Origin of the sequence: Fusicatenibacter saccharivorans (assembly GCF_015557635.1) — a bacterium.
GTDB lineage: Bacteria > Bacillota > Clostridia > Lachnospirales > Lachnospiraceae > Fusicatenibacter > Fusicatenibacter saccharivorans.
The window spans coordinates 1-57,671 of record NZ_JADNOP010000016.1 but is presented as its reverse complement, the minus strand read 5'-3'; the positions used below and the strand labels follow the sequence as shown (position 1 = coordinate 57,671).

At 49.3% G+C, this 57,671-nt stretch carries 43 protein-coding genes, 1 tRNA gene and 1 riboswitch (1 of these 45 running past the window's edge); of the genes, 39 read left to right on the top strand and 5 right to left on the bottom strand.

Annotated elements, in window-relative coordinates:
- The 7 genes from I2G42_RS13190 to I2G42_RS13160 form a co-directional block, all read left to right on the top strand.
- Positions 1–404: the end of an RtcB family protein gene (locus I2G42_RS13190; RefSeq protein WP_118720221.1), read on the top strand. 805 nt of this gene lie to the left of the window's left edge; 404 of the gene's 1,209 nt are visible here — the last part of the coding sequence; the start codon falls outside the window, past its left edge; its stop codon occupies positions 402–404.
- A gap of 49 nt (positions 405–453) precedes the next feature.
- Entirely contained in the window at positions 454–708 is a 255-nt protein-coding gene (locus I2G42_RS13185; protein WP_022461709.1) for a helix-turn-helix domain-containing protein, read from the top strand.
- Positions 709–966: 258 nt separating this feature from the next.
- Positions 967–1,506: a hypothetical protein gene (locus I2G42_RS13180; RefSeq protein WP_022461708.1), complete on the top strand. Its 540-nt coding sequence runs from the start codon at positions 967–969 to the stop codon at positions 1,504–1,506.
- 8 nt (positions 1,507–1,514) lie between these two features.
- Entirely contained in the window at positions 1,515–2,900 is a 1,386-nt protein-coding gene (locus I2G42_RS13175; protein ID WP_195531143.1) for a TrkH family potassium uptake protein, read from the top strand.
- A gap of 47 nt (positions 2,901–2,947) precedes the next feature.
- Positions 2,948–3,604, top strand: a complete 657-nt coding sequence (locus I2G42_RS13170; protein ID WP_022461706.1) for a potassium channel family protein — start codon at positions 2,948–2,950, stop codon at positions 3,602–3,604.
- A gap of 11 nt (positions 3,605–3,615) precedes the next feature.
- A complete protein-coding gene (locus I2G42_RS13165) occupies positions 3,616–4,386 on the top strand; it encodes a TrmH family RNA methyltransferase (protein ID WP_022461705.1) in 771 nt (256 codons plus the stop codon).
- A 175-nt stretch (positions 4,387–4,561) separates the two neighbouring features.
- Positions 4,562–6,031: a hypothetical protein gene (locus I2G42_RS13160; RefSeq protein WP_022461704.1), complete on the top strand. Its 1,470-nt coding sequence runs from the start codon at positions 4,562–4,564 to the stop codon at positions 6,029–6,031.
- Positions 6,032–6,121: 90 nt separating this feature from the next.
- On the opposite strand, the gene I2G42_RS13155 is transcribed toward I2G42_RS13160, so the two are convergent.
- The gene (locus I2G42_RS13155; RefSeq protein WP_195531142.1) at positions 6,122–7,888 is read right to left on the bottom strand and encodes a DUF885 domain-containing protein; all 1,767 of its coding nucleotides are present in this window, start codon (positions 7,886–7,888) and stop codon (positions 6,122–6,124) included.
- 119 nt (positions 7,889–8,007) lie between these two features.
- A riboswitch (cobalamin riboswitch) is annotated at positions 8,008–8,211 on the top strand.
- A gap of 281 nt (positions 8,212–8,492) precedes the next feature.
- On the opposite strand from I2G42_RS13155, the gene I2G42_RS13150 reads away from it, so the two are divergent.
- The 4 genes from I2G42_RS13150 (at position 8,493) to I2G42_RS13135 (ending at position 15,902) form a co-directional block, all read left to right on the top strand.
- Positions 8,493–12,281: a hypothetical protein gene (locus I2G42_RS13150; protein ID WP_195531141.1), complete on the top strand. Its 3,789-nt coding sequence runs from the start codon at positions 8,493–8,495 to the stop codon at positions 12,279–12,281.
- Between the two features lie 79 nt (positions 12,282–12,360).
- Complete coding sequence (locus I2G42_RS13145) at positions 12,361–13,725, top strand: ABC transporter substrate-binding protein (RefSeq protein ID WP_227094147.1); 1,365 nt, start codon at positions 12,361–12,363, stop codon at positions 13,723–13,725.
- 56 nt (positions 13,726–13,781) lie between these two features.
- On the top strand, positions 13,782–14,798 hold the full coding sequence (locus I2G42_RS13140; protein WP_082424646.1) for a FecCD family ABC transporter permease: 1,017 nt from the start codon (positions 13,782–13,784) through the stop codon (positions 14,796–14,798).
- 6 nt (positions 14,799–14,804) lie between these two features.
- Positions 14,805–15,902 carry an ABC transporter ATP-binding protein gene (locus tag I2G42_RS13135; protein WP_055220215.1) on the top strand — a complete coding sequence of 366 codons (1,098 nt, stop codon included), beginning with the start codon at positions 14,805–14,807 and terminating at the stop codon, positions 15,900–15,902.
- A gap of 572 nt (positions 15,903–16,474) precedes the next feature.
- Here I2G42_RS13135 and trxB read toward each other — a convergent pair.
- Complete coding sequence (gene trxB / locus I2G42_RS13130) at positions 16,475–17,395, bottom strand: thioredoxin-disulfide reductase (RefSeq protein WP_118601130.1); 921 nt, start codon at positions 17,393–17,395, stop codon at positions 16,475–16,477.
- A 59-nt stretch (positions 17,396–17,454) separates the two neighbouring features.
- The gene (locus I2G42_RS13125; protein ID WP_195531140.1) at positions 17,455–18,780 is read right to left on the bottom strand and encodes a hypothetical protein; all 1,326 of its coding nucleotides are present in this window, start codon (positions 18,778–18,780) and stop codon (positions 17,455–17,457) included.
- Between the two features lie 205 nt (positions 18,781–18,985).
- Between I2G42_RS13125 and dapF the strand changes: the two genes are divergently transcribed.
- Together dapF and nrdD are read left to right on the top strand one after the other, a co-directional pair.
- A complete protein-coding gene (gene dapF, locus I2G42_RS13120; protein WP_195531139.1) occupies positions 18,986–19,834 on the top strand; it encodes a diaminopimelate epimerase in 849 nt (282 codons plus the stop codon).
- A 171-nt stretch (positions 19,835–20,005) separates the two neighbouring features.
- A complete protein-coding gene (nrdD, locus tag I2G42_RS13115) occupies positions 20,006–22,141 on the top strand; it encodes an anaerobic ribonucleoside-triphosphate reductase (RefSeq protein WP_022461695.1) in 2,136 nt (711 codons plus the stop codon).
- Between the two features lie 149 nt (positions 22,142–22,290).
- On the opposite strand, the gene I2G42_RS13110 is transcribed toward nrdD, so the two are convergent.
- Positions 22,291–23,658: an MATE family efflux transporter gene (locus tag I2G42_RS13110; RefSeq protein WP_118640757.1), complete on the bottom strand. Its 1,368-nt coding sequence runs from the start codon at positions 23,656–23,658 to the stop codon at positions 22,291–22,293.
- Positions 23,659–23,833: 175 nt separating this feature from the next.
- On the opposite strand from I2G42_RS13110, the gene I2G42_RS13105 reads away from it, so the two are divergent.
- Both I2G42_RS13105 and I2G42_RS13100 read left to right on the top strand, forming a co-directional pair.
- Complete coding sequence (locus I2G42_RS13105) at positions 23,834–23,983, top strand: hypothetical protein (RefSeq protein WP_156327623.1); 150 nt, start codon at positions 23,834–23,836, stop codon at positions 23,981–23,983.
- Between the two features lie 210 nt (positions 23,984–24,193).
- Positions 24,194–24,266, top strand: a tRNA-Lys gene (locus tag I2G42_RS13100).
- Positions 24,267–24,477: 211 nt separating this feature from the next.
- Here I2G42_RS13100 and trmB read toward each other — a convergent pair.
- A complete protein-coding gene (gene trmB / locus I2G42_RS13095) occupies positions 24,478–25,128 on the bottom strand; it encodes a tRNA (guanosine(46)-N7)-methyltransferase TrmB (RefSeq protein WP_195531138.1) in 651 nt (216 codons plus the stop codon).
- Positions 25,129–25,582: 454 nt separating this feature from the next.
- Between trmB and I2G42_RS13090 the strand changes: the two genes are divergently transcribed.
- The 24 genes from I2G42_RS13090 to I2G42_RS12975 all read left to right on the top strand — a co-directional run bounded on the left by I2G42_RS13090 (position 25,583) and on the right by I2G42_RS12975 (position 57,278).
- Positions 25,583–25,894 carry a hypothetical protein gene (locus tag I2G42_RS13090; protein ID WP_022461691.1) on the top strand — a complete coding sequence of 104 codons (312 nt, stop codon included), beginning with the start codon at positions 25,583–25,585 and terminating at the stop codon, positions 25,892–25,894.
- A gap of 4 nt (positions 25,895–25,898) precedes the next feature.
- Entirely contained in the window at positions 25,899–26,939 is a 1,041-nt protein-coding gene (locus tag I2G42_RS13085) for a V0D/AC39 family V-type ATPase subunit (RefSeq protein ID WP_022461690.1), read from the top strand.
- An 11-nt stretch (positions 26,940–26,950) separates the two neighbouring features.
- Positions 26,951–28,897, top strand: coding sequence for a V-type ATP synthase subunit I (locus I2G42_RS13080; RefSeq protein WP_373142148.1), 1,947 nt, complete (start codon positions 26,951–26,953; stop codon positions 28,895–28,897).
- Positions 28,898–29,024: 127 nt separating this feature from the next.
- Positions 29,025–29,459: an ATP synthase subunit C gene (locus tag I2G42_RS13075; RefSeq protein WP_022461688.1), complete on the top strand. Its 435-nt coding sequence runs from the start codon at positions 29,025–29,027 to the stop codon at positions 29,457–29,459.
- A gap of 50 nt (positions 29,460–29,509) precedes the next feature.
- Positions 29,510–29,818: a V-type ATP synthase subunit F gene (locus I2G42_RS13070; RefSeq protein WP_055220228.1), complete on the top strand. Its 309-nt coding sequence runs from the start codon at positions 29,510–29,512 to the stop codon at positions 29,816–29,818.
- A 23-nt stretch (positions 29,819–29,841) separates the two neighbouring features.
- Complete coding sequence (locus tag I2G42_RS13065; RefSeq protein WP_055220230.1) at positions 29,842–30,429, top strand: V-type ATP synthase subunit E; 588 nt, start codon at positions 29,842–29,844, stop codon at positions 30,427–30,429.
- Positions 30,422–32,188: a V-type ATP synthase subunit A gene (locus I2G42_RS13060; protein ID WP_055228536.1), complete on the top strand. Its 1,767-nt coding sequence runs from the start codon at positions 30,422–30,424 to the stop codon at positions 32,186–32,188. Before I2G42_RS13065 ends, I2G42_RS13060 begins: the two co-directional genes overlap by 8 nt.
- A 14-nt stretch (positions 32,189–32,202) precedes the next feature.
- A complete protein-coding gene (locus tag I2G42_RS13055; RefSeq protein ID WP_022461684.1) occupies positions 32,203–33,627 on the top strand; it encodes a V-type ATP synthase subunit B in 1,425 nt (474 codons plus the stop codon).
- 20 nt (positions 33,628–33,647) lie between these two features.
- Complete coding sequence (locus I2G42_RS13050; protein WP_055228535.1) at positions 33,648–34,271, top strand: V-type ATP synthase subunit D; 624 nt, start codon at positions 33,648–33,650, stop codon at positions 34,269–34,271.
- Positions 34,272–34,486: 215 nt separating this feature from the next.
- Positions 34,487–36,244, top strand: coding sequence for a sulfatase-like hydrolase/transferase (locus I2G42_RS13045; RefSeq protein ID WP_243277187.1), 1,758 nt, complete (start codon positions 34,487–34,489; stop codon positions 36,242–36,244).
- 235 nt (positions 36,245–36,479) lie between these two features.
- The gene (locus tag I2G42_RS13040) at positions 36,480–38,165 is read left to right on the top strand and encodes a formate--tetrahydrofolate ligase (protein WP_055228534.1); all 1,686 of its coding nucleotides are present in this window, start codon (positions 36,480–36,482) and stop codon (positions 38,163–38,165) included.
- Between the two features lie 186 nt (positions 38,166–38,351).
- Positions 38,352–41,096, top strand: a complete 2,745-nt coding sequence (locus tag I2G42_RS13035; protein WP_195531136.1) for a hypothetical protein — start codon at positions 38,352–38,354, stop codon at positions 41,094–41,096.
- A 165-nt stretch (positions 41,097–41,261) separates the two neighbouring features.
- Complete coding sequence (locus I2G42_RS13030; RefSeq protein WP_022461679.1) at positions 41,262–42,332, top strand: BMP family ABC transporter substrate-binding protein; 1,071 nt, start codon at positions 41,262–41,264, stop codon at positions 42,330–42,332.
- A gap of 197 nt (positions 42,333–42,529) precedes the next feature.
- Positions 42,530–43,897, top strand: coding sequence for a C40 family peptidase (locus I2G42_RS13025; protein ID WP_022461678.1), 1,368 nt, complete (start codon positions 42,530–42,532; stop codon positions 43,895–43,897).
- 240 nt (positions 43,898–44,137) lie between these two features.
- Positions 44,138–44,839, top strand: a complete 702-nt coding sequence (locus I2G42_RS13020) for a membrane protein (protein ID WP_022461677.1) — start codon at positions 44,138–44,140, stop codon at positions 44,837–44,839.
- Between the two features lie 294 nt (positions 44,840–45,133).
- Positions 45,134–45,853 carry a GntR family transcriptional regulator gene (locus I2G42_RS13015; protein WP_022461676.1) on the top strand — a complete coding sequence of 240 codons (720 nt, stop codon included), beginning with the start codon at positions 45,134–45,136 and terminating at the stop codon, positions 45,851–45,853.
- Positions 45,850–46,536 carry a deoxyribose-phosphate aldolase gene (gene deoC / locus I2G42_RS13010; protein WP_022461675.1) on the top strand — a complete coding sequence of 229 codons (687 nt, stop codon included), beginning with the start codon at positions 45,850–45,852 and terminating at the stop codon, positions 46,534–46,536. Before I2G42_RS13015 ends, deoC begins: the two co-directional genes overlap by 4 nt.
- A gap of 143 nt (positions 46,537–46,679) precedes the next feature.
- Entirely contained in the window at positions 46,680–47,741 is a 1,062-nt protein-coding gene (locus I2G42_RS13005) for an NAD(P)-dependent alcohol dehydrogenase (RefSeq protein WP_022461674.1), read from the top strand.
- 32 nt (positions 47,742–47,773) lie between these two features.
- Entirely contained in the window at positions 47,774–48,718 is a 945-nt protein-coding gene (locus I2G42_RS13000; RefSeq protein ID WP_022461673.1) for a CobW family GTP-binding protein, read from the top strand.
- Between the two features lie 172 nt (positions 48,719–48,890).
- Positions 48,891–49,973 (top strand): hypothetical protein, encoded by a 1,083-nt coding sequence (locus I2G42_RS12995; RefSeq protein ID WP_055228532.1) that lies wholly within the window; start codon positions 48,891–48,893, stop codon positions 49,971–49,973.
- A 192-nt stretch (positions 49,974–50,165) separates the two neighbouring features.
- A complete protein-coding gene (gene clpB / locus I2G42_RS12990) occupies positions 50,166–52,772 on the top strand; it encodes an ATP-dependent chaperone ClpB (RefSeq protein WP_055228531.1) in 2,607 nt (868 codons plus the stop codon).
- Positions 52,769–52,942 (top strand): DUF4250 domain-containing protein, encoded by a 174-nt coding sequence (locus tag I2G42_RS12985; protein ID WP_022461670.1) that lies wholly within the window; start codon positions 52,769–52,771, stop codon positions 52,940–52,942. The genes clpB and I2G42_RS12985 overlap by 4 nt, the downstream gene beginning before the upstream one ends.
- A 206-nt stretch (positions 52,943–53,148) precedes the next feature.
- Positions 53,149–54,789, top strand: a complete 1,641-nt coding sequence (locus tag I2G42_RS12980; RefSeq protein ID WP_195531135.1) for a TIM barrel protein — start codon at positions 53,149–53,151, stop codon at positions 54,787–54,789.
- Positions 54,790–55,001: 212 nt separating this feature from the next.
- A complete protein-coding gene (locus tag I2G42_RS12975) occupies positions 55,002–57,278 on the top strand; it encodes a hypothetical protein (protein ID WP_195531134.1) in 2,277 nt (758 codons plus the stop codon).
- Positions 57,279–57,671: the final 393 nt, after the last annotated feature.

Sequence of the window (57,671 nt, the reverse complement as noted above, 5' to 3'; positions counted from 1 at the left end):
CCGGCACCGATGCGTTCCACACGATTCATAACTATATCGACACAAACGAGATGATACTCCGAAAAGGCGCAATCGCAGCGCACAAAGGAGAACGAGTGCTGATTCCGATCAATATGCGTGACGGCAGTATTCTCGCCGTCGGAAAAGGAAATCCGGAGTGGAATGATTCTGCCCCGCACGGAGCCGGACGGCTGATGTCGCGCAAAAAAGCGAAGGAAACCCTGGCACTGGAGGAATACCGGAAGAGCATGGAGGGAATCTATACGACTTCCGTCAACGAACATACCTTGGACGAGGCGCCGATGGCGTACAAATCGCTGGATGATATTCTCGATATAGTCCGTGCATCGGTCGATGTCGTGGAGGTGCTGCGTCCCGTTTACAATTTCAAAGCATCAGAATAGAGGCGGAGGAAACCAGTAAAATTCCTCCGCAAGAAGGAGGAAGAAAAAAATGATGGCAATTCCGTCAATTGATATGGAAGCAACAGGAAGAAACATTACAAGACTGCGGCAGCAGGCAGGCCTTACCGTCCGCGACCTGCAGGAAATTTTCGGTTTCACCACCCCGCAGGCAATCTACAAGTGGCAGCACGGCACCGCCATGCCGGCAATCGACAACCTGATCGTACTGGCAGCGGTACTGCATGTGTCGATCGATGAGATCGTGATTGTGGAGACAAGAGAGCTTGTGCTTGCGAGTGCATAAACCTGAGAACATATTTTACGCAACTTTAACACAATCTTCCCTCAATTTCATGTAGAATAAAAAGCACAGATTCCGTAGCTTTTCTACAAACCGCAGCAGCCGGCTTATGGTAGCAGAAGCACTCGGTGAGGCAGAAACAGCAGGCTGGATCGGGTTGGCTCCGTTGACTTTATATGTGCAAACTGATAAGATACTCATAAGTATGTTCTTAGGGGTATCTTATTTTTGTGTTTCGAAAAGAAAAGGGGAAATTAAATAATGACAAAAAAGAAAATCATTGGCCTTTGCATCGGCGCTGTCGTTCTTGCCGTGGCTGCGGCCGGTGTGAAGGAAGGCAGCTGGCTGATGAAGCATCGCCGGATGCAGAATGAGTTTACGCATGAGATGAATGCATTCACGACCAAAACAAACGCTGAGCTGATCCAGCCGACGATTGTTGCGGAGGATGATATCTACGGCTGGTTTTTCCATGAGGAAGATGACGGGCTGTACATGAATCTCTATTACCGGATCAAAAACGAGTCCAATCAGCACGAAATTGCATCCAGTGAATTTCCTGTGAAGATCAAAAAGGAGCTTCTTGCGGATGATAAAGTGTGGAGCAGAACGACGCGGACCGCGAAAAATCAGGTTCACGCGGAATACCTGGAAGGAGAAGATGACATGACGGTTTCGTTTGACGTCTATTACCAGTGTGAGGGTTCCTGCGGGGAATATTTTGCGGATATTACCGTGACGGACAGTGAGAGCGGAAAGCTCTACTACAGCAGTGAAGCAGAAAATGAAGCGGCAGAATAGGAGGAGCAATGGCCGAAAAAGAAAGCAAAAATAAATGGCATACCCCGGCGGAGCGGATTATGATGCTGGGGTTTGCTGCGGTGATTCTGCTGGGGACAATTCTTCTTTGCCTGCCGGTTTCTGCGGCGGACGGAAAAAGCGTTTACTGGCTCGACGCCCTGTTTACCGCAACGACATCTGTCTGCGTGACGGGCCTTGTCACCGTTCCGACGGCGACGACATGGAGTATCTTTGGAAAAATTGTGATCCTCGGGTTGATTCAGTTCGGAGGTCTTGGCATCATGGCGTGCCTGACGATGGTGTTTCTGATCCTGCGCCGGAAAATCAGTCTGCAGAGCCGGAAATTAATTCAGGATACCTATAATCTGCCGGTTTTAAAGGGCAGTGTGGGCATCGTGCGCCGGCTTCTGATTGGAACAGCAACCGTAGAGATTGCGGGGGCGGTTCTGTATAGCTTCTGGTTTGTGCCGGAGTATGGCTTCTGGAAGGGAATCGGCTACAGTATTTTTCACGCCGTTTCCGCTTTCTGTAATGCGGGAATCGATCTCGTTGGCGAAGCCTCTTTTGCTCCGTTTGTAACGAACCCGCTGATAAACTTTACGACGATGGGACTGATTCTTTTGAGCGGTCTTGGTTTTCCCGTCTGGTGGGAAGTTATGGAGCGGGTGCAGGAGCTTGTGAAGGGAAAACGGCCCCGTAAAAATTTTGTGCGAGGATTCACGCTTCATACGAAACTGGTTTTAACGACAACCATGATTCTGGTGTTCGGTGGAGCACTGCTGATTCTTGCACTGGACTGGAATCACGCGCCATCACTTGGCAGCCTGAAACCGGCGCAGAAGGTCATGGCGGCTTTTTTTCAGTCCGTGACGACAAGAACGGCAGGCTTTGAGACGATCCCGCAGGCTGATTTCTCGGACAGCTCTGCAATGGTAAGTATGGTTCTCATGTTCATCGGTGGCTCCCCGATGGGAACGGCAGGTGGTGTTAAGACGACAACGGTTGCCATTCTGGTTGTGCTGGTTGCCTCCTATATTCGCGGAGACTCAGATACGGTGGCCTGGGGGCGGAAAGTGATGGAAGAAAATATCCGTACCGCTGTCGTCATTTTCTTTTTTGTACTGACGACAGTCTTTACTGCCACCGTGCTGCTGATTTCCGTAACCGGAAGCCCGCTGCTGGATTGTACGTATGAAATTATTTCTGCGGTTGCAACGGTGGGCCTCACCCGTTCCCTGACGCCGACGCTTCCTTTTATGGGAAAGGTGATTGTTATTCTGGTTATGTTTATGGGAAGAATCGGGCCGGTGACGCTGGCTGTCGCACTGCGCCGCAGAACAGGAAGAAAAGATGTCGATATTCAGAGACCGGAGCAGCGGATTCTGATTGGATAGTTGGGAAAATAAAAAACAGGACAGATTTCAGAAAACGAGGAAAAGAAATGAGTAAACAGTATGCAGTCATTGGACTTGGAAAGTTTGGTTTTTCTGTAGCAACGACACTTGCGCAGGCAGGAAAAGAAGTGCTTGCCGTTGATAAAGACGCTGAGCCGGTACAGGAAATTGCCGATCTTGTTACCTATGCGGCGCGTGCAGACATCACGGACAGTCGTGTGTTCGCATCTCTTGGCATCAGCAATATGGATGTGGTGATCGTTGGCATTTCCGAAAATATGGAGTCGAGCATCCTCGCCACCCTGCAGGCAAAAGAGGCGGGCGTGCCGCTCGTCATCGCAAAGTGCATGAGCCAGATGCATGCCAATATTTTGAAAAAAGTCGGCGCGGACCGCGTCGTGATGGCGGAGAGTGAGACGGGTATCCGCCTCGGAAAAAGCCTGATTTCCGGCGGCTTCCAGGACTTCTTCATGCTGTCGGATTCGTTCTCCATGGTAGAGCTTCCCGTGCCGGAAGCGTGGACGGGGCATAACCTCGAGGAGCTGGATCTGCGGAAGAAATACAGTATCAACGTAATCGCCGTCAAGGACGGGGAAGACATCCGTGTCACGGTCAATCCGAAGACGCTGCTCCGCGCAGAGGAAGTGCTGATTCTGATCGGCGAAAACAAAGAACTTGCCAAATTGATGAAAAACAGGAAATGAGGGGACCATTCATGATTACAAGCAGCAGCAATGCACAGGTAAAAAACATTATTGCGCTGAACAAAAAAGCAAAAGAACGCCGGGAGCAGGACGTTTTCGTGGCGGAGGGCTGGAAAATGTTCCAGGAAGCGCCGCGGGAATGGCTGAAAAAAGTATATGTGTCTGAGAGCGGCAGCAAAATGCATGAAATACCGTCCGACGGGACAGAATACGAAGTAGTGGACGACCGCGTGTTCCAGTCCATGTGCGACACGAAGACGCCGCAGGGTGTTTTAAGTGTGATCCGTATGCCGCACTACACCGAAGAGGAGGTGATGGACAACGGAAAGACACCGCTTCTGATGGTACTTGAGGATCTGCAGGACCCTGGAAATGTCGGAACAATCATCCGCACCGCAGAGGGCGCAGGAGTCACCGGCATCATCATGAGCCGCGGTACCGCGGATATCTTCAATCCGAAAACGATCCGCTCGACGATGGGCTCGATCTACCGTATGCCGTTTCTGATCGTCGACGATGCGGTCGGATTTGTAAAAGGCTTAAAAGCGCGGAAGATCTGTACGTACGCGGCACATCTGCACGGCGTGCATTCCTACCGCGAGGAGGATTACACAAAAGGAACGGCATTCCTGATCGGAAATGAGGGAAACGGCCTGACTGATGCAATGGCAGAGGCCGCCGAGTGCCTGATCCGTATTCCGATGGAAGGAAAAGTGGAATCGTTAAACGCAGCGATTGCATCCGCCGTTCTCATGTATGAGGCACACGGCCAGCGCGCATAAAAGAAAGAGCGTTACCGGTTTTCTTACATTTCTCTTAACCTGCCGGAAACCTACTCGACAGAACCGGTATTTTGAGCTAAAATAGAAAGAGCAGAGTCCGGGCTGAATTTCTGTCAGTCCGGTAAAACTGTAATATTTGCCAGAAAAGCAAAAGCTGTTTTGGGAGGAAGGAAAAATGAGTGAGAAAAAAAACATCAGTAAAAAGGAGCTCCGAAGAAGAAAGCGGAAGCGTGCGCTGATGATCAAAACAGGAATTCTATGTGTTCTGCTTGTCATCTTCGGCATTGGAATCTGGGCTTTGGCCGGAGGAACAGAAAAAATCCAGCAGAAAGCACAGGAAAAAGAGGATCAGAAAACAGCAGAGGTGGACGGTTCCGTATCGTCGGACAGCACGGGAAGTGCTGAAGCGCCGACAACGAAAGCACAGATTATGGCGGAAGCCGATGCACTTGCGCAGACATACGATTACGATGGAGCCATTGAAAAGCTCCAGAGCGTAGAGGGCGCAGCAACCGACGCGGATATCATCACAAAAGTAGCAGAGTACACCAGCACGAGAGATGCCTGTGTGCGCGTCAACGTCAACGAAGTAACCCACATTTTCTATCATTCTCTTGTAGTCGATCCGCAGAAAGCGTTCTATCAGGACAACGCACAGACCGCAGGCTTCTGCCAGTGGATGACCACCGTGGATGAGTTCAACGCGATTACCCAGCAGATGTACGACAGAGGATATGTCATGGTTTCGATCAACGATCTCGTGAAAAAGACCGTAGATGATGACGGAACCGTTCATTACGAGGAAGGGGACATTTACCTGCCGGAGGGCAAGAAAGCATTCGTTCTTTCTCTGGATGACCTTTCCTATTACCACTCTTACGACGGACGCGGCATTGCCAGCAAGATGGTAGTCGGCGACGACGGAAAACCGACCTGCGAATACATTCAGGATGACGGAACTGTTGTGACCGGTGCTTACGACTGCATCCCGCTGATGGATCAGTTTATCGAAGCGCATCCGGATGCCGTATACCATAATGCGCGCGGAACCGTAGCACTGACCGGCTACGACGGAATCCTCGGATACCGCACCGACGGTGATTACAAGACAAGAGAAGATCTGACGGATGATCAGGTAGCATGGCTTGATGCACACCCGGATTTCGACTGGGATAAAGAGTGCGAGGAGGCGAAAAAAGTAGCCGATGCGATCAAAGCAGACGGCTGGACATTCGCAAGCCATACCTGGGGCCATATCCGTGTCGGCGACAAACCGATCGAGACGATCCAGGCGGATACCGAGAAATGGCTGACGTATGTTGCACCGCTCATCGGCGGAAGCGATATCATCATCTTTGCACATGGACAGGATCTTTCCGACTGGCACGATTACACGATGGACAATGAGAAGTTTGCTTACTTAAAGAGTCAGGGCTTCAACATCTACTGCAACGTAGATTCCTCCCAGTATTTCGTTCAGGTAAGAGACAATTACCTGCGTATGGGACGAAGAAACCTGGATGGATACCGTCTGTACCAGAACCTCTACGGAGGCGGCGAGGATAGAACAAGCGATCTGTTTGATTCTGCCTCTGTTATTGATCCGCAGCGGCCGACAGATCCATCTCTTTACAATTTAGGTTAAAGAATTTTGAAAATGAAAAAGATCTCACAGAACTTTTTATTATTTATAGAAGAAAGTCTGTGGGATCTTTTTTTCAGCAGGGCGAACCGTTTACAGATATTTTTCTACGAGCGGAAACGGCAGAGGCCCGAGACGGAGCAGTTTTTCATGGAAACCGATCAATGAGAATGAGTCACCTTCCTGTTTCTGCACTTCCGAGAGGAGCTGCGAAAACGAGAGCGATCCGACACAGTATTTCAGATAGTTCGCCGGTGTCTCGAGAATATACTGATATAAAGAGGCAGCGGCCGACGCATCCGTGATGCCGAACTGCGCCAGAAAGGCTGACGCATCCGAGAGGAGCCATCCCTGGCTGTGGATTCCGAGATCCAGCAGCGAGCAGAGGGTAAGATGCACCGAGCGGTTCAGATACCAGAGACGGCAGAGCGCCTGCGTGTTTGCATCGAGATTACGTGCGGCGTAGCGGCAGGCATATGATTCAACGTAGGTTGCCCATCCTTCCACATAACCCGACGGCGCGTAGAGATGGCGGATCAGAAGCGGGTCGGAGCGCGAGAACGAGACGGTCTGGTACAGATGGCCGGGAAAGCCCTCGTGGGCAAGTGTGGAATACAGCTCGATGCCGGTCATTTCATCCGCGGGATTCAGGTAAATGGAGTTGGGTGAATTGACATCGGCGGGCGGTGTGAGATAAAAGGCGGGGCTTAAAAAATCCTTGAGAGAGTCATCCACGGTCTTTACTTCGTATGCGATACCCGAAAGAACGGGAAAATCTTCAGAAACGGCATTCTGCAGATCGGCAAGCATTTCCTCCGGCGTGGAGAACGGCAGCACGAGCGCCTGCTCGGAGAGGGAGAGCGACGGATTCTGATCGAGAATAATCTGCATTTCGGCACACTGGTCCGCAAGCTGCTGTGTTAAAAGGCGGGTCAGCTCCTCCGGTGAAGCGTCAACACCGACGCGGCTGCGGAGAAGATACGCATAGTAGGAAAGTCCGCCTTCCTGCCGGGAAAGACCGCCGGCGTTCTGCGTTCCTTTGCCGCGGAGTGAAGAAAGAGCATCGGAAAGAGAGCGGTAGGCGGGAAAAACACAGGAGATAAGGAGTTTTTCATGCGTCTGCAGACAGAGATTCCTTTCCGCCTCAGAAAACAGTGAAGACGCCTGCAGTTTATTCTGAAAAACGGTGTGGAGCAGATGGCTTTCCGGTGTATCCGCGTCGGCGAGAAAAGCACTGCACTGGCGGATAATGCCATCGACCGCAAGGTCATTCTGAAACACGCCCTGCCGGGATTTTTCCTGCTCGAGTGCGATGAGATCGGAGAAATAGCGCGGGAGATCCTGCAGAAGATGGAGGTAGTCGGCGATATCCTGCTGTGTGCGGAACGGGTACTCCGCGAGCAGAATGGGAAGCTGTGCCTGAATCCCGAGCGACGGACCGAGCGGTTCCGCAAGAAGGCTGGTGCTGCCCGGCATTTTCTCGCAGTTCAGCTCGTAGAGCAGAAGATCGAGCGTGATCTGATTTTCCGCGGAGAGGCGGTTTCGATGAAAGGATGTGAGCGTTGTTTCCACACTCTGCAGCAGGGCATCATACGAGGTGCGGTCAGGGATGGAAACCGTGCCGAACGAGGCAGTGCCGGGGGCAATTCCGCGGGAAGCCGGATCGGCGAGGGTATAGTGGAGCGTGATGGCAGAAGAGGTTACCTCGGAGTGGAAGCGTTCCTCCACATACGCGGAAAACCGGCGGTTCTCACCAGGGGAAAAGAACGGGGAAAAATACCAGAACAGCAGAGCGAAAAGAAGTCCGCCGCACAGAAGCAGAGGGAACAGGATGCGGCGGTGCAGAGAAGCTGGTTTCATAGAATAGGCTCCGGTGCGGACAGTTATCATAAAGTATGTAAAAAATGCTGATTTTATGCGCTTTTTCCGTGGCCTTTCATTTGACTTTCCAAAACGGCTTTGCTATAATCAGTAACGAATGAAATAAGGGACTTTTCAGTGCGGAACGGATTTGAAAAAGAATCCGCGAAGGTAAAAGGGAATCAGGTGGAAATCCTGAGCGATCCGGTCACTGTAAGCAGGGAGTGTTAGCTGCAGAAATGCCATTGTGCGAAACGCATGAGAAGGCGCGGCTGCCGTGAAGATCTGCGAGTCAGGAAACCTGCTGGAAAGGTTAGTGAATCGCTTCCGATAAAAGCATATATATTCATGGAAAGATGTACGAAGTAAAATCGGACATCTGCTTTTTTGTCGCCATGCGTCCGAAAAAGAGCTCCGGTGGAGAAACTCTTTTGCAGAAAAAGCAGATGTCTGTTTGTCTTTTCGCAGAAAAAATGTGTCCTCAAAAACAAGATTACTTGCAGGGAGACATCATTGACGGGGACAGGCACCGCCCAGCTGCCTGAAAAAGTCAGACGGAATCCGGAGCAGATGCGCGAAGGATATCCGAAGAAAAGGAGAAGTTATGAAAGGAAATTCAAGCAAATTTCTGGCACTGCTGCTGTCGGCGTCCATGATCATGAGCCCGACTGTCAGCGTATTAGCAGATACGCAGGAAAAAGCAGCACAGACAGAAAGCAGCGCAGCCGCAGAGGAAGCGCCGCAGAGCGAAGAAACAGCAGAGACGGCAGAACCGGAAACAACACCGGCAGAAACCGAGAGCAGTGAAAGCACTGCAGAGACTCCGGCAGAAGAGCCGACGGAAACACCGGCCGCGCCTGCAGAGGATCAGACACCGGCAGGATCTGACGAGACCGAGACACCATCCGCAGATGAGGATGCTTCGGAAGATACTGCAGAGGACACTGCAAAAGACGGTGAAGAGACTGCCGATACCACAGAAAAAGAGCCGGAAGCAGCAGATGAGACTTCCCAGGATGCTGAAAAAGAAACACCGGCAAAAGAAGAAACCAAAGATGCTGTAAAAGAGAATACCAGTCCGGCGGCAGAACAGCCGAAAACGGAAGTAAAAGAAACGACCAAAAATGAGGCATCCAATACAGCCGAGAAGAAAGAAACAAAAGCAGCGGAAGCAGCAAAACCGGCAGATGGTGAGTATGAGACTTCTGCAGAAGCAACCGGAAGCATGTTCCGTGTGGTTTCTTCCAGACTCATCGTAAAAGATGGAAAACTGAAAGCATCCATTCTGCTGAGTGGAACCGGCTATGATTACCTGTATATGGGAACAGCAGCAGAAGCTGCCGCAGCAGATGAAAAGAGCTGGATTGCTCCGACAGGAAGCGAAACCTATACGGATACGAAGACCGGTGCAGAAAAGACCGGATATTGTTTTGAAATTCCGGTGGAAGAGCTTGACAAACAGATGGATGTTGCCGTTCGCTCAGCCAAGAAAAAAACATGGGCTGATAAAACTGTTACGATTCACAGCACCGCTGCAATCCCGACGGTAATACCGGAACCAACCGAGACTCCAAGCGAAAATCCAGGTGAGGATTCCTCGAATAAGCCAGCCAGTGTAGAAGCACCGGTTACCAAAGAGGACGGCAGCGTATTCAAAATGTTCGTCATCTCCGAGGCAACAATGATCAACAAGGGCGATAAACTCGTTCTTACACTGAAAACAAACAACGTATCATTTGATAAACTGTATCTTGGAAAGAACGATGACCTTGCAAAAACACCGGCTATCCAGGGAATGCAGGAAGCAAACGGCGGTTATTCCTTTACATTTGAAGTAGATGCGGACAAAGCCGGCACAACCGTTCCGATCGTTCTTGGAAAGAAAGACGGAACCTGGTACATCAAACAGCAGCTTTATCTTGCAGTTCCGGGAAGTAAAACACCGGAAGTAACTCCGATACCGGAGCCGACCGAGACTCCGGTCCCGACTGCAACCCCGACTCCGAGTGAGACTCCGGTTCCAACCGCAACTCCAACTCCGGAACCGGCGAAAGTAGAAAACGGTATCTACAGCGGAACCGCGGAGACCGGCGCAGCTATGTTCAAAGTAGTCGGCGTAGAGCTGACCGTAAAAGACGGCGACATGAAAGCACGCATCACGTTAAGTGGTGTTGCCTACGATTATCTGTACATGGGAACACCGGAAGAGGCAGCTGCCGCAGACAAGAGTGCATGGATTGCAGGCGTCGGCACCGTTGATTACACAACAGCAGACGGCGAGACGAAAACAGGAATGCAGTATGATATTCCGGTAGCAGCACTTGATCAGGCACTTGTTGTTTCTTCCCATTCTGCAAAACGGGATAAATGGTATGCAAGAACCATTACTATTGCATCTTCCAGTCTGAAAAAGACCGCAGATCTTCCGGCAGATGAGACCAATAAAGTAGCAGATGGTATTTACAGTGCAGAGGCAACAACTAATGCAGCAATGTTCAAGGTAGTCGGCGTAAAACTGACCGCGAAAAACGGAAAAATGACAGCAGTTATCACCTTAAGCGGAAGCGGCTATGATTATCTGTATATGGGAACCGGAAAAGATGCGGCAGCAGAGAGCGGCGCATGGATCGCTTCCACCGGAAAAGTGGACTACACCTTAGACGGTGAAACCAAAACCGGAATGCAGTTTGAAATCCCGGTAGAGGCACTTGATCAGGAATTTGCTGTAGCAGCTCATGCAGTAAAGAGCGGCAAATGGTACGACAGAGCCATCACGATTGCATCTTCCAGCCTGAAAAAGACCGGAGACCTTCCGTCGGATGACAACAAGGGCGATACTCCGAAACCAACCCTCGTTCCGACCAAGACCCCAACCGTATCTCCATCTGAGACACCGGTTGTAAAACCGACCAGCACCCCGGCTCCGGCACCGACCCAGAAACCGGCCGATACCAAACCGGAGCAGGAATCCAAATATGAGTCTGACTTAAGCGGCGGCACATCCAAAGTAGACAGTGCAACCACACTGGCAGACGGCGTTTACACACCAGACGGATTCTCCTTCTCCGGCGGATCCGGAAAGGTAACCATCTCCTGCAGCAAGATTACTGTAACGAACGGACAGGCTTATGCAACGATCGCATTCAGCAGTCCGTACTACGGATATGTAAAAGCAAACGGAAATAAATACATGGCAAATGTCAGCGGCGGAAGCAGCATCTTCACCATTCCGGTTGAGCTGAACAAGAACAATACCATCATCGGTATGACCACCAGAATGTCCGTTGCCCATGAGATTTCCTACAACATCTTCATCTCCCTGGCAGCAGCAAAGAAGGGCGGCAGCACTTCTTCCAGCACAGGATTTGTAAAAGCAGACGGAACAATCTCCACGATCAGCACCGATAACTCCAAGCTGGATACCACCGCTCCAGAGATCATGGGACTGGAATACAAAGCAGAGACAAAACTTGCTTACGCAGAGTACTTCAAGATGTATCATTACGACGAAGGCATCACCCTGCTGGAGATCGATATGACAAAAGATACCGAGCGTGATCCGGAGAAACAGACCGAGGACGACAAGAAAGCAGAAGATACCGATACCGCAGCAGCAGAGAATACCGCAGCAGCAACCGACGAGGAAGAAGCGGCAGCAGCATCCAATTCCAAAAAAACCAGCACTGAGAAAGCGAAAGATCTGACCGAAAAGACAAAAGAGCTGTACGAAGGCAATGTTGTCAAATATCTGATCGTTCCGAAAGATGTTGAGATTCCGGCAGGACTGGACAAAGATATGATTGTGATCCAGCTTCCGGTTGAGAAAACATACGTAGCATCTGAGGATGCCCTGAAACTTCTCGACAAGCAGTTAGACGCAGCAGAGAGCATCAAAGCAGTCGGCATGGAGCAGAAAGACTGCCAGATCGAAAACATTGCAAAAGCAATGGAAGATAAAAAAATCTCCTTCGACGGAGCATTCGATGATCTGGACTACAAAGCTCTGGTAAAAGACGAAATCGACTTTGCAATTCTTCCGTCTGAGTTCCTTCCGGGAAATGCAAAAGATGAGGAAGATGCTGATGCAGCCGACGAGACCGCAGATACCAAATCTGAGGATCAGAAGGACGATAAAGACGATAAGACAACGGATGAGAAAGCAGACGAAGACAAGACTCCGGAAGAACTTCTGAAAGAGGAAAATGAGCGTCTGTCCGACACCGCAGAGCGTCTGGCAACCCTGACCATTCCGATGCTGGTTGACCGTTCCGCAGACGAGAAGACCGATCTTGCGAAAGCAGAGTGGCTGAAAGTCTACGGCGTGATCTTCGGATGCGAGGATCAGGCAAACGAGCTGTTCCAGCAGATGGTAAAGGCAGAAGAGAATAAATAAGTACAATAATTTGCAGCAAAAAATGAGAAAGGGCTGCTGCCGTATGGCAGCGGCTTTTTCTTTAAGAAAGGAATATCAAATGACAGGAAAAAACGAAAGAAAGCTGAAAAAATGGACCGCACTTTTTCTTGCAGCAGCGATGTCACTGACGGCCTGCGGCAGCACCGCATCAACGGGAAGCAGCACATCGTCCGCGTCGGGCACTTCGGCAGTTTCTGAGAGCAGCACATCCACAGCATCCGCAGCAGACGTTTCCGAAAGCCAGACGGAGAGCACATCCGTCTCGGAAAGTACAGCTGAAAGTGAAAGCACCTCCGAAGCCACTGCTGAGAGCAGCACCTCCGGGAGTGATACCGCATCCGCGGATGGTTTCGCAACGACAGACGATGTCAGCGACGCACCGGACATCACCGGAATCACCATCGAGAGCAAGATGGTCCTGAATTACGCCGAGTGCTTTAACGTATACTACTGCACAGACGGCTATAAACTGATCGATGTCAAAGACGGCGCGCAGTATCTGCTCGTCCCGGACGGAAAAGAGGCACCGGATGACCTCGATTCCGACGTAATTGTAATCCATCAGCCGCTGGAACGCATCTACATGGCAGCAACCTCTCCGATGGCGCTGTTCGATGCCATCGACTCCCTCGATACGATTCGTCTCTCCGGTGAAACCGCAGACAACTGGTACGTACAGGATGCCGTTGACGCGATGAATGCCGGAACGATGATCTTCGCCGGAAAATACAGTGAGCCGGATTACGAACTTCTGGTCAGTGAGAACTGTGATCTGGCCATTGAATCCACGATGATCCTCCATTCCCCGAAGGTACAGGAGATGATCGAGATGCTCGATATTCCGGTCTTCATCGACCGTTCCAGCTATGAATCCCAGCCTCTTGGCAGAACCGAATGGATCAAACTCTACGGTGCCATGCTGGACAAAGAGGAGGAGGCAGCCGACTTCTTTGCAAATCAGGCAAGTATTGTGGAAAATCTGAAGGATTTCCAGAATACCGAAAAAACGGTCGCTTTCTTCTATATTAATACGAGCGGGGCTGCCGTTGTGCGGAACCCGGAGGACTACATTTCCAACATGATCGAGCTTGGCGGTGCGCGCAACGCCTTCCGTGATCTCCAGGACGACAGCGGAAAAACATCCGTGCCGATCACGATGGAGCAGTTCTACGATACGGCCGAAGATGCGGACTACCTGATCTACAACGCAAGTATCGATTCCACCGTCAAAACCCTGGACGACCTGCTGGCAAAGGATTCTATGTTTGCCGATTACAAAGCAGTCAAAGAGGGCAATGTCTGGACAACCGAGAAATCGATGTATCAGGCAACCGATAAAATTGCACAGTTTACCAACGACATTAACCTTCTGGTAACGGGCGGCGATCCGGATCAGATGGTATTCTTAAGAAAATTATCCTGATGGAGGAACGTATGTCAGAGAAAAAAAATATGACAGGAAAAGAGAACAGTTTCCATATGGAAAACTTCCGGCGCCGTTCGCGGTATGCCGCTGTGTTTCTGGTGCTGATTCTGGCGTTCGCTGCCATCACCGTGCTGAATATCAATTCCGGAAACGTAAATATTTCGATTCCGGAAATTTTCCGGATTCTGCTGCGGCGGACCGGAGAGGGGAAAGAGTACAATATTATCTGGAAAATCCGCCTTCCGCGTATTCTGATGGCGGCAATCCTGGGCGGTGCTCTGTCCCTGTCGGGCTTCCTTTTACAGACTTTCTTTGAAAACCCGATTGCCGGTCCGTTTGTTCTTGGAATTTCCTCGGGAGCCAAAATGGTCGTGGCGCTGACCATGATCTTTTATCTGGAGTGGGCGCGCAATATCACATCTTACACGATGATTGTTGCAGCATTCTTAGGATCCCTTCTCTCCGTCGGCTTCATTCTGCTGATGTCCCGACGGATCAAAAATATGGCAGGACTTCTCGTCGGCGGTATTATGATCGGTTACATCTGCTCGGCGGTCACGGATTTTGTTGTCACCTTCGCGGAGGATTCCGATATCGTCAACCTCCACGGCTGGTCACAGGGAAGCTTCTCCGGCATGAGCTGGAGCAACGTAGCGATCTCTGCGGCTGTGATCGGCATCACCTTTGTCATCACGTTCCTGATGGCAAAACCGATCGGTGCATATCAGCTCGGTGAGGCGTATGCGCAGAGCATGGGTGTCAACATCAAAGTATTCCGCATCGCGCTGATTCTGCTTTCGAGTATTCTCTCCGCATGCGTCACCGCATTTGCCGGTCCGATTTCGTTTGTCGGCATTGCCGTCCCGTTCCTCGTCAAACAGAGCCTCGGCACATCGCGTCCGCTCGTCGTAATCCCGGGAACGTTCCTCGGCGGAGCCGTCTTCTGTATGATGTGCGACCTGATCGCGCGTATGGCGTTTGCACCGCTGGAGCTGTCCATCAGTACGGTCACATCGATCTTTGGTGCGCCGGTCGTCATTTTCATGATGCTGCGCCGGAAAAGGGGGTAAGAGAATATGAATGAATATTATTTTCATCTGGACCACCTGACGGTCGGCTATGATAAGAAGCCGCTGATCAAAGATATCTGCATCGGCATCGAAAAAGGCGAGATCGTTACGCTGATCGGACCGAACGGTTCCGGTAAATCAACGATTCTGAAAAGCATCACCCGCCAGTTAAAGCTGGTCGGCGGAAATGTGGAGTTTGACGGGAAAAACCTGCATGAGCTTTCGTTCCGTGAGTTGTCCACGAAGATGGCCGTTGTGCTGACGGAGCGCATGAAGCCGGAGCTGATGACCTGCCACGATATCGTGGCAACGGGCCGCTATCCGTACACCGGACGGCTCGGCATGCTGACCCGCGAGGATGAGGAGAAGGTCGAGAAGGCGATGCGCGCCGTTCATGCCGAAGAGCTCGGCGGCCGCGATTTCAACGCCATCAGCGACGGCCAGCGCCAGAGAGTGCTTCTTGCGCGTGCGATCTGTCAGGAGCCGGAGGTCATCATCCTCGACGAGCCGACTTCTTTCCTCGATATCCGCCACAAGCTGGAACTGCTCGCGATTCTGCGCCGCATGGCAAAGGAGAAGGGCATCACCGTCATCATGTCGCTGCATGAGATCGATCTGGCACAGAAAATTTCAGATAAGATCATCTGCGTCAAGGGCGATGCTATTTCCCATTTCGGCGCACCGGAGACAATTTTCCGCGAGGATATCATCCGCGAACTGTACGAGATTGACAATGGTTCGTTTGACCCGTGCTTCGGAAGCATCGAGCTGCCGCGGCCGGAGGGAACACCGCGCGTCTTTGTCCTCGCAGGCGGCGGAACGGGAATCCCGGTGTTCCGGAAACTGCAGAAGGAAAATGTCCCGTTTGCGGCAGGCGTCCTGTATACGAACGATATCGATTACCAGCTCGCCCGCATTCTGGCGATGGAGACGGTAACCGAAGCACCGTTCCAGGAGATCAGCGACGAGGCATTTGCCCGCGCCTGCGAGCTGATGAAGAGCTGTGAACGTGTCATCGACACCGGCGTCCCGGTGGGCATGTGCAACCGCCGGATCGAAGAGCTGAGGGCAGAAGCAAAGCGGCTTGGAAAGCTGGCAGAGTAAAACAAAGAAAAATCCAATCAAAATCTCCTGTCTGGGAACGAAACAATCGTTTTCCGAACAGGAGATTTTCTTTTTGCAGCCATTGTAAAAACAGCAAAAGAACACGAAAAATGTAATATTAAATTGTACGAAAAATTCACACAATTCAAGTCAAAAACCAACAGAGATTGACACTTAAAAAGTCAAGTGCTTTGTAAAATCTTTTGGCGAAATAACGGTTTTCTCTGTTATGACCAAAACACGCGTTCTGATTTCGCGAGATTTAAACACATGCTTTCCACACCGTTTTTCGTGGATAATGTGGATAACTCGGTGTATAACTTGTTTTTAGGCATGTTTTCGGTGGTTAACTATGTGGATAACTTGTGGACGGTATGTTTATAAAATTGGCCCGTGTGGAAAAACCCCGGTTTCTTTGTGCAATTTCGACAAAAGAGGTTTTAAAGTTTTATACGACTGACATGAAAGGTTTTTCAGATTTCAGAAACTACGGAAAAACAGAAAAAAGCAGGCAGTTCTCCGTACAATACGAAGAATGCCTGCTTTTGCTGTATTCTATTCGAAAGAAGCCATCAGTGGCTGATCAGATATTTCTCTACCGAAGTCACACAGTTCGCGCCGTCGGCGGCTGCCGTGATGATCTGACGGAGCTGCTTCGTGCGGACATCGCCTGCGGCGAACACGCCCGGCACGCTCGTCACACCGTCTTCGCCGGCTTTGATGTAGCCAGCCTCATCGGTTTCTACGGTGCCTGCGATCAGTGCGGAGACCGGAACGATGCCGACGGCAATAAACACGCCGTCTACCGTGATCATACCGGCTTCCCCTGCCTTTTTGTTCGTTACCTTCACGCCGGACACCATCTCGTTTCCCTCGATGGAATCCACAACCGTATCCCACACCATTTCCACATTCGGCAGTGCCAGCAGTGCATCCTGGAGAACACCGGCTGCCCGCAGTTCATCGCGGCGGTGGATCACGTAAACCTTTTTGCACGTTCTGGCAAGGAAAATCGCATCCTCCACGGCGACATCGCCGCCGCCGATAACGGCAACGGTTTTGTCTTTGAAAAATGCGCCGTCACACGTTGCACAGTAAGAGACGCCCATGCCGGAGAGTTCCTTTTCACCAGGTACATTTAACGCGCGGTGCTCCGCACCGGTTGCAAGAATGACCGTTCTGGCATGATACTCATTTTTTCTTGTGCGGACAATCTTGATCTCTTCGTCAAGAACAAGCTCCTTCACACGCTCGCGGGAAAATTCCGCGCCCATTTTTTCAGCGTGTGCGCGCAGCGTGCTTCCGAGATCCATGCCGCTGATGCCCGGAAGGCCGGGATAGTTGTCTACTTCATAGGTATTCAGCACCTGGCCGCCGCTTGCAAAGTTTGCCTCAATCGTAAGAGAGGAGAGCTTTGCGCGTTTCGCATAAATCGCGGCAGAAAGACCCGCCGGGCCGGAGCCGATGATGATAACGTCGTATAAGTTTTCCATAAAAATCCTCGTTTTCGTCTGTAGTAAGCTGCCATGCAGCCATTTTTCTGAAAGTATCGTTACGGAGCCGGTGTTTCGGACGGTTCCTGACTGTCGGAAACGGAAGATGAATCTTCCGCGGAAGTTTTTTGGGCTTCTTCTTCCGGCGCTTCCGGCTGGTTGTGAACCACCTTGATGCTGCGTACCAGCTTCAGATCGTTGTCGATGCCGACTTCCGTGTAGTCCAGCTTTTCGTCATCACTATAGAATGTGTAGAGTGTCAGGTTACTATCCTCTTTTTCCGTTTTTTCTGATTTGGCATCCCCTGCCTTCGTCAGAAAATCGCTCTCGGAAGTGCCGAGCGTGATGCCGTTTGTGATTGAAATCGGAATCTTTGTCGTATCGAGATCGCCGTACAGCGAAGTAACGAAACAGTTGCGCACTGTCGTCGCCTCCGCGCCGTAATTATGTACGGTGCAGTAAAGTTTCTGACCGCCCTTTTCCAGCGTGACGTAGCCGTATTTTCCGTTTAAAACGGCCGTATCGGACTCTTTCGTATTGACGGTCCAGTCGTGGTCCAGAAGTTCACTGACCGGAACGGGAAGATGATAGAGTACATCGTCAAAGCGGACGGTCCAGTCGTTGATTTCACTGCTGTCGGCTTCCGGTGCCTGGTAGGCCTCCACTTCCGGTGTTGTGGCATCGCTGACACCATCGAGCGCTTCTGCATCAGCCGTGGTCGTAAAGTTCTGCATATCGAGGGAATACAGAATTCCCGTTTCGTTATCGAAGCCGAGCGTGATCGTCTGGTACAGCCCGTACTCATACGTGAACTGCACAGAGGTATCGGCCTCATAACGGTCCTTTGGCGCACCGTAGATGCTTTCCACATCCTCCATCAGCGACTGCTGCAGGGTGACGCCGTTCGGCAGGCCGACATAGATATTCTGGCCCTCAGCGGTCGAGGTATCGATGTGAATGCCTCCGATCAGGCATTCCGCCACTGGCTTTGCCGTGGTGTCCGGATTGGCAATATCGACGGTAATCTGGTTTCCGTCCTTTTCAAAGCTTTCGCCCTCTGAGAAGGATTCCGGCTGGATTTCCTTTGTGTCGTCGCCGCTGTAGACCCAGCCAAGCGCTGTAAAATCCGCGTAGGATTCCGGAATTTCGTATGTATCGCCCCAGATGGCAAGCTGAAAACTGTTCAGGTTCTTCGAGAGATCCACATCGTATTCCGGAATCTCATCGGAATCGCCGGAGGCCGCCAGATTGTCTTTGGGGTCGTCATCGTCGGTACTCTGACTGATGGTTGTGATCGGAATCGTTTCTGTTTTCTTTCCGCAGCCGCTCGTTCCCACGAGGAAAGCGGCAAATACTGCTGTTAAAACCCAACGGTATTTTTTCATCCAAACCTCCTCATAATAAATGGTTAAAAATATTTGAAAGTTACTTCATGTAAGTAACGATATCAGTTCCCCCTATTCTATCACATTCCGCTTCGTTTTCCAATGTCTGAAGCGGATTTGAGAAAAATGGTTTTTCAAAAGCGCGGTACGGAATACATATTTAGTAAGGAACTGGAAAGGGCAGAAGTCTGGGAGGAGGCTGTGTATGCGTTTTACAAAAATGCAGGGCTGCGGAAATGATTATATCTATGTAAATGCCATGGAGGAGCGGGTGGAGAGTCCGGGACGGCTGGCAAAAGCGGTAAGTGACCGCCATTTCGGCATCGGCGCGGACGGGTTGATTCTGATCGGGGCATCCAAAACAGCAGATTTTTCGATGGAAATGTACAACGCCGACGGCTCGAAGGGCGCGATGTGCGGCAACGGCATCCGCTGTGTGGGAAAATACGTGTACGAGCATGGGATGACGAGAAAAACGACGCTGACTATCGAAACCGTCAGCGGAAACCGTGTGATTCATCTGCAGACGGGGGAGAATCCGAATGAGATCTGTCAGGTGACAGTGGAGATGGGAACGCCGGAATTCCGCGCCGCACAGATCCCCGTTGTTTCTCTGGGGGAATATGTGCTGGAGCATAAAATTACCGTGTGCGGGGAAAATTATACGATGACCTGCCTTTCGATGGGAAATCCGCATGCGGTGATTCCGGTGGAAGATGTGGAAAAAATATCCATTGCAAAGACCGGTTCCGCTTTTGAACACCTTTCCTGCTTCCCGGACCGTATCAATACAGAGTTTATCCAGATTTTAGATCAACACACAATAAAAATGAGAGTCTGGGAACGTGGGAGCGGTGAAACGCTGTCCTGCGGAACGGGAGCGTGTGCGGCAGCCGTCGCGGCGATGGTTTCCGGCTGTGTTTCGGAGGGAGAAACTGCCGTAGAACTGCGCGGCGGCAGGCTTTTCGTTACATGGGACCGGACGAAAAATAAGGTCCTTCTGACCGGCCCGGCCGAGACCGTTTTTGAAGGAACGCTTGCAGAACGAATTTGAAAAATGCAGATTTCTGTCTGCACGAAAGAGCAGTATGCAATATTCTGAAAATAAAAACTTACAGGAAATGCCTTTTCTTTTCAAAAGAAACATGCTACAATATGTGGTACCCGCTACAAGAAAAGGGTGGGGGACACACAAGATATAGTGTTTGATTTGGAGGACACCACAATGGTTTATATTATCAAAAAGGACGGAACCAAAGAAGAATTCGACGCGCAGAAGATCGTCCGTGCCGTAAATAAATCCGCACAGAGAATCCTGTATACCTTCTCACAGCAGGAGATTGACTTTATCTGTAAGTTCGCAACTGAGCACGTATATTCTCTTGGAAAGACCGAAATTCCGATCAGCGATATGCACAATATCGTGGAGGGAGCACTCGAAAAAGTAAACCCGGCTGTGGCAAAAAGCTACCGCGATTACCGCAATTACAAAACTGATTTTATCCATATGATGGACGAGGTCTACACGAAGAGCCAGTCCATCCGCTACATCGGCGACAAGAGCAATGCCAACACCGACAGCGCCCTCGTTGCAACGAAGCGAAGCCTGATTTTCAACGAGCTGAACAAAGAGCTGTACCGCAAGTTCTTCATGAACCGCAACGAGCTGCAGGCCTGTAAGGACGGCTACATCTACATCCACGACCAGTCCGCACGTCTCGATACCATGAACTGCTGTCTGTTCGATGTCGGAAACGTTTTAAAAGGCGGCTTCGAGATGGGAAATGTCTGGTACAACGAGCCGAAGACACTCGACACCGCATTTGATGTCATGGGCGATATCGTCCTCAGCACCGCTGCACAGCAGTACGGCGGCTTTACCGTGCCGGAGGTGGACAAGATCCTTGCTCCGTACGCACAGAAGAGCTACGATTACTACGTAAAAGAGTTCCTGAAATATACCGACGCATCCTGGGAGGGTGCACAGGAGAAAGCCATCGAGTATGCGATCGACAAAGTAAGAAGAGAGTGCGATCAGGGATGGCAGGGAATTGAGTATAAACTGAACACTGTCGGCTCTTCCCGCGGTGATTATCCGTTCGTTACCGTGACCCTCGGCCTTGGAACGAGCATGTTCGAGAAGATGATTTCCATCTCCCTTCTCGAGGTCCACAAAAACGGACAGGGCAAGAAAGGCCACAAAAAGCCGGTGCTCTTCCCGAAAATCGTCTTCTTATATGACAAGGCAATTCACGGAGAGGGCGGCATCGCAGAAGATGTCTTCGAGGCAGGACTTGACTGTTCTTCCAAGACGATGTATCCGGACTGGCTGTCGATGAGCGGCGAGGGCTACATCGCCGAGATGTACAAGAAATACAAGAGAGTCATCAGCCCGATGGGATGCCGTGCTTTCCTTAGCCCGTGGTACGAGCGCGGAGGCATGGAGCCGGCAGATGAGAACGACAAACCGGTCTTTGTCGGACGTTTCAACATCGGAGCCGTTTCCCTTCATCTTCCGATGATCCTGGCAAAATCCCGTTCCGAGAACCGCGATTTCCACGAAGTGCTTGACTTCTACCTCGAGATGATCCGCGATCTGCACAAACGGACCTACGATTACCTCGGCGAGATGCGTGCATCCACGAACCCGCTGGCTTACTGCGAGGGAGGTTTCTACGGCGGCCACTTAAAACCGTCCGACAAGATCCGCCCGCTGTTAAAGCCGATGACCGCATCGTTCGGTATCACGGCGCTGAACGAGCTGCAGGAGCTTTACAACGGAAAATCTCTTGTTGAGGACGGACAGTTTGCACTCGACACGCTGAAATATATCAACGACAAGGTTGCCGAGTTTAAGAAAGAGGACGGCATCCTCTATGCGATCTACGGCACACCGGCAGAATCCCTGTGCGGCCTGCAGATAGAGCAGTTCCGCAAACAGTACGGCATCGTCCGCAACGTTTCGGACCGCCCGTATGTGAGCAACAGTTTCCACTGCCACGTAACCGAGGACATCACCCCGATCCAGAAACAGGATCTCGAGGGACGTTTCTGGGAGCTCTGCAACGGCGGAAAAATCCAGTACGTGCGCTACCCGGTTGGCTACAACAAAGGTGCGATCAAGACCCTGATCGAGCGTGCAATGGAGCTCGGCTACTACGAGGGCGTCAACCTGTCCCTGGCTTACTGCGATGACTGCGGCCACCAGGAACTCGACATGGATGTCTGCCCGGTCTGCGGTTCCAAGAACCTGACGAAGATTGACCGTATGAACGGCTATCTTTCCTACAGCCGTGTCCATGGCGACACCCGTCTGAACGAGGCGAAGATGGCAGAAATTGCGGAAAGAAAATCCATGTAATCATCCATGAAATAATCAATGGAACAATCAATGGAATAATCAAAAGCCTCTGAGAAAAGTCCGGTGTGAATGTGACTTTCCTCAGAGGCTTTTTGGGTATTGCATCCGGTGGAAGCTGCCGGCGGCAGGGACTGCAGATAATGTGAGAATTAATCTTCGACATCGCGGGTAATATTGCGAACCCAGATGTACTTTTTATAATGATGATAAACGGCAGGAAGCTTTACAATTTCATCGAGATTTACAATGCAGTAAACCACCATAACCGGAAGCTTCAGCCAGAATGCGGCAAGAAAGCCAAGCGGTACAGAAAAGCACCACATAGCGCCGATGTTTCCCTGCATATCAAATTTCGCATCGCCTCCGGCACAAAAGATACCGTCGAGAACGGTGGTGTTGACCGATTGTGCCATCAGGTTCAGACCGCAGAAGAGAAGCATGTACTGCAGGTACTCGGCTGCGGTATCGGAAAGTGGGGCAAAATGAACGATGGCTGGGGAAATGAGCATCAGCAGGCCGCCGGTCACAATGCCGATGGCAATGGAGAGATGGCTTAAACGTCCTCCATACTCGCGGGCTTTTTCCAGCTCGTTCGCGCCGAGCAGATTTCCGATCAGAACCCCGGCACCACCGCTCACACCGCGGATCAGGCAGGAGAGGAGGCTCTTGGCAATCGAGGTGATGGAGTTTGCCGCAACGGCATCGCTTCCCATATGTCCCATGATAACGGAGTACAGAACGTAGGCAATTCCCCAGACGAGGGAGGCCGCAAGCACGGGAAGCGTGTAGCGCCAGAAGTCTTCTGAAAGTATTTTCCCTGCGGAAGAGAAGAGGCGGTTCCAGAGAATCCGTACACGCTCCGGTTTCTTTGTCTCGAGATAAGCCCAGATCAGTTCCACAACGCGGGCAGCTACCGTTGCATAAGCTGCTCCGCGGATCCCAAGTGCCGGAGCACCGCAAAGACCGTAGATGAGGATGGCATTTAAAATGATGTTCAGTACAACCGCAGTGGAACTGATGCGGGAGCTGACTGCTGCATGACCGGTGTTTTTCAGCAGGATCAGATAGACCTGCGAAATACCGCAGAGTACGTAGGAGAGTGCAACAGCGCGTAAATACTGGCTTCCGCTTGCAACCAGGGCCGCATCATTTGTAAAGATGCGCATCAGCATTTCGGGACAGAAACCGGCAAGGATGGTAAACAGGCCGGAGAACAGCAGGTTGGTGCGAAGTGCGATCGGAATCACTTTTTCGATCGAAGCGGCATCCTGTTTCCCCCAGTACTGCGCTGCCATAATACCGGCGCCCGCCGCGATGCCTGAGATAAAAAGGCTCAAAACAAACTGCACCTGTCCGGCCAGTGAAACAGCAGACAACGAAGTCTGATCAATCCAGCCCAGCATGATCGCATCCGTTGCGCTGACGAGAGCCAGCATAAAATTCTGGATCGCAATCGGAAGGACGAGGAGTTTTAGTTTCTGGTAAAATTCATCCTTAAAATTCATTCGTGTTTTCATAAAAATTCCCCCAAAGTAAATAGTAGTTTCTGCTGTATTATAGCGGAAAGAAAATGGGAAAACAATGGCTAAAACAAGCTATTTTCTGGTCATTTTTGACATTCCCTGTATAATATAGAAGAAAAAGAACTTTTCCGGTGCCCGTGTCCGGTACGCCGGAAAGCGGAGAAGAAGTTTGATCAGAAAATCAGGTTTCCTTCAGCAGAAACTCCAGGATTTCTGCTATCAGAATAAATATGCCGGCAGCGGCTGTCTTTATAAAATCCAGAAATCCATGCAGGAGCTGGAGAAGCTTTTGAAAAAGAAAGATAAGAAACGGAAGTAGGTTCGGCTGCCATTGGAGCCGTCGTCGAAACAAACGGAAATATACGAAAAAATTGTGAAATTTAATAGAATTATAAGACCTGTTTTCGCTGTTTTTAACAAAAGTAAAGAAACAGTGAAAAAAAGGTTGCTTTTTTCGGCAGAATCCTTTATAATCTTATTTGTGTTCAGCGAGTGGATCATCCAATGAAACACAGAAAAACAAAAGTAAGCGCCTTTAGCTCAGTTGGTAGAGCAGTAGACTCTTAATCTATTTGTCCAGGGTTCGAGTCCCTGAAGGCGCATCGAAAGCACTGTTTTTGCAGACCTGAGAGCTGCGGGGACGGTGTTTTTCTTGTTTTACAAGCAAAATACCAAAAGTCTGTGTATCAACTTTTTTACATTGCGATAGAAACAGAGAAAAACCGGCAGCGGAGCGGTCTTACTTTTCAAGAGACCGTTCTGCTGCCGGTTTGTATTTTGGATGGGAATCAAATCATTTGCGAAAGCATTCCGCTACAGAAACCGTGCCTCCATCTTACAGATCGGGTTTCCGATTGAGGAAAACTTCTCCTCATATTCCGTCATTACATTTCCTTCTGAGAGAACCACATCGTGGTGCAGATCGTATGTGAATGCAGTGAGTTCCCATCCCTCTGCATTTTTCATCTCCTCAAGAGAGAAGTCAAACAGATCTTTATTATCGGTTTTGAATTCCAGTGTTCCGTCCTTCTTTAAAATCTTCTCGTACCGTGCAAGAAACTCATGCGACGTCAGTCTCCGCTTCGCATGGCGGTCCTTCGGCCACGGATCGGAGAAGTTGAGGTAAATGCGGTCAACTTCGCCTTCTGCGAATACTTCCGGAAGCTGGCGCGCGTCCATGCGGATGAAAAACAGGTTTTTAAGTTCTGTTTCTAATTTTTCACGTTTCTGTACCGCGCGGAGCAGTACGCTGTCGTACATCTCAATACCAATGTAGTTGATCTCCGGATGCAGAACCGCCATATCCATCAGGAAGCGTCCTTTTCCCATTCCAACCTCAATATGAATCGGATTTTCATTTCCAAAAACCTCAACCCACCGTCCCCGGCAGCTCTCCGGTTCCTGCACAACGAACGGACAGGAAGCAATCACATCTTTTGATCCTCTGATATTTCTAAGGCGCATATGCGTAAAATTCCTTTCTTAAGTGATAAATATTAGAATAAAAGCCAATCATATCTAGTATATCATAGCTCCCGAAAAAGCAAAACAGAAAAATCCCGTTTTCAAATTTTCGAAGTTTTCAAAATACTGTATACAATATCAACCTGCACATAGCATTTCTTATCAGCAATATGACAATCGGATTGGTTCCATATCGAAATCATATGAGGGGCCATCTTTTGGCTATTGATATTGGAAGAAAAAATATGACCCATTGTCTATTTTTAATCAAAAAGTCGATCGAAATCCCACTTTTTTTTACGATTTCAATATGTCAACTTTGGAAAAAAAGGTGTAGAATACTAACAGCAAAGATGCAGGAGTTTCTCCTGTACTTTTTGCCCTGTATATCAAAATTGGTCAGTGGACCAGGTTTGATTGTTATGCAAATATCATAAGGAGGGAAAGCGATGCTATGGAATCTGTAATTAACAAACTTGCAGAGATCGAAACGGCTGCTACTAAGATTATGCAGGCTGCCGAGAATCAGAAGAAGCTCCAGGATGAGCAGCAGGAAGAGCGGATTGCAAAATTCGATGCAGATCTGGAAGCAGAAACGGCAAAGCGGATTGAAGAGATTACAACGAAACTTCATTCTACTACAGATGCGGATCAGAAAAAGCAGCGGGACTCTGCCGCCGAACTTCTATCTTCACTGGACGCTTATTACGAACAGAATCACGGAACACTGTCCACGCAGATTTACGAAAACATTATAAGGAAGTGAAACGATGAGCGGTCTATTATCCTACAGCGGCCTTACCACAAAGATAAGAGCCATGCAGAGCCATCTTTTAAACGACCAGAATTTTCGGGAAATCGTGGAACTGGAGAGTGTACCGCAGGCAGTTTCTTACCTCAAGCAGCATAAAGGCTATGAGGATCTGTTTGAGGGCTACAACGAAGCTGACCTTCACCGGGGTCAGATCGAGAAAATGCTGCGCCTGACGGTGTACCGGGATTTTTCCAAGCTGTACCGTTTTGCAAATGTAGAGCAGAGAAAGTTTCTTGCACTCTACTTCAAACGATACGAAGTGTCCGTTATCAAAGAATGCCTGAACACGGTATTTGATCACCGTGATGTGGTATTGAACCTGTCCATATTCGACGAGTTCTTTAACAAGCATTCCCAGCTGGACATCAATCTTCTGGCGTCCTCCAGGACGATCGAAGAACTGATTGCGAACCTGAAAGGGACAGAATATTATGCCCCGTTGTCGCAGCTCGCGGATATCGAGCGTCCGACCCTGTTCGACTATGAGATGACCCTGGATCTGTATTACTTTGCACAGATGTGGAAAGACAGATCAAAAGTAGTGACAAAGCGGGATCTGGAAGAGCTGACCGCTGCATGGGGAAGCAAGTTTGACATGCTGAACCTTCAGTGGATCTACCGTTCCAAACGCTATTATCACATGACCAGCGCACAAATCTACGCCCTGCTGATTCCGGTTCATCACCGGCTGAAAAAGGATGTGGTAAAGGCACTGGTAGAAGCCGAGAATATGAGTGCATTTTCCCAGCTGCTGGAACAAACCTATTATGCGAAACGGTATGATTCCTTCAAGGTCGATACGCTGGAATCCATGTATGCAGCCATTATGAAGCACATACTTTCCAGTGAATCCAGACAGGATCCTTATTCCGTTGCCACAATATACTCATACCTCTATCACAAAGAGCACGAGGTAAACCGGCTTATTATTGCACTCGAGTGCGTACGTTACCGTATCAGCGCTGACGAGGCAATGCAGCATATCGCAAAAACTTAATACACGGGGAGGTGTACTCATTGATTGTCAAGATGAAATTTTTGAGCATCACCGGGCCGAAAGCCGACATTGACCGTGTGGTCAACACTTATCTCTCAAAATATGAGATACATCTGGAAAACGCTCTGACGGAGCTGTCTACGATGCAGAATATCACACCGTATATCCAGATCAACCCATACAAAGAGACCTTAAAACAGGCGGAAGATTTTACAGCACTTCTGCCGGAAGAGAAGCGTACCACCACGAAAAGACTTTCCCTGGAAGATGCCATCAACTGTGTCCATGGTTTGGATCACACCCTTGGCCAGTTGAACCAGGAGCGTACAGAACTGGAAGCAAAAAAGAAAGACTTGATGGAAAAAGCACAGAAAATCGAGCCGTTCCAGGATCTGCACTGCAATCTTTCCTCCATTCTGGATTTCCACTTTATTAAATTCAGATTCGGAAAGATCACAAAAGAGTATTACAACAAATTTGAGAGCTACTGCTATGAGAACAGCGATACGGTATTCTACCGCTGCCATTCCGATGAGCAGTATGTATGGGGCATTTACTTCTGCCCAAGAGATCAGGTCACGAAAGTGGACGCCGTATTCTCATCCCTGCACTTCGAAAGAATCTACGTTCCGGACGAGTACAGCGGAACGCCGGAGGATGCTTACGCAGCACTTCAGGCAGAAATCAAAAAGACAGACGATGCACTCAGCGAGTGCTCACGGAAACTGGCAAAATGCCTTTCGGATTCCGCAGAGGATCTGGTTGCAGCAAAAGAGCAGTTAGAGCAGCTCTCCGGCAACTTTGATGTCCGTCGCCTGGCAGCCTGCACGAAATCCAAGAAGGAAACCTTCTATATTCTGTGCGGCTGGATGTCGGAAAAAGATGCCGCTTCCTTCCAGAAGGACATCGAAAACGACACAAATCTCTTCTGCTTCATCGAGGATGATGCAAACAACGTTCTGCGTCAGCCGCCGACAAAGCTGAAAAATCCGAAAATCTTCCGTCCGTTTGAGATGTACGTGAAGATGTACGGACTGCCAAATTACAATGAAATTGACCCTACGATTATCGTAGGACTTACCTATGCATTTATTTTCGGAATCATGTTTGCCGATGTAGGGCAGGGACTGTGTCTGCTGATTGGCGGCGCACTGCTGTACCACTACAAGAAGATGGATCTGGCAGCGATCATGAGTACCTGCGCGGTATTCTCTGTGATCTTCGGATTCTTGTTCGGCAGCTTCTTCGGATTTGAGAATGTCATACCGGCCCTCTGGCTGCATCCGAAGGAAGCGATGACAACGCTTCCGTTCATCGGTTCGATGAACACCGTATTTGTCGCAGCGGTTGCATTTGGTATGTTCATGATTCTGACAGGAATGGTTCTGCATATGATCAATGCAGCAAGAAACCATAAGCTCGGCGAGCTTCTGTTCAGCCAGAACTCCCTGGCAGGCTTCATTTTCTACGGAGCCCTTGCCGTTACACTCGTTCTCCTGTTCAGCGGCCATAAAGCTCCGGCTGTCGGCGTGATGGTAGTCATGTTCGGTATTCCGCTTCTTGCGATCTTCTTAAAAGAGCCACTGGAGCGTATGGTAGAGAAGAAGGGCAATGCATTTCCGGAGACCGGAAAGGGAATGTTCTTTGTACAGGCATTCTTCGAACTCTTCGATGTGCTTTTGAGCTACTTCTCCAACACAATTTCCTTTGTCCGTGTCGGCGCATATGCAGTCAGCCATGCGGCTATGATGGAGGTTGTCCTGATGCTCGGCGGAGCAACAGGCGGCGGCAGCATCAGCTGGCCGGTTATTGTTCTCGGAAATGTCTTCGTTGCCTGCCTTGAGGCACTGCTGGTAGCGATCCAGGTACTGCGTCTGGAGTATTACGAGATGTTCAGCCGGTTCTATGAAGGAGATGGAAAACCGTTTGTTCCGTTTTTGAAAAAAGGCGAGAAATAAAAGAGGATTCAGAGCCATGCAAAATGGAAGCGAATATGGCGGGAAGCTGTATCGGGAAAAAGTGAAAATGGCTCCGGATCGCAGCAAAGAGTAAATTTAATGAATTAACTTCAGGAGGAAAACTATTATGAACTCAGCATTTGTACAGGTACTTACTGCAATCGCAATGGTATTAACCATCGTTGTTCCTATGACTTATTACTTCAAAGGTGAGCACAACAAAAATCGTTACAAAAAATCTCTGGCAGCCAATGTAAGCGGCTTCTTCGGCCTTCTGCTGATCGCAACCGTTGTTTCCTTCGCAGGCGCAACAACTGCATCTGCTGCAACAGAAGCAGGCGCTGGTCTTGCAACCGGTCTTGGTTACATCGGTGCAGCTCTTGTTACAGGTCTTTCCGGTATTGGTTCCGGTATCGCCGTTGCATCTTCCGCAAGCGCAGCTCTTGGAGCAATCAGCGAAGACGGCAGCATCTTTGGTAAATCCATGATCTTCGTAGCTATGGCCGAAGGTATCGCTCTGTATGGTCTGATCATCTCCTTCATGATTCTTGGTAAACTTTGATTCCAAAACCGGAAGGTATTGATCTTCACCTTAAGTTGGAGGAATCATAAATGAAAATGTTCTTGATCAGTGATAACGTAGACACTCAGACGGGCATGCGCCTGGCCGGAGTGGAAGGCGTTGTCGTTCATGAGCGCGAGGAGCTTTATGATACACTGCAGAAAACACTGGCAGACAAAGAGATCGGAATTATTCTCCTTACAGAAAAGTTCGGGAAGGAATTCCCGGACATTCTGGAGGATGTCCGCCTCAACCATAAGCTTCCGCTGCTCATTGAAATTCCGGACCGTCACGGTACCGGAAGAGCGCCGGACTTTATCACTTCCTTTGTAAATGAATCTATTGGATTAAAACTGTAAGAATGCCCTGGAGGTGACACACATTGACTACTGAGGAAAAACTTCAGAATTTTTATAATCATTCCCTGGACAGTGCAAACCGTGAAGCAGAACGTGTGATCGGCGATCACCAGAAAGCTCTGGATAAGATCTTCGAGGAGCATAAAGCAACCGCAAGACGTCAGGCAGAAGAAGAAGTTGCTGCCGAGACCGAGAAAGCAAAACGTGATGTCAATAAGACACTGTCTGCGGATCAGCTTCATATCAGACGGAAGCTGTCCCGTAAAAATCTGGAATTAAAAGAAAAACTGTTTAAAGAAGTTCGTGAAAAACTTACCGCTTATAAAAAGGATCCATCCTATGAGGAGTATCTGGAGCGCAAAATCCGCGAAGCCGTTACGTTTGCCGGAAATGACAAACTGACCTTATATCTGGATCCGTCAGACGAAGCTCATAAGGCTTCCCTGGAGCAGAAACTCTCCGTAACCCTTACCATTTCGGCCATGCCGTTCCTTGGCGGCGTGCGCGCGGTCATTCCGGAGAAAAATATTCTGATCGATAATTCCTTCGAGACCCTTCTGAACGAAGAGCGGGAGAATTTCATCTTTCACGGAGGTGTAGAGCATGAATAAAACCGGAGTTATCTATGGAATCAACGGTCCGGTCGTATATCTGAAAGGAAACACCGGATTTAAAATGTCCGAGATGGTTTACGTTGGTAAAGAACGTCTGGTCGGCGAGGTTATTGCCCTGACAAAGGATACCACTACAGTACAGGTTTTCGAGGAAACCACAGGACTGAAACCAGGCGAAACAGTTACCGCATCCGGAGATGCCCTCTCTGTTACACTGGGACCTGGAATCCTGAACAACATTTTTGACGGTATTGAGCGTCCGCTGTCCGAGATTGCAAAGCAGTCCGGTAAATACATCAGCCGCGGCCTTACCGTAGATTCTCTGGATACAGAGAAAAAATGGGATGTCCATGTAACTGTTTCGGAAGGCGAAGAGCTGATGGGCGGCGCAATCATTGCAGAGACACAGGAGACTCGTTCCATCGTACACAAATCGATGGTTCCGCCGGATGTCAACGGCACGGTTATCTGGACCGCCAAAGACGGAAAGTACACCATCCTTGACCCGATTGTAAAACTGAAGCTGGAGGACGGCACCGAAAAAGAGATCACACTGGCACAGAAATGGCCGATCCGTGTACCGCGTCCAACCCTGAAAAGATATCCGGCATCCGTTCCGCTGATCACAGGACAGCGTATCCTGGATACGATGTTCCCGATCGCAAAAGGCGGCACAGCAGCCATCCCTGGCGGATTCGGTACCGGAAAAACCATGACCCAGCACCAGATCGCAAAATGGTCTGATGCCGATATCATCATCTATATCGGATGTGGAGAGCGTGGAAACGAGATGACACAGGTTCTGGAGGAGTTCCAGGAACTGATCGACCCGAAGAGCGGCAACCCGCTGATGGACCGTACTACCCTGATCGCCAACACATCCAACATGCCTGTTGCAGCCCGTGAGGCATCTCTGTATTCCGGACTGACACTGGCTGAGTATTACCGCGATATGGGCTATGATGTAGCAATCATGGCAGACTCCACATCCCGTTGGGCAGAGGCACTCCGTGAGCTGTCCGGCCGTCTGGAGGAAATGCCTGCCGAGGAAGGTTTCCCGGCATATCTGGCATCCCGTCTGTCCGCTTTCTATGAGCGTGCCGGCATGATGCAGACCCTTTGCGGCGCAGAGGGAAGCGTATCCATCATCGGAGCTGTATCTCCGCAGGGTGGTGACTTCTCCGAGCCTGTTACCATGAACACCAAACGTTTCGTCCGCTGCTTCTGGGGACTGGACAAATCTCTGGCTTACGCCCGTCATTTCCCGGCGATCCACTGGCTGACCAGCTACAGTGAATACCTGCAGGATCTGTCGCCGTGGTACAAAGATCACGTAAACAAAAACTTTGTAGATATGCGGAACCAGTTAATGGGAATCCTGAACTCCGAGAGCTCCCTGATGGAAATTGTAAAACTGATCGGTAGCGATGTTCTTCCGGATGACCAGAAGCTGACCCTGGAAATCGCCAGAGTTATTCGACTGGGCTTCCTGCAGCAGAACGCATTCCATCCAGATGACACCTGCGTATCCTTGGAAAAACAGTACAAGATGATGGAAGTTATTCTTTATCTGTACAAGAAATCCAAAGCGCTCGTGACGATGGGCATGCCAATGTCCGTACTGAAAGAGGACAAGATCTTCGACCGCGTCGTTTCTATTAAATACGATGTACCGAATGACCGTCTGGATCTGTTTGACACATACAAAAAAGATATCGACACCTTCTACGATAAGGTACTCGAGAAGAATGGTTAAGGAGGGAATTCATCATGGCAATTGAATATTTAGGCCTTAGTGAGGTCAATGGCCCTCTGGTTGTTCTGGAAGGTGTAAAAAATGCTTCCTACGAGGAAATCGTAGAATTTACCGTAGACGGCAATGAGAAAAAACTGGGACGTATCGTTGCTGTATACGAAGACAAAGCCGTTATTCAGGTATTTGAGGGAACCTCGAGCATGTCTCTTACCAATACCCATACCCGTCTGACCGGACATCCTATGGAGATCGGACTTTCCGAAGAAATCCTTGGACGTACCTTCGACGGTATCGGAAAACCGATCGACCGCATGGGACCGATTGACGCAGAGGTAAGAAGAAACGTCAACGGCCTGCCGCTGAACCCGGTTACCCGTAAATACCCAAGAAACTATATCCATACCGGTATTTCTGCAATCGACGGTCTGACCACCCTGATTCGTGGACAGAAGCTGCCGATCTTCTCCGGAAACGGACTTCCGCACGACCAGCTGGCAGCACAGATCGTACAGCAGGCATCCCTTGGAGATTCCGATGAGAAGTTTGCAATCGTATTTGCCGCTATGGGTGTTAAATACGACGTAGCAGAGTTCTTCCGCCGGACCTTTGAGGAAAGCGGTGTATCTGACCACGTTGTTATGTTCCTGAACCTGGCAAACGACCCGGTTGTAGAGCGTCTGATCACCCCGAAGGTAGCACTGACAGCTGCCGAGTACCTTGCATTCGAGAAAGGCATGCATATCCTGGTTATCCTGACCGATATCACATCCTTCTGCGAGGCTATGCGTGAGGTTTCCTCCTCCCGTGGAGAGATTCCTTCCCGTAAAGGTTATCCTGGATACCTGTACAGTGAGCTGGCTACGCTGTATGAGCGCGCCGGAATCGTACAGGGCGTAGAGGGATCCGTAACACAGATTCCGATCCTGACCATGCCAAACGATGATATCACGCACCCGATCCCTGACCTGACCGGTTACATCACCGAGGGTCAGATCGTACTGGACCGCCAGCTTCACGGCCAGTCTATTTACCCGCCAATCAGCGTGCTGCCGAGTCTTTCCCGTCTGATGAAGGACGGTATCGGTGAGGGCTACACAAGAGCCGATCATCAGGACGTAGCGAACCAGCTGTTCTCCTGCTATGCAAAGGTAGGAGATGCGCGTTCCCTGGCATCCGTTATCGGTGAGGATGAGCTTTCTCCGATCGATAAACAGTACCTGGTATTCGGTAATGAATTCGAGCATGAATTCATCGGCCAGGGAATGGATGAAAACCGTTCCATGGAAGATACGCTGAATAAGGCATGGGAGCTTCTTGGACTGCTTCCGAGAGAAGAGCTCGACCGTGTCAACACCAAGGTTCTGGATCAGTATTATCATCCGACCACCATTGATGCAGTAGCAAAAGCAAAGGCAGAAGCCGATGCCATGAATGAGTAAGCGAGAGGAGTGAGATCGGAATGGACCCGAATACCTTTCCTACCAAGGGAAACCTGATTCTTGCAAAGAACTCTCTGAAACTTGCCCACATGGGTTACGAGCTGATGGACAAGAAGCGGAATATTCTGATCCGCGAGCTCATGGGCCTGATCGATGAGGCAAAAGACATTCAGCGTCAGATCGATGTGACATTCCGCGAGGCTTATGCGGCACTGCAGATTGCGAACATGGAAATCGGTATCACCAACGTACAGACCGTGTCCTATACCGTTCCGGTGGAGGAATCTATCCGGATCAAGACGAGAAGTATCATGGGCGTGGAGATCCCGCTGGTAGAAGCCGACCCGTCCGGCCAGGCGCCGACGTATGCTTACTACAGCACAAAGGAGTCGCTGGATCAGGCAAGGCAGGCTTTTGAAAAAGTAAAAGACCTGACCTTAAAACTTTCCATGATTGAGAACTCAGCCTACCGTCTTGCGGCGGCAATCAAGAAGACACAGAAGCGTGCAAATGCGCTGAAGAATATCACGATTCCGCATTACACCCAGCTGTCCAAGGATATCGCGGACGCACTGGAGGAGAAGGAGCGCGAGGAGTTCACACGACTGAAGGTCATCAAACAGAGAAAGAACAAGGCAAGCTGATAGTAAGGCTTTCCCGAACAGAGATAAGAGCCGCCCGGCGCTGCGAAGAAATCCGCAGCGTCAGGGCGGCTTTTGCTGTGTTATCTGGTTTTGATTTTATACAAGATTTTAGAAAAAATTTCTATCTTTTTAAGGGAGGGTTTGTTATAATATGTAAAGTATTTGTAAAGAAAATGTAAGATGAAAGCTTTAAAGGAAGTTTTGGAGGCATGAACATGAAACAAAGTAAATGGAAAAAGGCAGGATGCATCGTGCTTACCGTGCTCGCGGTACTGATCGGAACACTTGGCGTTCTGCTTTTTACGTCGGAGCGCTGGATGCGGAAAACCTGGCCGAACCTTAATATGGAAGAGCTTGCCTATCAGCTGAAGGCACCCATTGCCGGAACAAGCCATGATCTGCTGATGAGCTATGTCCGCTCGTGTGCACTTCTGGCAGTGATCGCACTTGTGGCCCTCGTTCTGGTGAGCATTTTTCTGCGGAAAAAGCAGATGGCACACCTGGCATTTGGTCTGACCTGTATCGTGGCCGGCATCGCAAGCATTGCGTATTCAATCAACGACGTCTGGGCAGCGCTTGACATCAAAAATTATCTGAATAATCAGAGTACCTACAACACGATTGTGGAAGACAACTACGTAGATCCGGCGCGCGCCAGGATGACATTCCCGGAGCAGAAACGAAACCTGATTTATATTTATCTGGAATCCATGGAAAGCACTTACGCAGATAAAGCCAACGGCGGTGCTTTTGACAAGAACTATATTCCGGAACTGACTCAGCTTGCCGCGGATAACGTCAGCTTTTCCAACTCTGATCTTCTCGGAGGCGGCCATTCCAGCGTTTACACGACCTGGACGATCGGCGGAATCTTTGCACAGACTTCCGGTTTGCCGCTGAACACCGGCATCGGCCGAAATGAGATGGCATACCAGGAAAGCTTCTTCCCGGAGATCAACACACTCGGAGATGTCCTTGCGGATGAAGGCTACAAGCAGTACTTCTTCATTGGTTCCATCGGCGCCTTCGGAGGCCGTGAAAACTACTTCAAAGAGCACGGCGATTACGAGATCGACGATTACAACTGGGCACAGGAGCAGGGCCTGATCCCGGAAGACTACTACGAATGGTGGGGCTATGAGGACGAAAAACTCTTCGCCTTCGCCAAAGACCGTCTGACCCAGATTGCAGCAGAAGGCGAACCGTTCAACTTCACGATGCTGACTGCCGATACTCATTTCGAGGATGGATATCCGTGCGAACTCTGTGATGAGGAAAACGATGGCGACAATCAGTATGGAATGGTTCTGCATTGCTCGAGCAAACAGGTTACGGAATTTGTTTCCTGGATCCAGCAGCAGGATTTCTACGATAACACAACGATCGTGATCTCCGGCGATCATCCGACCATGGACGCAGATTTCTGTGAAAACATCGACGCAGATTTCCAGAGAACTGTTTATAATGTAATCATCAATTCTGCCGTGCAGCCGCAGCAGGAGAAAAACAGAACCTTCACGACGATGGACATGTTCCCGACTACCCTTGCGAGCATGGGCGTCACCATCGAAGGCGACCGTCTTGGCCTTGGCACCAACCTGTTTTCCGGCGAGCAGACCCTCGCGGAGCAGATGGGCTACGAAGAACTGAACGACGCGCTCTCCCAGAAATCCAAATTCTTTGAGAAAATGGAAGAGAACCTGAATCCGGTCTGGACCAAAGATGAGAATGGATGGAAATTCTATATTGCGGAGGAAGACCGATACGCCAAAGGCGAGTGGGTTACCAACAACCCGCACCGCTATCAGAGCGACACGGAACAGAAGTATTACATCGATGCCGATGGCTATGCCGTACAGGGCTGGAAACTGATCGATGGAAAATGGTACTATTTCTCCAAGACAGGCAGCTGCCGTTTCCTCGTCGGCCCGTGCGATGAGCCGTATGAGGTGGATGAGTCGCAGTACTCCTGAAACTTGCAGTGCATGATAAAAAAGAAGAATTTCAGACAGAGAAAAGTCTGAGATTCTTCTTTTTTTACATTCGGGCAGCCGATCCGCCTTTTGGCGGAATTTTCTGCAATTTTTTGTACAAAACGTATAAAGATTGTGAAATAAATAATTATCAATTGAATGATTGCACAAAACATGGTAAAATACGACTATCAATCGGCGGACAAAGCGGAAAAAGAAAGGGGATTTGAAAACAATGGGTTACAAATCAGACATTGAGATTGCACAGGAGTGTACCATGCAGCCGATCACAGCGATCGCAGAAAAAGCAGGTATCGATGACAAATATCTGGAGCAGTACGGAAAATACAAAGCCAAAATTGATTACAACCTGTTAAAAGAAACAAATGCGGAGGATGGAAAACTGATCCTTGTTACAGCCATCAACCCGACACCTGCAGGAGAAGGAAAAACAACAACATCCGTAGGTCTGGTAGACGGACTTTCCAGAATCGGCAAAAAGGCAATGGTTGCACTTCGTGAGCCATCCCTTGGACCGGTCTTCGGTGTAAAAGGCGGAGCAGCAGGCGGCGGATACGCACAGGTCGTTCCGATGGAGGATATCAACCTTCACTTCACCGGTGATTTCCATGCGATCGGCGCAGCGAACAACCTGCTGGCTGCTATGATCGACAACCACATTTTCCAGGGCAATGCACTGAACATCGATCCGAGAAAGATCACCTGGAAACGATGTGTAGATATGAATGACCGTCAGCTTCGCAGCGTTGTAGACGGACTTGGCGGAAGAACAAACGGAATGCCAAGAGAAGACGGCTATGACATTACGGTAGCATCTGAGGTTATGGCAGTTCTTTGTCTGGCAAGCGATATTACGGATCTGAAAGAAAGACTTTCCAAGATTATCATCGGATATACCTATGGAAAAGTATCCGAACAGAAACCGGTAACAGCAGGTGATCTGCATGCAGAAGGCGCTATGGCAGCTCTCTTAAAAGATGCTCTGAAACCAAACCTGGTACAGACACTGGAAGGAACACCGGCTATCGTTCACGGCGGACCGTTCGCAAACATCGCACATGGCTGCAACTCTGTAACTGCAACCAAAATGTGCCTGAAATTAGCAGATTACACCGTTACAGAGGCAGGCTTCGGCGCTGACCTTGGTGCTGAGAAATTCCTCGACATCAAATGCCGTATGGCAGGTATGAAACCAAACGCAGTTGTTGTCGTAGCAACTGTTCGTGCCCTGAAATACAACGGCGGCGTTCCAAAAGCAGAACTGAACGGCGAAAACCTGGAAGCTCTGGAAAAAGGTATGCCAAACCTTCTGAAACATGTAAGCAATATCACAAACGTATACAAACTGCCTTGCGTTGTTGCAATCAATGCATTCCCGACCGATACCGAAGCAGAACTGAAGCTGGTTGAGGAGAAATGTAAAGAGCTCGGCGTCAACGTTGTTCTGTCCGAGGTATGGGCAAAAGGCGGCGAGGGCGGCGTAGCCCTGGCAGAAGAAGTTGTCCGTCTTTGCGAGCAGCCGAACGATTTCACCTATGCATACGATCTGGAAGGCTCCATCGAAGAGAAACTGAACGCCATCGTTCAGAAGATCTACGGTGGAAGCAGAGTTGTCCTGACCGCAAATGCACAGAAACAGGCAAAACAGTTAGAGGCTCTCGGATTTGGCAACTGCCCGATCTGTATGGCAAAAACCCAGTACAGCCTGACCGATGATCAGACCAAACTCGGCGCACCGACCGGATTCGAAGTTACCGTACGTAACCTGAAAATCTCCGCAGGTGCAGGCTTCATCGTAGCCCTGACCGGTGACATCATGACCATGCCAGGTCTGCCGAAAGTTCCGGCAGCAGAGCGTATCGATGTAGACGCTACTGGAAAGATTACAGGACTGTTCTAATAACACAGGATATTGTCTTGAAAAGACAGAATAAAGCATGAAATAAAACACAGAAAAAAGAGACATTCCTTCGTGAATGTCTCTTTTTTTACGTTTTTATTGCAAAATATTACAAAAGATAATATAATTTCTAATGATAACATAGAGAGAAAAGCAGATATAATATAGTAAGGGAGTTACTTACCAATGACATCGAAGAAAAAATTGAGAAGTCTTCTGGGCGGTACACTTTTTATGGTGCTGATGCTCAGCGTACACCCGACGACTGTTTCCGCGAGTGCTGTGGGGAGCAGCACGGTGATGGACCAGTCTGTGGAGACAGAGGATCAGCAGAGCGGGATGCAGAGTGAAACGCAGACACAGGCTTCACAGGACAGCGTTGCTGCTGTGCGGGACAGTCAGAATGGCTGGGTTAAGGCAGGCGACGGCGGCTGGTATTTTTATGAGAACGGACAGCTGAAAACAGGATGGCTTTACCGGAATGGAAACTGGTACTGGCTGGATCCGGACCGGAACGGCCGCATGGCAGAAAACAGCTGGTTCACATACGATAATAATCTTTATTATGCCAAGGGAGACGGAGCAATCTATAAAAATGGTTTTCAGGAAGTAGATGGAAACCTTTATTATTTCCAGAGCTGGGGCGGCATTCAGAGAAATGTGTATCTCAGCATCAGCGGAAAAATGTACTATGTACAGGAAAATGGTATCGTTGCCCGTGGAATAGTCAGAACAATGAATGGACATGGTGATCTCTGCGCATTTGATGATACTACGGGAGCGCAGATCACACAAAAAGGCTGGCTGAAAAAAGGCACATCATATTATTGGGTAAGAGAAGACGGCGTCCTGCAGACCGGCTGGCTGCTGTACGATGATAACTGGTACTGGTTTGATGATAATGGTGTCATGATGACATCCGGCTGGAAAGAAATCAACAACAATCTGTATTACTTCCGGAGCTGGGGCGGCATTTATAAAAACGGTTTCCAGAGCATCGGAGGAAACGAGTATTATTTCAGGAGCTGGGGTGGTGTATATCGAAACACCTTCTTTACCGTAAAAGGGAAAACCTACATAGCGCAGAATGACGGATCGATCTATCATGCCAGCCAGACCGGCTGGGTTCAGCTGGGAGATCAGACTTACTGGATTAATCAGGATGGTTCTGTTCAGACCGGCTGGCTGAAGCTGGAAGGCAAATGGTACTGGCTGAAAGCGGACGGCACACGTGCTGCATCTGAATGGATCACGTATGACAACAACCGATACTATTTTGACGGTGACGGTGTGATGTACACCGGAATGAAAGAGGTTGACGGAACAAGATATTATTTCCACAGCTGGGGCGGCGTTTACCATAACGAATCTTTTACCTGGCAGGGAAAGAAATACTGGGCAAAGGATGACGGAACCTTCTATACAGGTGTCTGCGATATCAATGGAAAGAAATACTATTTCCTGGAAGACGGCGAGCAGATTACAAAAGAGGGCTGGTATCTGACCAACGGAACGTATTACTGGATCAACAAGGATACGTCGCTTCAGACCGGCTGGGTGAAATATGACAACAACTGGTACTGGATGAAAGAAGACGGTACGATGGCATCGTCTGAATGGATCACCTACGACAAAAACCGCTACTATTTCCGAAGCTGGGGCGGCATGTACACCGGAATTCATACCATCGGCGGAACAAAATACGCATTCCAGAGCTGGGGCGGTCTGTACCATGATCAGACATTTACCATCGGCGGTAAAACATACTATGCCAATTCAGATGGAACATTTGCCACCGGCTGGGTGCAGAACGGCGGAAAAACATATTATTTCGATGAGGACGGCACAAGCCATACGGGCTGGCTGCTTCTGGACGGAACGTATTACTGGATCAACGCCAATGGAACCAGAAGAGATGACGAGCTGTTTCAGTACGACGGAAACTATTATTATGTAGACAAAAACGGCGTTATGGCGACAAGCGGCTGGGTATACTGGGATTATAACTATTATTATCCGAGAAGCTGGGGCGGCATGTACAAGAATGCGTTTATTACCTATGATAATAACCTCTATTACCTTGGATCTGACTCGAAAATGGCAATCGGCTGGCAGTCGATTGGCGGAAATACATACTATTTCCGAAGCTGGGGCGGCATGATAACCGGAAAACAGGTGATCGACGGAAAAACGTATGTGTTCGATGAGGACGGCAAGCTGGTACAGAGTCCGGACGGATTTGAACCGTCCGCGCAGATCGGTGTCCGCACCGTACGGAACTTTCTGAAAAATGCACTGCTTCCGCTTGGAAACACCCTGTATATCTGGGGAGGCGGCCACACAGACGCAGAGGCAGAGAGTTACGGCGTCAATGCGCAGTGGAAACAATTCTTCAATACACAGAATTCCACCTACAACTATTCCGATCATCTGTATGAGTACGGAAAAGGTCTTGACTGTTCCGGCTATGTCGGATGGACCGCACATCAGGTGACGAAAGAGTATGCAACGACAACCTCCACTGGAATGCCGGCCTACTTTGCAAGAAAAGGCTGGGGAACCTGCGTGACAGGCGATACGTCCCAGAAATTTACGCCGGGTGATGTGGTCAGCAAGAGCGGTCATGTCTGGATTGTCATTGGCCAGTGCTCGGACGGCAGCGTGGTTGTCATTCATGCGACACCGCCGTATATTCAGCTTGGCGGAACCGTTTCTTCGACAGGAAGCATTAACAGTGAAGCTATTGAGCTGGCAAATGAATACATGAAAATGTATTATCCGGTTGCGTATGAGCGGTATGGTGTAAAAGTTCTTGACCGGTCCTATCTGACCGGTGTGAATCATTTCACCTGGAGCAGCAGTATCTTAAGTGACAGTGAAGGCTACCGCAGGAAGAAACCGGCAGAAATCCTGAACGATCTGTTCCAGTAAAATATCTTCTATAAAAAATAAGAGAGAATACAAAAAAACTTTGTAGTTCGTGTATTCTCTCTTTCTTTTTGCGCTGGAATTGTCTATACTAGAAGGTGCGTGAAAGACGCAGATCAGAAATACAAAAGAAAAAATCTGGAAAATAAAAATACAAGGGGAGTAAACATGCGAAAGAGCTGGAAATGGGCGCTCTGTCTTGGCGTAGTGTCGTTGCTGCTGCTGGGCGGCTGCGGAAAAGAAAAGACGGAACCAGTGGATCTGGTGCTGGTAACCGACGGCAGTGAGGTAGCTTCCGATGCCGTGTATCAGTCAGCATGGAACGGTCTTGCGCAGTATGGAGACGAGAGCGGTCTGAAATATGAAGCAAGTGTTCCGGCAGGACGGACAACAGAGGACTATGAAAACACCATCAAAGAGGCGGCGCAGAAGGGAGCATCCGTTATCGTCTGTGCCGGAACGAGCATGAGCCGCGCCGTTTACGATGCACAGCGCGACTGGAAGGATGTCCGTTTTCTGCTGCTGGAGGCAGAACCGGTCAGTGAGAGCGGCCGCAGCCGTCTCCGCGGAAATACAGAAAGCCTGGAAATTGATGCATCAGAGGCCGGCTACCTGGCAGGATATGCGGCAGTACAGGCCGGCTACACGCACCTGGGCTATATCGGACAGAAAAACGAAGAGAACGGAACAAAGTACGGGACAGGTTATGCACTCGGTGCAGAGGCGGCCGCTGCGGATCTGGGACTTGGAGAAAACAGCATCACGCTGGATTATACGTATCGGAAAAGCAGCAGCGTATCACCGTCGTATTTGGAAAAAATCAAAAGCTGGTACGGTGAGAGCGGACAGATTCTCTTCTCGGACGGTGCATCGTATCAGAATGTACTTGGCGCAGCAGCATCTGCGGCAGGCGGAGCACTGATCGCAAACGGCGGCGTGGAGGAGTACGCCAATGCCGTGTTGAAAGTACGTCTGGATTATGGAACTGCAGTTTACAATGCGTTAAAAGAAATGAAACAAAAGGATTTTGAAGGCGGGAAAATTGTAACGCGCGGCGTGACCGATCAGGAAATCAGTCTGGAATGGAATCAGGATGCGGTGCCGTCTTTTACAGAGGATCAGTACCGGGCACTCTGTGCGAAATTCTCCGCAGAGGACTTTTCAATCCCCGACGGCGATGCGCTTTCCTCGCCGGATCAATACAAATTGAGTTGTGTGAGTGTACAGAAGGTAAAATAACATGTATCGTTACTGTTCACGAATTGTTTACAAAAAGGCGGGATATTTTTCCTTGCATCCATTTGTGAATTGTGATATTATGTAAAAGAATTGGGAAAAATATTTCAAAATTGTTACAGAATAATTGAATTTCTAAGAAACAGGTAAAACTGGAAACAGAAATCCTACATACAACGAATCAATTTGGGAGTGAAAGAATGAGAAAAAAATTTCTTGCCTTAAGTTTAGCAGTGATCGTAAGTGCAGCTCAGGTAATGACAGTAAGCGCCTCCAAACAGGAGAAGTTACAGCAGCAGCAGGCAGCACAGGCCGAGACCAGCGCACAGCTTGACAACGCAAAAGCAGAAATCGACGATCTGGAAACTAAAAAGAATCAGATTACCGGCGAGATTGATGACCTGGACGCACAGCTTGTCGTAACCATGGCATCCGTTGAAAATCTGAAAAATGAAATTGCAGAGAAACAGACTGAGATTGAAGATACTCAGAAAAAATTAAGTGACGCACAGGCAGAAGAGGACGAGCAGTACGAGCAGATGAAAAAACGTATCAAATTCCTCTATGAAAGCGGCGGAGACAACGGCTGGGCAGCACTGATTCTGGAAGGAAAAGATTTAAGCAGCATCCTGAACCAGGCTGAGTACACCCAGAAATTATACAAATACGACAGAGAGTGCCTGCAGGAGTACATGGATCTGGTACAGCAGGTAACGGATTACAGCAATCAGCTCGCAGACGAGAAAGCAGACCTGGAAGCCAGCGAGGCAGAGCAGGAAGCACAGCAGCAGTCCCTCGAGGAAATGCTCGAGCAGAAGAAAGCCGTTTCCGATGACTACGAGAACCAGATTGCAGACCTGAATGACATGGCTGCACAGTACAACGCAGTCCTGGCAGAACAGAACGCAAAGATCCAGCAGATTCAGGAAGAGATTGCAGCCGAAGAAGCAGCGAAAGCCGCTGAGGAAGCAAGAAAAGCAGAAGAGGCACGTCAGGCAGCAGAAGCAGCCGAGGCAGCGCGCCAGGCAGAAGCTGCAAGACAGGCAGAAGCAGCCGCAAGCAGTGCTGCAAATAATGCAACAACGGCAGACAACACACCGTCCAGCACAGGAAGCTCCACCACGACAACAACACCGTCTAACGGAGGAAGCTCTTACGATGATTCTTCGTCCAGCGATACCAGCAGCTCGGATGATTCCAGCAGCTCCAGCAGCACCGGAAGCGCAACCGGAAGTGCCATCGTATCCTATGCAACACAGTTTATTGGAAATCCATACGTATGGGGCGGCACAAGCCTTACCAACGGAGCTGACTGCTCTGGTTTTATCATGAGCGTTTACGCACACTTCGGATACGACCTTCCGCATTCCTCCAGTGCACTGCGTGGTGTAGGACGCGGTGTATCTTATGCCGAGGCTCAGCCGGGCGATATTATCTGCTACAGCGGCCACGTAGCCATCTACATCGGCGGCGGTGCAATCGTACACGCAAGCAATGAGCGCGACGGTATCAAGATCAGCAGCAACGCAGCGTATACCACGATTCTTGCGGTAAGACGTGTGGTTTAAAAAGGAATTACATAGTAAGAATTTTCAGATCCCGGGAGAGAAAAATCCCGGGATCTTTTGCGTTTTGCTTAAAATTGAGTGCATTCGCGTTAAAACTGTGATATACTAAAGCACATCGGAGATACAAGGGCGTATTGACCAACAGAAGGTCAGTACGCCCTTTTGCTTGTTAGGAAGAAGGGAGAATCGTTATGAAACTGGAAAATTATTTTCGTCGTTTCGGTATTCGGAACGGATCTGGTGCGGAAAGTAGCGTCAGTGCTGTCCATCTGCATTATCGCCGGTCTGCTGATCGTCTACGTCCCGAACATCATCGCCGGAGCCGGAAAGATCGGCGATACTGTAAACGCCATGAAAACCGCAGACCTCCCATTCGGCAAAGCCCTGTACGCCGCATTCCTCTACGGAACCTTCCAGCTTGCTAATGTCGCAGTCTTCGTCCAGCATGCCAAATCCTTCGAAAAACCGCAGGATGCCGGAAAGAGCATGGCAGTCGGTGCCGTATTAAATGCCCTTCTGATGATCATGGTCGTCCTCGGAATCATGACCGTATACCAGAACCCGGAAATGAGCCAGCAGAGCGTCCCGACATTATTTATGGTTCAGCAGGGCGTCGGCAGTAAATTCATGACACCGCTGATTTCCGTACTGATCATCCTCGGTGCCGTATCCACAGCCGTCAACATGGTTGCCGCCATGGTCAAACGAATCCACGCCGGTCTCGCTGAACGAAGCAGCAGAACAGAAACCGCAGGCAAAATCAGCCGCACCCAGATCCTCGCCGCCCTCGCTTGCTGCATCGCAGACTTCCTCATCGCACAGTTTGGTCTGCTGACGCTGATCCAGAAGGCGTACAGCATCCTGGCATACCTGGCAATCCCGGTCATCTTGGTGCCGTACGTGGTGCACATGGCGGTGATGCGGTTTGATACGAAAAAATAGAAAAGAACAATAAAAAATTTGTAACAAAAATTTACACCGCAGAAAGAGAGATTTGCTTCTGGAGAATGGAAGTATTTCGCAGACAGCAGAAAAAAGAAGATTCATGCAGAGCAGACGTGAGTCATAAAGAAATGACATGCGTCTGCCTTTTTTCTGTGCGTCTGGCAGAGTATGTGTCGGTGACAAAGCAGAAAACAGGAACTCTTCTTTGGGACTCGATTGTGCCGTCAAAATATGGTATACTGCAAAAAGGATCAAAAAGCGGATATTGATATTTCACGGGAGGGGAAGAAGATGAAAAATGCACCGGCTTATGTGAAGGTTTACAGCAGACTGAAAAACGAGATCAATAAGGGAACATATCCTGTCGGGGGATTTCTGCCGAAGGAGTGTGAACTGGAGAAAATCTATCAGGTCAGCCGTACTACGGTACGGAATGCAGTAAAGATACTGGTGCAGGAGGGACTGGTTGAGGTTCGCCAGGGTTCTGGAACGAGGGTGCTGAATCATAAGGCAATTCAGAATTATAACAAGGTCACATCGGTCACGGAATCCCTGATGAAAAAAGGATATCGGGTAACGACGTCAGATATGATGATCGACATCATTTCGGCGGACAAACAGCTCGCCGATGAACTGGAAATTCCGGAGGGAACCAGCGTGGCGAGGATTCAGCGGCTGCAGCTTGCGGATGAAGAGCCTGTTACGCTGATGGAAAATTATATCGAATATGCGAAAGTCCCTGGCATCGAAGCGTATGAGAATCAGTTTGTAGCGCTGTATCAGTTTCTGGAGGAGAAATTCGGCTTGCAGATTGATGAGACACGAGACAGAATTTCAGCGAAATCCGCGACCTTTATGGAAGCCCAGGTTCTGAAAACGGAGCCGAAGGATGCGCTTCTTGTGGTGCACAGAGTCACCTACTGGCAGAACCGGCCGGTGAGCATTGACCATGTGCGGATCATCGGAAGCAAGTACGAGGTGGAGATTTCGGGAAAAGGACGGAGTAAATGAGCGATGAGACAGAAGAACAGAAGAAACTGATGCGGCAGATTGATATCAGCTGTGTACAGGCATTTCATACAATGGATGAAATTGATGCGATGGTGGAGCTGGCAAAGAAATATCGTCTGGCTGCTGTGTTTACCTTGCCGGCGTTCAGCGCCCATGTGGCAGAACGGCTGCAGGACACCAGAGAAATCCATGCGGGAGGCGTGGTAAGCTTTCCGGGCGGCGGAGATACGACCGGACAGAAGAAGCGGCAGGCAAAAGAACTGTGGGAGGCTGGCTGCCGGGAAATCGACATGGTGATGAATCTTACGGCATTCAGAAGCCACGAATTTTCTTATGTAAAAGAAGAACTTCTGGCCATCCGGGAGCAGGTGCCTTCGGCGATTTTTAAGGTGATCATCGAGGCACCGCAGCTGACGGAGCAGGAAATCTGCCAGGCAGTGGATCTGTGTGTGAAAGGCCGTGCGGATTATGTAAAGACGAGCACCGGATGGTATCCCGGCTGTCCTTCCACCGTGGAGCAGGTTCGAATCATGAGCCGTGAAGCCGCCGGTCGCATTCAGATCAAGGCCGCCGGTGGAATCCGCAGTCTGGAAACTATACAGGAAATGCAGAAAGCCGGCTGCAGCCGTTTCGGTATGGGAATGCGGTCGGTGCAGAATTTGATAAAAAGTATCTATAAGTAATCTATTGTGCAAAAGCTATAAAAAAGTCACGGAATATTCTACGGCATTCCGTGACTTTTCTGTTGAATTAGTAACCTATTAGTGATATATTCGAACCATAGGAATCGATAAATCATTAACAATCTGAAAGGAGAGCAAAAGATATGAAAGGTTATGCAATGCTGAAAATCGGTGAATCCGGATGGATCGAGAAAGAACGCCCGAAATGCGGGCCGATGGATGCCATTTGCCGTCCACTGGCAGTTGCCATCTGCACATCAGATGTCCACACTTTATGGGAAGGGGCCATCGGTGACCGTCATAACATGATTCTGGGCCATGAGTGCTGTGCAGAGGTTGTGGAAGTCGGAGAGCTCGTAAAAGATTTCAAACCGGGAGACCGGGTTCTTGTGCCGGCCATCACTCCGGACTGGAATTCTCTGGAAGCACAGGCTGGTTATTCCATGCACTCCGGCGGAATGCTGGCAGGCTGGAAATTCTCCAACTTCAAAGATGGTGTCTTTTCTGAATTCTTTCATGTAAATGATGCCGATGGAAACCTTGCGCTGCTTCCGAAAAACATCAATGTTGTCGACGCGTGCATGCTTTCCGATATGGTGCCGACCGGATTCCACGGCGTAGAGCTTGCCGATGTACAGTTTGGTGATACAGTTCTTGTCATCGGAATCGGACCAGTTGGTCTGATGTCGGTAGCCGGAACGAATATGCGCGGCGCATCGAGAATCATTGCTGTCGGAACGAGACCGGTCTGCGTAGAAGCGGCAAAAAAATACGGCGCAACGGATTTTGTCAGCTACAAGAACGGACCGATTTTCCAGCAGGTACTTGATATGACAGATGGAAAAGGTGTTGATAAAGTAGTCATCGCCGGCGGTGGTGTAGAAACCTTTGCAGAAGCAGTAAAATGCCTGAAACCGGGCGGAAAGATCGGAAATGTAAACTATCTTGGATCCGGTGACAACATTGATATTCCGCGTGTAGAGTGGGGCGTTGGAATGGGTCACAAACAGATTAACGGAGGCCTGATGCCTGGCGGAAGACTCCGCATGGAAAAACTGGGAGCTCTTGTTTCGGCAGGCAAGCTGGATGTCAGCCCGCTGTCCACGCATGTGTTTGATGGATGGGATCATCTGGAAGAAGCATTGTTCCTGATGAGAGATAAACCGAAGGATTTAATCAAACCAGTCGTTAAATTGGCTGACTGATGATTTGAAAATTTGACTGAAAAAGGAAACGTATGAAAATATTGATCGTATCCGGCTTTTTGGGCGCGGGAAAAACAACATTTATCAAACGGCTGGCCAGGAACGTCGATCAGCGGTTTGCCATACTGGAAAATGAATATGGAGCCGCAGGAATCGACGGCGCACGTCTTGGCCAGAACCGGCAGGGAACGCAGAAAAATGTATGGGAAATGACAGAGCAGTGCATCTGCTGCATCGGGAAAAAGGATTTTGCAGCATCCGTGCTGACCATTGCCAATGTGGTAGACCCGGAATACCTGATCGTAGAACCGACAGGCGTCGGAAGTCTCGCCCGGATTATAGAAAATCTGCGTCAGATCGAGTACGAGAGAATTCAGCTTCTCTCGCCGGTCACTATTGTGGATGTTTACAGTTACCGCCGCTATATGGCGGAATATCCCGAGCTGTATCAGGATCAGATCCGAAGCGCGGATACGATCATTGTTTCCAAAACAGAAGCATGCCAGGCGGAAGAAAAACAGCGCATCCAGAAATTTCTGCAGGAAATTAACTCGCAGGCAAAAATCATCACGGATTATGCATCCACGATGACACGGGAAGATTACCAGAGCTTGCTGCTGGGCAGCCGGTATGAGAAAAAAGTACAGGATACGCAGAGCGGCGAAAAGATGCCGGAGACCTTCTCCTTCGAAAATATCCGAATGGAGGCACCGGAAACCCTGTGGTGTTTTCTGGAACAGATCATTCGCGGAGCGTTTGGAAATATCATCCGTGCAAAAGGACAGTTCGCAGCCGGAGACCAGTTTCTCCAATTTGATGTCGCCGATCACCGCTACAGCATCACCGGCACAGAACAGAAAAACGCCGGCCAGGCTGTGTTTATCGGAAACGATATGAACGAAGATGCGATCCGGCAGTATTTTAAGAAATGCGCCGGAAACCAGAAAATGAAATATGCTGCCCGTCATGTATCATAAAGTAAATAGGAAAAAGAGATTGCGGAGTCCTGCCAAAACAGGGTTTCGCAATTTTGGTTTTTACAGAAAGATTCAACTGAAAAACGAAGGATAGGCAAAAACGAAAAATTACGCTAAAATAAACATACAAGTATTCCAAATAAAACAAAAGAAAAATCAGGGGGGATCTGATATGGAGGAACAGAAAAGAAGACGGGAAAGAAAATCAGCGGCATACTGGTTGAGCAAAAGCTCGATTTTATATCCGATCTGTATCTTGTATGTGATGTATGTGAAACAGGTTGAGGTATATATTACAGAATGTTCCGTCCATATTTCGTCGGGGACAATGCTTTTTGTCTATGCGCTGTGCCTGATTTTGTGGCTGGCCTCACCCATTCGAAGCTACTGCGCAGATGGAACTGCAAATGAAGTTTTATTCTATGCATTTCCGCCGAGCATACTGATGCTGTTTTTATTTGCCCAATATTCACTGAAAATTGTGTTGTTTCTTGCAGTGCTGGATGGGATATTTCTTGTTACGGTTTTAAGAGATTTACATAGAAAAAAACGAAAATATTCTCCGAAAAAATTCTGGAGATTAAAAAGAAGTGACTTAAACGCATTTCTGTTTGTTTCAGTATGCGTGAGTATGGTACCGACTTGTATGATGATATATTGGAAGCTTGAGTCTCCGTCCGGAGCGGCAGAACTTTACGAACGAAAAAAGGACTATAATCTCGTCCAGAATCAGGAGAACATTTTTCAGGAAAATAAAGAATTTCTGCTGAGCTTAAAGGAGAGCGAATGGAGGCAAAAAACACTGGAAGAAAGAACAATTGCAGCACAGAAGATGGTACGGCTTGAAACAGAACGACTTGGAATTCCCGAAATTCCGCTGTATGTGAAAGAGACAGGATCATCGAATTGCGTTGCATTATATAATAACGAAGAGAACGAAATATGGTATGCTCCAGAGCATTTAACATCTCAGACAGCAGAAGAATTTTTTACGGGAATTTGCGAAGAATGTTATCATGGAATGGAGTATTATCTGCTGGAGCGAATGGACTGGAATTCGGAAATGGCGAATACTGCTTATTTTGAAGAAATGAGGAAGTGGAAACTAAATGATAATCGCTACATATCTGGACGCGACGAGGGCGATTCGTTTGAAGCATATCAATCACAGCCGCTGGAAGCATCTGCCAAAAAGTATGCCAGTTCCGAAACAGAGGCACTGATTCATTTTATTGCTGTGTACGGCGATGAATAAAAATCTTTTAGGGGGGGGGAGGGAGAAAAGGAGCGTCGGGAAAAAATAAAAAAATTAGCACTCTCCTCTTGACAGTGCTAACAACTAGTGTTATAGTACGACTAGAACAAAGAAAGAAAAGAAAATTCACATCAACGCTCTTTTTGTTCGGAGCGAATGTTAGCACCAAAATAGATAAGGAGGAAGCCGATTATGAATATCAGTAAATTCACACAAAAATCGCTGCAGGCTGTACAGGACCTGGAAAAGACCGCATACGATTTCGGCAACCAGGAAATAGAGCAGGAGCATCTGTTGTATAACCTCCTGCATCAGGACGACAGCCTGATTCTGAAATTGATCGAAAAGATGGAAATCAACAAAGATCATTTTCTGAACCGTGTCGAGACGGCGCTGAACGACCGCGTCAAAGTATCCGGCGGTCAGCCGTATATCGGTCAGTATCTGAATAAAGCATTGATAAATGCTGAGGATGAGGCGAAAGCCATGGGAGACGAGTATGTTTCCGTAGAACACCTCTTCCTGGCAATGCTGAAAAACCCAAGCCCGTCCATGAAAAAACTGTTTCAGGAGTACGGCATCACAAGAGAACGTTTCCTGCAGGCATTAAGCACCGTGCGCGGAAACCAGAGAGTTACCACCGACAACCCGGAGGCAACATATGACACCCTGGAAAAATATGGCCAGGATATCGTAGAAAAAGCCAGAAACCAGAAAATGGACCCGGTTATCGGCCGTGATACCGAAATTCGGAACGTTGTCCGTATCCTGTCCCGTAAGACAAAAAACAATCCGGTTCTGATCGGTGAGCCTGGTGTTGGTAAAACCGCAGTCGTAGAAGGCCTGGCCCAGCGAATCGCCAACGGCGATGTACCGGAGAGCCTGAAAGATAAAACCATTTTCTCCCTCGATATGGGAGCACTGGTAGCCGGAGCAAAATACCGCGGCGAATTCGAGGAGCGTCTGAAAGCCGTTCTGGAGGAAGTCAGAAAGAGCGACGGAAAAATCATTCTGTTCATCGATGAGCTGCACCTGATCGTCGGCGCCGGAAAGACCGACGGCGCGATGGATGCCGGAAACATGCTGAAACCTATGCTGGCACGAGGCGAACTGCACTGCATCGGTGCCACAACGCTGGATGAGTACCGCCAGTACATCGAAAAAGATGCCGCCCTGGAGCGCCGTTTCCAGCCGGTTCAGGTTGATGAGCCGACCGTAGAGGATACGATTTCCATCCTGCGTGGCTTAAAAGAGCGCTACGAAGTTTATCACGGCGTAAAAATCACCGACGGTGCCCTCGTTGCAGCCGCAACCCTTTCGAACCGTTACATCAGCGACCGTTTCCTGCCGGATAAAGCAATCGACCTGGTCGACGAGGCATGCGCTCTGATCAAGACAGAACTAGATTCCATGCCGGCCGAGCTGGATGAGCAGCGCCGTAAGATTCTGCAGATGCAGATCGAGGAAGCCGCACTGAAAAAAGAGACCGACAATCTGAGCCGCGAGCGTCTGGAAACACTGCAGAAAGAGCTGGCTGAGTTAAAGGATACCTTCAATTCTGCAAAGGCACAGTGGGAAAATGAAAAGAGTTCCGTTGAGAAACTGTCCAAACTGCGTGAGCAGATCGAGGACATGAACCGCCAGATCCAGAAAGCAAAGAATGATTACGATCTGAACCGCGCCGCTGAACTGCAGTACGGTGAACTCCCGAAATTACAGCAGATGCTGGAAGCAGAAGAGAAAAAAGTTAAAAATGAAGATCTCTCCCTGGTACACGAGAGTGTAACGGATGAAGAGATTGCCAGAATTGTCTCCCGCTGGACCGGAATCCCGGTTGCAAAACTGACCGAAGGCGAGAGAACTAAGATCCTCGGCCTGGAAGATGAACTTCACACGAGAGTTATCGGCCAGAATGAGGCAGTCACCAAGGTTTCGGATGCGATCATCCGTTCCAAAGCCGGAATCAAGGATCCGACAAAACCGATCGGTTCGTTCCTGTTCCTTGGACCTACCGGTGTCGGTAAAACAGAGCTTGCGAAAACGTTGGCAGAAAAGCTGTTTGATGATGAGAACAACATGGTTCGAATCGATATGAGTGAATACATGGAGAAATACTCCGTCTCCCGTCTGATCGGAGCGCCTCCGGGATATGTAGGCTACGAGGAGGGCGGCCAGCTGACCGAGGCAGTGCGTAGAAAACCATATTCTGTTGTTCTGTTCGATGAGATCGAGAAAGCGCATCCGGACGTCTTCAACGTTCTGCTGCAGGTACTCGATGACGGCCGTATCACCGACTCCCAGGGCCGTACCGTAGACTTTAAAAATACGATCCTGATCATGACCTCCAATATCGGCTCCCAGTATCTGCTGGACGGCATTCAGGACGACGGCAGCATCTCCGAAGAGGCGAGAAACCTGGTCATGCAGGATCTGCGTGCACACTTCCGTCCGGAGTTCCTGAACCGTCTGGATGAAACAATTATGTTCAAACCATTGACAAAAGACAACATTGGTCATATCGTAGATCTGTTGCTGAAAGGACTGAACAAACGTCTGGCAGACCAGGAGCTTACCGTCGAACTGAGCCCGGCTGCAAAACAGTTTGTCATCGAGGGCGGCTACGACCCTGTTTACGGCGCCCGTCCATTGAAACGTTTCGTACAGAAAGAGGTAGAAACCAGCACCGCAAAACTGATCCTTGGCGGTCAGGTCAGCGAGGGCGATACGATCCTTTTGGATGTGGAAAACGGCGGCCTGAAGGCAATGATCAAACCAGGTGTGGAGGTAGTAGACGAATGATGCCGAAAGATCCCGTAATGCTGCTGAGCTATGTCAATACGCAGCTAAGAGATTTTTACCCGTCGCTCGCAGAATTCTGCGCGGCCATGCAGACAGAGGAATCCGATCTGCGGGAAAAACTGGCGCTCATCGACTATGAGTACGATGAGAAAACGAACCAGTTTGTATAAGAATAACCAAGCCCTGAAAAAAATGGCGGAAAAAGGCGTTCCGTATGTGGAAAAAACACATACGGGGCGCCTTTTTTACGCAAAGCGTGTTTCTTATAACTGACAGGAAAAATCATATCTATAATAGAAGAAATGTGGTAAAATGGAGGAAAAGAAAATCCGCTGAAAATGGGGAAACAGCGGATCTGGAGAAGGAGGAAACAAATATGTATTTTGGTGTACAGATGTATGGGGTATCCAAAGAATGGAAACAGGATCCCGAAGGATTTTTAAAGAAAATCTATGAGGCAGGCTACCGCCAGATCGAGCCGTGTCTCGGATTCCGTGTTGATGCCAGGGACTACGGTTTCTGGATCCCGGAGGATCTGGAGCAGGCAATGCCGCTGCTTGCAAAATACCACATTGAGGTTCATGCGGTCCACATTTTCCTGGATGAATACCACTATGAAAGAGAACTTGCCATTCTTACAGAACTGGCGCAGAAATACCACATTTCCTGGTTTGTCGTAAAGAGCCCGGCACGCCTGACAAAAGATGTTCTGGACGAAACCGCTGCAAGATACCGCGAACTGGCAGAAGAACTGGAAAAAGCCGGAGCAGGTCTTCTGGTCCACAACGAAAAAGAAGATATCTGTATCCGCGTGAATGGAAAAACAGCGTACGAATATCTACTGGAAGCCTGCGGTGAAAAAGTCGGAGCAGAAGTAGATGCCGGCTGGATGTACTGCGGCGGCGTCGACCCGGAAGAGTTCCTCTGGGCGCATGCGGACCGAGTCAAAGCCGTTCATTATAAAGATATGAAAATCACCGGCCAGGAAGCGCCGCTTGGAAAAGGCATGGTTGATCTGAAAGCCTGCTTCCAGTTCGCCCGCGCAAACGGTGCACTGCAGATTGTGGATATGGATGCGGCAACACTGGAGGATACCTGCCGCGCCGGAAAAATGCTCTCCGGATGGACAGGGGACAGAGACAACACCGACAGCATTCTCTGCACGATGGATGTGGAGACCGGAGAAGAAACCGTGCTGCATGAGTTTCCGGGAATCATCGAGGCACCGAACTGGCTGAACGATGGAAACACCCTGCTTTATAATGCGGATGGAAAAATCTACCGCTATGAGATCGACAAAGACCATGTGGAGCAGGTTGATACCGGTTTCTGCGTGCAGTGCAACAATGACCACGTTCCGTCACCGGACAACCAGCTGCTGGCGGTAAGCTGCATGCCGCCGGAACTCACAGATGGAACGTATGAATCCCACATCTACGTGCTCCCGATGACAGGCGGTGAACCAAAAGACCTCACCGGACCGGGTCTCAGCTATCTGCACGGCTGGTCGCCGGACGGAAAAGAGCTTGCGTACTGTGCCTTCCGCAAAAAGCCGGAGGAGGAGACCATGCGCATTGAGATCTGTACGATTCCATCAGACGGCGGCGAGGAAACCTGCCTGACGGACGGCAAAGGCTACAACGACGGTCCGGAGTATTCACCGGACGGAAAGCACATCTGGTTCAACAGCACCAGAAGCGGTCTGATGCAGGTATGGCGGATGAAATGTGACGGCAGCGGTCTCACCCAGATGACCGATTCCGATGCCAACAACTGGTTCGGCCACGTTTCGCCGGATGGAAAACACGTCATTTACCTGACCTTCGCTAAAGGTGAGCTGGAACCGAATGAGCATCTGCCGAACATGTATGTATCGCTTGGAATGATGGATTATGACGGACAGAATAAGAAAAAACTGCTGGATCTTTTCGGCGGCCAGGGCAGTATCAACGTCAACTCCTGGGCACCGGACAGCCGTAGAATTGCGTATGTGAAATATGTGCTTCATCACAAATAAAGGAATATCTTAAGAAAATCTGACGGGCCGTAAAAATTCATGGAAGTATTGTGAAAAAACGTTGAAAGTATTTTAGCGGAAATGCACAAGAATTCTTACGAATTTTTACGGCCCGTTGACTCTTTTTCTGACACACGTATAATGAAAGTAACAAGAGAAACTGCGGCCCCTGGCGGCTGCAAAACAATCAAAAGGAAAGGAGGATTTGTGTTATGAAGAAAACGAAAAAAATGCTTTCGTTTGTACTGTCCATGCTTCTGATCGTGACGATGTTCCCAACCATGGCATTCGCAAAAGAGGAAGCCAAAACGTGGAAGTTCGGAGAGCTTTCACTGAAAGCAGGCGACGTTCTCGGCAAAGATACGGAGATTAAAAATGATGCAGAGAACAGAGAAATCCGAATACTTTCAGAAAAAACAAATCCGGATGAAAAGAAAGATCAGAAAGATGACAAAGAAAGAATAAAAACAGAAAAAGAGGCTGTGATCGCAGCGGCGGCTTCCTGGAATCTGAAGGATCTTACGGAAAAGGCCAAAAAGGCTCCGGCAGATTATCTGCTTAAAAAGGCAGACAGCTGGAACGGAAGCTGGATTGTAACAAAGATCGCAGAAACGGAAACAAAAGATGCCATTGAAATCCAGGTAAGAACCTATGAGTACGCAGCTGTAACAGAAATCCAGGGCATACCGAAAGAAATCCCGGGAACCACCGCACTGACGGGCAAAGCAGTTCCAGAAAATGCAGATCAGAAACAGATCACATGGGAAATCACGGATGCCGGAATGACAGGTGCTGTTTTAGACGGCACAAACCTGAAAGTAACGAATGCCGGAACCGTAAAACTTCTGGCGACAATCAAAGACGGAAAGAAAACCGGCGTTGACTTCACACAGGAATTCACTGTGATTGTAAAAGCCGCAGATTACACCAAAGTAACAGAAGCGCTGGCGCTGATCCCGGAGGACATGGGCCGGTATACAGAAGAAAGCGCGGCAGCTGTTCAGAAAGCAAAAGATGCGGTAAAAGAGAACCTGCCATCAGCTGAACAGGAAACCGTAAATGGTTATGCGGCAGCCATTCAGACAGCAGTAAACGCACTGACGCTTCTTGGCGCAGATTACACAGAAGTTGATGCAGTACTTGCCAAAGTTCCGGGAGATCTTTCTATCTATACGGAAGAGAGCGTGGAAGCACTGAATGCAGTCATCGCATCCATCGACCGCACCAAAACGATAGAAGAGCAGCAGGCAGTTGCTGCTTATGCGGAAGCACTGGAGAATGCAATTGCAGCACTGGTACGCAAACCGGTTCCGGCAGATTATCAGGGAGTGGAAGAACTCCTGGGAAAGATTCCGAAAGACTTATCCATTTATACCGAAAAGAGTGTAAAAGCACTGAATGCGGCAAAAGAAGCCATTGTATGGGATCTGGATGACAGCAGACAGGAGGAAGTCGATCAGTCTGCAGAAAACCTGAAAGCAGCTCTTGACGGACTGACCCTGAAACCGGCGGACTACAGCACCGTAGACGCGGCTCTTGCCAAAGTTTCGAATGATCTGAGTATTTATACGGAAGAAAGCATTCAGCCGCTTCAGACAGCGATCAACAGCGTAGAAAGCGGAAAAACCATTCTGGATCAGGCAGAAGTAGACGGCTGGGCAGCAGCAATTGAAAATGCACTGGCAGGACTGCAGGTTCGGAAAGCAGATTATTCCAAAGTAGAGGAAGCCATCAAAAAGATTCCGGCGGACCTCAGTCTGTATACCGATGCGTCTGTAAAAGCACTGGAAGATGCAAAGAACAGCGTCGTAACCGAGCGGCCGGTCACAGAGCAGGAGAGCGTAGACGGTTACGCAAAAAAGATCGAGGCAGCGATTGCCGGCCTTACGTATAAAGATGCGGACTACAGCAAAGTAGACGCCGCAGTGAAGAAGATTCCAAACGATCTGAAGAAATACACGGACGAGAGCGTAAAAGCAGTCAATGATGCAAAAACAGCGATTGTACGCGGAAAGAATATCACGGAGCAGAAGACGGTGGATGGTTATGCGGCAGCGCTGGAAAAAGCGATTGCCGGCCTGAAACAGAAACCGATGACTGCGCAGAATCTTCCGAAGATTACCAAAGGAGTCAATCAGTCAGGTATGCAGGGCAAGGAGCTTTCCTTCACCGCAGGTTTTGAAGTAAAGGATCTCAAAAAGGTTCTCATCGACCAGAAAGAGATTGATGCGAAGAATTATGTGACGGCTGGAAAAGAGAATACGCAGGTTACGCTGAAGGCAGAGTATACAAAGAGTCTGGCAGAAGGCAAGCATACGATTTCGATCGTTTCAAGCAAGGGCCAGGCGGATACCGTATTCTATCTGAAGAAAGCAACAAAGAGTCCGGACACGGGAGACCGCACACAGGTGATGCTGTGGGTGATCCTGCTCGGCGTTTCTGCAGCAGCAGTGGTCGGAGCAGTTGTTTATCGTAAACGTGAGAAATAAGAGTGGAAAGGGAAAGGGCGCCGGAAGGCGCCTTTTCTTTTGGACGGTTTCGGATAGATTGTAAATAGTCAGATAAAATACGAAATATGCAGAATTAACTATATTTTTCTAAAAATAAGAAAATTCGAAAAAAGGTGTTGACTTTTGCTTTTGGCGGTGTTATTATAACTAAGCTGTCAGCGAGAGCTGATGCGAATGAGTTTCTTTGAAACAGAAAAACCTAGTTCGGAGCCGGGTGGCTGCCGCGGGTTGCAAAAACTGCTTCAAAAAAACTTGAAAAAAGTTCTTGACAAAAGCAAATGAGTTTGATAAAATAAACGAGTTGCTGATCGAGAGAACAGCAAAGAAGTTCGAAAGAGCTTCAAAAAATAAATTAAAAAAGTTCTTGACAAA

What these genes read in the sequence shown, in the direction of transcription:
- I2G42_RS13150 (WP_195531141.1), top strand. Translation starts at nt 8,493, where the DNA reads ATGAAAGGAAATTCAAGCAAATTTCTGGCACTGCTGCTGTCGGCGTCC.
- I2G42_RS13140 (WP_082424646.1), top strand. Translation starts at nt 13,782, where the DNA reads ATGGAAAACTTCCGGCGCCGTTCGCGGTATGCCGCTGTGTTTCTGGTG.
- I2G42_RS13015 (WP_022461676.1), top strand. Translation starts at nt 45,134, where the DNA reads ATGAAAAATGCACCGGCTTATGTGAAGGTTTACAGCAGACTGAAAAAC.
- I2G42_RS13085 (WP_022461690.1), top strand. Translation starts at nt 25,899, where the DNA reads ATGAGCGGTCTATTATCCTACAGCGGCCTTACCACAAAGATAAGAGCC.
- I2G42_RS13185 (WP_022461709.1), top strand. Translation starts at nt 454, where the DNA reads ATGATGGCAATTCCGTCAATTGATATGGAAGCAACAGGAAGAAACATT.
- nrdD (WP_022461695.1), top strand. Translation starts at nt 20,006, where the DNA reads ATGGTTTATATTATCAAAAAGGACGGAACCAAAGAAGAATTCGACGCG.
- I2G42_RS12980 (WP_195531135.1), top strand. Translation starts at nt 53,149, where the DNA reads ATGTATTTTGGTGTACAGATGTATGGGGTATCCAAAGAATGGAAACAG.
- clpB (WP_055228531.1), top strand. Translation starts at nt 50,166, where the DNA reads ATGAATATCAGTAAATTCACACAAAAATCGCTGCAGGCTGTACAGGAC.
- I2G42_RS13160 (WP_022461704.1), top strand. Translation starts at nt 4,562, where the DNA reads ATGAGTGAGAAAAAAAACATCAGTAAAAAGGAGCTCCGAAGAAGAAAG.
- I2G42_RS13110 (WP_118640757.1), bottom strand. Translation starts at nt 23,658, where the DNA reads ATGAAAACACGAATGAATTTTAAGGATGAATTTTACCAGAAACTAAAA.
- I2G42_RS13060 (WP_055228536.1), top strand. Translation starts at nt 30,422, where the DNA reads ATGAATAAAACCGGAGTTATCTATGGAATCAACGGTCCGGTCGTATAT.
- deoC (WP_022461675.1), top strand. Translation starts at nt 45,850, where the DNA reads ATGAGCGATGAGACAGAAGAACAGAAGAAACTGATGCGGCAGATTGAT.
- I2G42_RS13165 (WP_022461705.1), top strand. Translation starts at nt 3,616, where the DNA reads ATGATTACAAGCAGCAGCAATGCACAGGTAAAAAACATTATTGCGCTG.
- dapF (WP_195531139.1), top strand. Translation starts at nt 18,986, where the DNA reads ATGCGTTTTACAAAAATGCAGGGCTGCGGAAATGATTATATCTATGTA.
- I2G42_RS12995 (WP_055228532.1), top strand. Translation starts at nt 48,891, where the DNA reads ATGGAGGAACAGAAAAGAAGACGGGAAAGAAAATCAGCGGCATACTGG.
- I2G42_RS13155 (WP_195531142.1), bottom strand. Translation starts at nt 7,888, where the DNA reads ATGAAACCAGCTTCTCTGCACCGCCGCATCCTGTTCCCTCTGCTTCTG.
- I2G42_RS12985 (WP_022461670.1), top strand. Translation starts at nt 52,769, where the DNA reads ATGATGCCGAAAGATCCCGTAATGCTGCTGAGCTATGTCAATACGCAG.
- I2G42_RS13040 (WP_055228534.1), top strand. Translation starts at nt 36,480, where the DNA reads ATGGGTTACAAATCAGACATTGAGATTGCACAGGAGTGTACCATGCAG.
- I2G42_RS13170 (WP_022461706.1), top strand. Translation starts at nt 2,948, where the DNA reads ATGAGTAAACAGTATGCAGTCATTGGACTTGGAAAGTTTGGTTTTTCT.
- I2G42_RS13075 (WP_022461688.1), top strand. Translation starts at nt 29,025, where the DNA reads ATGAACTCAGCATTTGTACAGGTACTTACTGCAATCGCAATGGTATTA.
- I2G42_RS13045 (WP_243277187.1), top strand. Translation starts at nt 34,487, where the DNA reads ATGAAACAAAGTAAATGGAAAAAGGCAGGATGCATCGTGCTTACCGTG.
- I2G42_RS13135 (WP_055220215.1), top strand. Translation starts at nt 14,805, where the DNA reads ATGAATGAATATTATTTTCATCTGGACCACCTGACGGTCGGCTATGAT.
- I2G42_RS13035 (WP_195531136.1), top strand. Translation starts at nt 38,352, where the DNA reads ATGACATCGAAGAAAAAATTGAGAAGTCTTCTGGGCGGTACACTTTTT.
- I2G42_RS13070 (WP_055220228.1), top strand. Translation starts at nt 29,510, where the DNA reads ATGAAAATGTTCTTGATCAGTGATAACGTAGACACTCAGACGGGCATG.
- I2G42_RS13005 (WP_022461674.1), top strand. Translation starts at nt 46,680, where the DNA reads ATGAAAGGTTATGCAATGCTGAAAATCGGTGAATCCGGATGGATCGAG.
- trmB (WP_195531138.1), bottom strand. Translation starts at nt 25,128, where the DNA reads ATGCGCCTTAGAAATATCAGAGGATCAAAAGATGTGATTGCTTCCTGT.
- I2G42_RS13030 (WP_022461679.1), top strand. Translation starts at nt 41,262, where the DNA reads ATGCGAAAGAGCTGGAAATGGGCGCTCTGTCTTGGCGTAGTGTCGTTG.
- trxB (WP_118601130.1), bottom strand. Translation starts at nt 17,395, where the DNA reads ATGGAAAACTTATACGACGTTATCATCATCGGCTCCGGCCCGGCGGGT.
- I2G42_RS13000 (WP_022461673.1), top strand. Translation starts at nt 47,774, where the DNA reads ATGAAAATATTGATCGTATCCGGCTTTTTGGGCGCGGGAAAAACAACA.
- I2G42_RS13180 (WP_022461708.1), top strand. Translation starts at nt 967, where the DNA reads ATGACAAAAAAGAAAATCATTGGCCTTTGCATCGGCGCTGTCGTTCTT.
- I2G42_RS13175 (WP_195531143.1), top strand. Translation starts at nt 1,515, where the DNA reads ATGGCCGAAAAAGAAAGCAAAAATAAATGGCATACCCCGGCGGAGCGG.
- I2G42_RS12975 (WP_195531134.1), top strand. Translation starts at nt 55,002, where the DNA reads ATGAAGAAAACGAAAAAAATGCTTTCGTTTGTACTGTCCATGCTTCTG.
- I2G42_RS13125 (WP_195531140.1), bottom strand. Translation starts at nt 18,780, where the DNA reads ATGAAAAAATACCGTTGGGTTTTAACAGCAGTATTTGCCGCTTTCCTC.
- I2G42_RS13145 (WP_227094147.1), top strand. Translation starts at nt 12,361, where the DNA reads ATGACAGGAAAAAACGAAAGAAAGCTGAAAAAATGGACCGCACTTTTT.
- I2G42_RS13025 (WP_022461678.1), top strand. Translation starts at nt 42,530, where the DNA reads ATGAGAAAAAAATTTCTTGCCTTAAGTTTAGCAGTGATCGTAAGTGCA.
- I2G42_RS13090 (WP_022461691.1), top strand. Translation starts at nt 25,583, where the DNA reads ATGGAATCTGTAATTAACAAACTTGCAGAGATCGAAACGGCTGCTACT.
- I2G42_RS13050 (WP_055228535.1), top strand. Translation starts at nt 33,648, where the DNA reads ATGGACCCGAATACCTTTCCTACCAAGGGAAACCTGATTCTTGCAAAG.
- I2G42_RS13055 (WP_022461684.1), top strand. Translation starts at nt 32,203, where the DNA reads ATGGCAATTGAATATTTAGGCCTTAGTGAGGTCAATGGCCCTCTGGTT.